This window comes from Spiroplasma endosymbiont of Phycita roborella, assembly GCF_964031195.1.
In the GTDB taxonomy this organism is placed as follows: domain Bacteria; phylum Bacillota_I; class Bacilli_A; order Mycoplasmatales; family VBWQ01; genus Spiroplasma_E; species Spiroplasma_E ixodetis_A.
The window spans coordinates 57672-115342 of the sequence record NZ_CAXIQJ010000004.1; the positions used below are offsets into that span (position 1 = coordinate 57672).

A 57671-nucleotide genomic window follows, 5' to 3' on the forward strand; every position below is an offset into this window, starting at 1 on the left:
AATAGTAGGGCCGTAAGCACTAATTAAAATATCAACATCATTAACAACCGCTTTAATACTACTTTTATTAGTAAGATCAGCTTTTTTAATGGTCAATCGATTATCATTATTAAGAATTGGCATTTTAATAGGATTTCTAGTAATGGCAACAACTTGATATCCCTGTTTTAAAGCTTCTTTAGTTAAGGCAAGTCCTGATTTTCCTGATGCTCCAATAATTCCAATTTTCATAGTTAGTACTCCTTTTCAAACTTAATTTTAACGAAGAGTCAACAATATACTATAGTATGTCATTATTTAGTGATAATTTCCTATTAGTTATCGAGTGAAAATTTCTCAAAAAGTGAAGTTAAATATACTTGGTAATAAAAATGGAAAGAAGCATGACTATGAAAGAAAAATATAAATACAAAATTATAAATGACATTGTTATTAATAAATTATCTAAACATCAAGCCAAAAATAAACTTAACCTAACTATTAGAAGAATTAACCAATTAATTCAAATTTTTAATAAAGAAGGTAAAGTTGGTTTTATTCATAAATCTCGCAATAAAATTTCTAATAAGGCAACAAAAATAGAAATTAAAAATAAAATTATAAACTTATATAAAACAAAATATTATAATTTTAATTTTCAACATTTTCAGGAAAAATTAATTAATGAAGAAAACACTAAAATTGCATATAGTACAGTTTATAATCTATTAATTCAAGAAAAAATCACTTCACCAAAAAGACATAAGAATAAAAAAAATAACTTGCATCCCACAAGAAATCGTAGAACAAATTTTGGTGAATTAATTCAAATGGATGCAAGTAATCATCATTGATTTGGTAACGATAAACCAAAAGCATTTTTACATGCTGCAATTGATGATGCTACAGGAAATATTGTTGGACTATGATTTGATCACCAAGAGACATTAGATGGTTATTATAATGTTTTTTATCAAATTTTAACTAAATATGGCATACCAAAGATATTTTATACTGATAATAGAACAGTTTTTGGATATAAGAAAAAAATTGATTCAGGTAAAATAAACACAGAAAATGATACTTATACTCAATTTCAAAAATGCTGTAATGATTTAGGTGTTGAAGTAATTAGAACCTCAATTCCACAAGCTAAAGGCAGAATTGAACGATTATTTGGAACACTTCAAAGTCGCTTAATTAGTGAATTACGACTTAATAAAATTAAAAATTTAGAAGATGGTAATAAATTTCTTAAAACATATATAAACATTTTTAATAATCAGTTTGCTTTTCCTATTGATGATAATAAATCTGCTATGGTTAAAGCTCCTACACAAAATGAAATAAATGTTTATCTTTCAAGATTTTGTAAAAGAAAAACAGATAGTGGTTCAACTATAACATATTATGGTAAAAAATATTTTCCTTATAAAAATAACAAAGTTCAATATATACAACCTAGAACTGATGTAATTGTACTTAAATCATTTATTAATGAATTCTATCTTAGTTATAATAATAAAATATATGAACTAAAAGAAATAGCATTAAAACCAATTATTAAAGAAGATTTGATAAAAACTAAAAAAGTTTATATACCAAATAAAGACCATCCTTGAAGATATGGATATCAATAATTTTTAATTAAAAGTAAAAAAACATATTTTAGAAGAGATTTATTTTATTAATACTAAACCATATAAAATTTTAAAACATTTGTATATGAGCAAATTTGGTGTCTTAAAATCAATTTTAAAGATATAAAGATATTGCAAATGCAATATCTTCCCCTTTTACATCTGTGGTGAGCTTGGTTTATATCCACTTGTTAAAGGTTGATTTTCACTGTTTGCACTGCGTTTTCATTGTTCAAAAATTGAATCAAAATCATAATCTAAACTTGATTTTAATTTTAAATATTTTCCTACATTATCAACCCTTTTTTGTCCTTTTGATTCGATTTTATCTTCTAAATCATATATATTTAATTTTTCAATATATGGAATTATTTTATATTTCTTTTTTAAATTTTCATTTAATGTTTTTAGATATATTTCTAGTTTTTCTATTTCTTCTTTAAGATTTTTTTCAGTATTTATTATATTATCTAATTCTTTATTATCTTTAATTTTACCCTCTAATTTTTTTATTTCAGAATAATAAAATTCATAAACTGGTGAATTAGGTTTAACTTTAAACATTTTTTCTTTTCTCCTTTGAATAAATAATAAAAAAACTCATTTATTTTAAGATAAAATAATGAGTTAAAAACTTATATAATTTTTTGTATAAATTAATTATACAAAAAATTTTAAAAAATTAAAAAACTTTATTTCTATTTTTATCTAGAAAAGAATTTATTTGGAATTTATGTTTATTTAACAGTATAACTTTTCAAAATAATTTATTTTTTAAAAAATATTTTTGGGAAATTTTCACTCGATATTGACACAATATACTATAGTAATTATAACATAAGTACACCTTATATTAGGTATTAGTTTGGGTGTTAGTAAATCATAAAATTATGATTTTAATTTATAATATTGCTACTTTTACTTATAATTTTACAATTATATATAATAATTTAATTACAAAAATATTTTTAAAAAAGATAAAAAAATGATATTATTAATAATAATTTAATTAAGTAACACAATTCAATTAAGTAACACAATTCACCGCAAGATAATATTAAGTAACACAATTCACCGCAAGATAATTTAATTAAGTAACACAATTCACCGCAAGATAATTTATTAATTATTTTGTTTTTTGTGTTATGATTAGTTTGTTATTAAAGTATATATTAAGTAACACAATTCAATTAAGTAACACAATTCACCGCAAGATAATTTAATTAAGTAACACAATTCACCGCAAGATAATTTATTAATTATTTTGTTTTTTGTGTTATGATTAGTTTGTTATTAAAGTATATATTAAGTAACACAATTCAATTAAATTAAGTAACACAATTCACCGCAAGATAATTTATTAAGTAACACAATTCAATTAAGTAACACAATTCACCGCAAGATAATTTATTAATTATTTTGTTTTTTGTGTTATGATTAGTTTGTTATTAAAGTATATAAAATAAATTGTTATTTATAACAATTGAACTGGAGTTTTTATATATGCAAGAAAATTTTTATATTAAGAAAGTTTATTATGGTGCTTATGTTAAAAATATAGTTTTACCTATGAGTGCTATTTTAAATAATAAGCGTAATGAAGTTGGTATTAAAAATTTAGGTATTAATGATAAAAAGTTACGTAATTCTACTATTCGTACTAAAACAAAATTAATACATAAAGCGTATCATAATTTTTATAATTCAAAAGTTTTAAGTTTTGTTACTTTAACTTATGCCGATAATATGCAAGATATTAATAAAGCAAAACATGATATTGCTATATTCTTTAAACGTTTAAAACGTTGATGAAATGACCCTAAACGTGCTAAATATTTAGGTGAATTAAAATATATGTATGTTTATGAATATCAAAAACGCGGTGCTATTCATTTTCATATATTATTTAATAGAAAAATACATAAAAGTATGTTGCCACAATGATGACCATTTGGTTTTAATGATGTAAGAGTTGTTCAAAAAGGTACTAATGAAAATATAGTTAAGTATTTAAGTAAATATGTTGTAAAAGTACAAAATGATATAAAATCTCAAAATCAATATGATTTAGGTGTTCGTGCATATGCTTTTTCTCGATTAAATGTTCATTACTAATATAGATATTTTTATCTATATTAGTTTTTTTAATTTTATTAAATTATTTTAAAAAAAATAAAGATAAATATTGAAATTTAAAATTTACTATATGTTTATTTTTAAAATAAAGTCTTTATTCAAAAAACAAAAAGATGAAGGAGAAAATATGTTATTTAAAGAAAATACAGAAAATTCAAATGTTACATTTTGTATTAAAAATCCTACTGTAAAATATGAATTTCAATTACATCAAGATAATAACCCATTAGAAATTGAAACACTAGAAAAAGTAACAGTAACTTGTCATCGCGGTGATTATATTATTACAGGAGTTATTGGTGAACATTGAGTTGTTAACCAAAAAAAATTTAAAACTACTTATATTCCAGTTATTAATAATATAAGTAAGGGGGAAGCTTGAGCAAATCCCGATTCTAAAATAAAAATAGTTAATCTTAATAAAGATAATAAAAGCGGAGAATTATCACTACCTTGGGGTCCAAATGGTACTAAAAAAGAAGTAAAATATACTAAAGAAGATGTTTTAATTTGAGATGAAGATGGATATTAATATCCTTGCAAAAAATTAGTGTTTGAAAATACTTATTTAATTAGTCAATCTAAAACAGAACTTGAAAAACAATTTCAAAATTTACTTAAATTAACAAATAATAATGATAATTTAGAAACTCAAGATGTAAGTTCAAATAGTGAAACAAGATTGAATGTTAATGAAATTAATAATTTAATGCCTTTATCAACAAATACAACAATATATAATTCACAAATACCAAAAAATTTGAACTAAAAAAATAAAATGTAATAAAAAATATTAATTATTTAAATTAATATTTTTTATTTTCTTAATATTTATCACAAAAAGTATAAAGTAATGATAAGATTGCAGCACCAATTAAAACATCATTTTGATTATGATTTGCTACTTGCGTAGTAAAACTAGGTAATAAACAAATATTATTAAAAAAAAATTGATCAATAATTCTTCCAATATTATTATTTGTTAATGAAAATTGTTCTTTTAATATTTTACAATAATCATTATTATTTTTAATTAGTATTGAAGTTTTTTTAGTAGCACCAACATCAAGATGTAAACCTTTTTTATATAAAGGTAAATTTAAAACTTGATCATTATTTCAAATATCATATAAATCAAAAATTTTATGTTTTTGAAAAAAATAACTAACTTTATTTTTGAATTTACTTTCATCATTATGATAACTCAAATAGTTTTTTAACATTAATATTTCAGTTCTGGCACCAAGTAAAATCAAAGATTTAATGTTATATTTTAATAACTTATTAGTTAAAAATTTAAAAAACTGTTGTTGATGTTTAACAAGTTTTAAATCTTCATTTAAAATATTTGGTTGTGGAATAACAGTTTTAACGAATAAATGTAACTTTTTATTTTGTAAATTACTAACACTTAAATCTTCTTTTTTATTAATAATTAATAATGCAATTGAAAAAATTTTTTCAAAATCATGAGCATACGAATTGTTCTTTTTTTTATGTAATAAATTACGAAAAGTCTCAAAATCAAAAATAAGAATTGGATATTCAATCTTATCTAAAAATTTACCAATAACATTAATATTTAATTCAATATCTAAGTTATTTATTTTTAATTTTTCCATTGCAATACCTTTTCTAATACATTTATTTGATAAGCGTACTGATTTCACTAACTTCATTTTTAATAATTTTAGTTTTTGATGGATAACCATAACCAGCAGACACTAAAATTGTAACATGATACTTATTAGGTTCAATAATCTTATTTGATTCTAAGTAAGTTAATAATTGTTGTTCATTAAAACCACCTAATACAACATTATCAATTTCATGAGCAGTTAATAATAATAAAAGGTTTTGTAATAAAATAAAAGTTTGACATTGTGCCCAATGATTTATTTGTGTTTTTTTGTCATGATCAAAGAAATTATTAAATGTTGATTTATAAATTTCGTATTGTGGTTTTGTTAAATTACGTCTTTTCATAACAGTATCAACAAATCATTGATTACTAGTATTGAAATTTTCACCACTATAACTTAATAAAATAAATAAATGTGAACAAGTACTAACTTGTTGTTGATTATTTATGATTGGTTGCAATTGTGCTTTAATTTTAGAATTACTAATAACTAAAATTTTTCATGGTTCTAAACCATATGAAGATGGGGTATGACGCACATAGTTAAGAATATCGTTAATTTTACTATCACTAATAACTTTACTAGGATCATAATTACGAATTGATTTACGATTTAAAATTAGACTTTCCAGTTCTTTAACATAAGGCATTGATTTGTCATCTCTTTTCTATAAATTAATTTTACTACTAAAATATTTTGGGAGCGTGTCGAAGATGTCGATAACTAAAAAGTTTTAAAAATAGCTCCTTTCTTTTTTAAACCCTTGAATTAAAAATAAATGACAAAAGACGAGAATAAAATTCTTGTCTTTTTTTTGTAATTGTAAAATTTTAAAATTTTTATTATTAACATCCTTTAAATATCTACTACACGCAGTGACCAAGTAGGAGAAAGTTAATAATTAATAATCTTCTTTAACGCTATTATCAACACGTGTTAGGGAACTAAAAAAGTGAACTACAACACAGTTGTTAAAAATAGTAGCTAGAACATGTGGACTTGCATGGATAAATAAAAAGTGGAGTGATACCTAATAAAATATACTAACCATTTAATGGTAATTCTTGGGGTGGGAGCGAATTGGAAACTAGTATATATAGACCTGTTGTAGGGACCTATTGTATTAATTCTATTCTTTATTTAACCAACCTTGCCACTCCCCAGTGAGCAAGTGTTGGTTTTATTTTTTATTTTTTTTGAAAAATTTTTTTGGGCGAGAAAATAAATTTCAAACTTGTAAAAAAAATTGAGCGGTGCCGGTTCAATTAAAATATTAATTTATTAAACATAAATTAAATAAATATTGAATCGAATGCCTCAATGTTTTTTAAAATTTCACAATTTATTTTTGAGCCCAGAATTTCTGGAATGAATAAAACTAATAATAGTATTATTAATAATTTAAAAATCAAAATATATGTCCTTTATGCTAGAAGCAACAGGACATATTAGGAAAGGATTATTATGCAAATAGAATTTAAAAAAGAACAAATTGTTAAAGATAAACCACAATCTATTCTTATTGATTATGTTGAATATAAATTATCACTTCCAAAATGAATGATTAAAAATAATTCTTTTATTGTTGATAATAATTACACATATTGGGTTTTTAATTCTGAAAATATTAAAAGAGAATTAAATGGTGATGAATTAACAAAATTATTAGAACCATATATTTCTGAACAGAAAATAACTGTTAATAAACCAGAAACACCCAAAGAATATTATCTTAATGATATAAAACTTGAACCATTAACATTTTATGAACAGCATAATAGTTGATTTATTGGTGAAATAACTGATAGTAAAACAAAGATTACTAATCCTTGTTTTAAATATAATGTTACATGAGAAGAAAACAGAAAAGGTTTTAAACTAAATAATCCATATAACCATAATGATTTGTCAATTAATTATATAGTCACTTCTTATAAACATATTTCAACTCATAATGAAAAGATATTTTATTTATAAAGAAAAAAACTATGAATAATAAAAATAAAAAATGTGAATTAAGAGTTTGTATGGATAAAGTTTGAAAAGAATGTATTAATAATTCTACTAAAACTATTAAATATAAAAATTGACCAATACCTTATTTAATATGTGACAGTTGTTATAACAAAATACCTAAATACCTTAAACAAACAGCAAAAATAATTGAAAAGGGATGATTTACATAATGGAAAAAAAGATTATTGAATATAAAGTAGGATTAATCAAACAAATTGATAGTTTACAAAAAAATAATTTAGTTTGTGGACATAAAGAGTTTATCGAAGAATGTAAATATTGCTGAAGTAATTGTGATTTAGAAATTATTAAAACAATTGTTAGAGGTTAATTTGATTAATGCAATATGACTTAATTATTGGAATTGACCCTGCTGGTATTGGTAGTAATGGAATTATTATATACTCAAATGAAACTAATAATATTGTTTTTAATGAAACATTTAAAACTAAAACAGTTTTAAAAAGCAAAAATCTATTTAAAGAATACTTTTTATTAATTAAAAAACATTTTGATAATAAAAAAATATTAGTTATTGTAGAAAATTTCTTTTTAAATTCAAAACAATTATTAACAAATCCATTAGCAACTCCTAAAATTATTGGTGCTTTAATAGTATTAGCAGAAGATGTTATGAATTGAGATTATTTAGAAAGTGAACCAAAAAATAAAAACAAAATAGAAAATTATAAAGGAAATATAAAATTAACAAAACATGAACAAGATGCATATAAGCATATTAAATATTATTTAAGGAATTATAAAAATGAAAGAGAAAGCCAATTATGTCAAATTAACAGTAAAACTGAGTAACACTATTGAAACAAAATATTACGAAAAAGGTAATAAAGAATTATATTATAGTGTTCGAGGTCAATGAAATGGATTAAACTATGTTACTTTAATTTTTAACAACCCAAAATTTTATAGACGCTGTATTTTATTAAACAAAAACGATGAAATTATTGTAACTGGTCAAATTTTTAACACTTTAAATATTCCTAAAAATCGTGCATTTTGTTCAATAAATGTTAAATGATTTAAAAAATGAAAAGAGTAAAAAATGATATTATGAAAAATTTTATTAATAATACCAATATTAATAACAAGCATAACACTAATAATATTTTTAATATTTATTAGTAAAGAATTAAAAAATGAATATAAAGTATTAAAAATATTAAGTGAAATTGCTAATCAAATTAAAAATAAGGAGAAATAATATGAAATATGAAGATAAATGTTCTATGTGCAATAAAGTAAAAGAAAACTTTTTATCCAATACCTGTAATAGTTGTTGATTAGAATCAGTTAATAAATGAAATAGAAGAAGTTGAAGAAATTTAGGAGACATTGATAATCAATAAAGAAAATATACCATGTTGTTTTAGTGAAGTTAATGAACTTGGTAAACATATAACAAATTGTAATAATTTACCAACAAAATTAGATAAAGATAATGTTCAAGTAAGATATTTTTGTGATAAACATATGATAAAAGTTGAAAATATAAGAAGAAAAATTGTCCAAAAATATATTAATGAATATAAAGAAAAATTAATTTTAGATATCGATGAAATGGATGGGTTACACTTTATTGGACACTAATTACATAGACAAGTGAACAAATTAGTTAAAAGAAAGGAATTATAATTATGGTCACTATTAACTCATATTCAGATGAATTTAAAAAACAAATAGTAGCTTTATATCAAAGTGGCAAATCAGTATCTTGCCTTGTTAAAGAATACAATGTTACAAGAGCAGCTACTTACAATTGAATTAAGCAATTTACTAATTCAGGTAGTTTTAAAACTAAAGATAATCTTTCAGATTTAGAAAAACAATTAATTCAAGCAAATAAAGAATTAAAACAGTTACGAATGAAAATTGATATTTTAAAGCAAGCAGCACTAATAATAGGCAGAAAGTAGAGATTATTGCAAATAATAAATCTAAATATAAAATTCGCACAATGTGTCATTTTTTAAAACTCTCTAAATCAACATATTATTTTAATTTAAAGAAAAAAAATAAAATTCAAAATAATATTTATGAACAAGCTGTTATTAGTGCTTTTAAAGAAAATAAAGAAGTTTATGGTACTAGAAGATTAAAAGTCATACTAGCAAACCAAGAAATTTATTTATCACGCAGAAAAATTAAAGAAATTATGAATAAGCATAATTTAATATCAAAATACACTAAATTATCATTCAAAAATTATCATAATAAAGTCAATGATAGTCAAATAACCAATCTTGTTAATAGAAACTTTAATAATAGAATTAAAAATGAAGTTATTGTTAGTGATTTAACTTATGTTCAAGTTAATGGTAAATGAAACTATATTTGCCTATTAATCGACCTATTTAACCGCGAAATTATTGGACATAGTGTTGGAGTTAAAAAAGATGCATCATTAGTATATCAAGCATTTATGCAATCAAATCACTGTTTAAAAGATATTGAAATATTTCATACTGATCGCGGTAATGAATTCAATAATAAAACTATTGATAAGCTTTTATTAGCTTTCAACATAACTCGATCTTTAAGCAAAAAAGGATGTCCTTATGACAATGCTGTTGCTGAAGCAACTTTTAAAACTTTCAAAATTGAATTTATTAATGATAAAAATTTTACATCATTAATCCAATTAAAATTAGAATTATTTGATTACATCAATTGATATAACAACATAAGAATTCACAGTACTCTAAACTACCTAACTCCAATTAGTTATCAAAAACAAATGTCTACCAAAAAATAGTCCTAAAAAGGGTTGCCATTCCAGAAATTATAAATGATAAAAATCCACATAGAACTTATACAGAATATGTCTTTTCTTTAAAAGAAAGAATTGAAAATGGAGAATTTGATAATGATTAAATTAAAAGATTTATTTGGTGAAGATAAAATAGAAATATTTTCACCAAATCCCAAAGATTTAACAGATAGTAATGATATAAAAGCATTGATTTTATGAAAATATCCCAATGTCATTGCTAAATATTTAATTGTTTCTCAACCACATGCTAATACTGCAATTTTAGTTGGAGATAACTTTAATTATCAAGGTTGAATAGAAGTTTTTATTAAACAGAAAGTAGAAGGAGTAGAAGAAAATGCCAAATGACATAACTGTACAATCAAGTAATTACACTTTATTAAAATTAATAAGAACTGGAGCAAGTCCATTATTTGGTATGATAGGAACTTCTGCATACTATGGTCAACTTATTGGTAATCCAATATTAGGTAGTATAAATGCTTTATTATTTTCTAAAAAATTAGGAATTGATATATGAAATTTAAATCAAATGCCAAATTTAAAAAGTAAACTATTAAATTCAAGTAAAAAAATAGCATTAGGATTAGGAACAATTGGTTTAGCAAATTATAGTAAATTTACTGAAACAATAAATCCTATCACCCCAACTACAACCACTACAGAAACTCCGCCATGACCAGCATTAACATTATCAGTAACTAACAATAATGTTAATGACCAATCTTTAATGGATTGAGATACTTATATATCTTTAAATTCATATGGTATTGCAAATTTGGTTGCTGGAATTACAGAATTAATACCAAGTAAATTTGAAACTATACGTAAAATAGCAAATATGGCAACTGGTGGTTGTTTGATTAGTAGTGGTGTTGCTATGGGTATTAATAATGATTTTATGAATGCTTATGCAGTTCCGACTATTATTGCTGGTGCATCTGAAATTATCCATAATTTACTACCAATGGAAACAACTAATCATGTTGAAGAAATGCAAGAAACAACATTTACTAGTGAAAATGCAAGATTAATTAATGATGTTGTAGATAGAATATCACCAGTATATAGACCAACTACATATTATGACAGTTTATAAAGGAGGTGAGTAATTTATGAATAAAGAAAAATTAATTGAATATTATAATCACGAAATAAAAATACATAAAGAAAGGATGGAACAATTAAATAAAGAAATTTCTTTATTAGTAACTATTATAAGTAATTATCAGTCAATGGTTGAAAGAATTAATGGTGGTCAATTTGACGAATAATTAAAAAATAAATAATTGAAAGGAAAATATTGAAATGAAAGAATTATTGCATGAATTAATCATTATTGGAACAAGTGTAGGAACATTAATTTGCAGAGAATTAATTGTTTGATTTAAACGATTTATTACAACTCCAAAACATGTTCGAGCAAATAATAAAGTAATAAAACATCAAAAAAAATTAGCAAAATTAAATGAAAAAATTAATAAAGAAAATAAATAAAGGTGTAATGTAAATGTTAGAAAATGAAACTAATGTTCAAGAAACAACTGAACCTTTAACTGAAAATAATGATTTGCAAAAAGAACAAGAAACTAAGATTGTTGAATTAGAAAATAAGTTAAATAAACTTAATGAAGAAATTAAAGAAAAAGAAATGCTTAATATATTTAAAAAATATCAAGTTAAAAAAGAATTTTATGATTTTTTAAAATTTAAAACAAGTAATATAGAAAATTCAAAAGTAGAAGACACTATTAAAAAAATGATTAAAGAACAACCAGTATTTAAAGAACCAATTAATACAGGTGGTAAACAAGAAACAATATTAACAAATCAATCGAATTCAATAAAAAGTAGTTTATTGGATTATAAAAAGAAAAATAATTTATAACAGAAAGGAAAATAAAAATGGCAATTAATATTCAAACAAACTTAAATAATACAGAAAAACTAGTTGAAGCACCAGAATTTATTGAATTTTTCAAACAATCAAATAGTCCATGAGCAAACTTTTTTCCTATTGAAATAGTTAATTCTACTAAAATAGAATTTATTATTAAAGTTCCAAAAGACCCATCAATTAAAGTTATTGCATGAAATGATAAAAGTCAAAGAATAGATGTAACTTATGCACAAACTGATACTATTCCAAAAATAATTGAAAAATTATATGTTGCTGGTGAAACTATTGCAGCAATTGACTTAAATGCTGAAAATGGACAAAATTTATTAGAAAGTATGCAATATGAAGTCGCTAATGATTTAGCAGATAAATTAGCAACTGATGATATACAAGTAATTAGCGATAACGGAACTAAAGTAATAATTAGTGACACATCACCAACAGGGCATATACAGGCAATGTTATCTGCTTGAAATACTTTATTTCAATTAAGAAATAGTGCAAATTGTCGTTTCTTTATTACAAATAATCTTTATGATACTATTGTTTATTTGGCTAATAATAAAGGTTTAATTACAGATAACCAAATTGCTCAACAACTAAGATTAAATGGTAATGATTTATATATAAAAGGTGTATTATGTCAAATTGTAATGGATGATTATATGACATTTACTGATAGTGAAAATAAAAAACAAATTATACCTTTTATTTTAGCAACATCAAGAGCAATGAAAAGATATATGTTACAACAAACAATTGTTTATGTTCAAGAAATTGCTGATGGCAAACTTGGTAGAGCATATAAAGTTGGTGGTGAAGTACTAGGTCAATTAATTCCTTATATGTCAAAAAAAGAAACAACATCACGTTGAATGCTATGTGGAATTATTACTAAAACAGATTTAAGTAGTAAACTTACAATTTTAACAACTGATATTACTGCTAATACGAATAGAAAAAATCAATTACTAGATACAGCAATAAAAAATGCAAGAGAAATTACTGGTTTGAATCCAGCATTAGATTTAGTACATGCAAATATTAAATATTTTAGTGATGCACAAGGCAAAACTGATGTAAGTAATCAAAATCAAAAAGCAGGAGATTTATATGTAATTATTACTGCAGATATTAATGATGCAAATTATCAAGGTTCAACAAATCCTATAAAAATAACTCTTAAATAATAAGGACATTAATTATGCCTATTGGTACAGCAAATACAGCCACACTCTTAAAAATAAATAAACCCAAACATACTAGAATTAGTCAACAACAAGAACATAAAAGTTTATGATGAGAAATTTTAGAAATGATTGGTGTACAAGTTATAGCAGTAGCACTTGCTCCTTTTACTGGTGGTTTAAGTGAAGATTTAGCACTTGGATTAGGTGCAAGTGATTTAATTGCTAGTATTAGTGCTATTGGTGTAGAATTTTTAACTGATTTTACTATTAATCAAGTTTATGATTATTTAAAAGGAAATGTAACACCATTAAATACTTTTTTTAATATATTACCAGCATTTGCTGGACTTAATAAAATTAGTCGTGGTTATCGTACAACTAAATTTATTAAGTTAGCACAAAAAACTAAAACATTAGAACAAGTTGGTATTAAAGAAGCAAAAAACTTACAAGAAATTATTAGTCAAGTAAGTGGAAAAGAAATTTTAACAGATAAAATTATTGGTAATAAACGTTATTTAATGAAGTATAGTTTTACTCCTAATCGTGAAACAGTATTACGAGATTTAGGATATGTTGCTGAAAGACAATATAAGAATAATTTTCAAAAACTAGAAACAGAAAAATTAATGGAACACTTATTATTACAAAATACATTAATAAAATTAAGTCCACAATTAACTCCTAAATTTAAAATTAAAGATATTGAAAAAGCAAATAACTTTTTAAAAAAATTTAATACTGATTTAAAAGAAGTATTAAAAATGAATCAACATGATTGATTAAATTTAGTTCATACAATACATACAGAAAATAGATATGGAAAAACTTTAATTTTAGATTTACAAAAAATTCGTGCTAATGCTATTAAATTTAATTTTAAAAATAATGTTATTCATCAACTTGTTTTAAAAGCAAATCAAACTTTTAAATATTTTGATATTAGATTTTATTTAAAAAAAGGTTTAAATAAATTTTGAAAAGATACACCATATTTTGAAAAAATACGAGAAAGTATATATAAATTACAAGAAAAATTTGAAAAGTTAGAAAAACAAGTATTTGAAAAAATTCAGAAATTAAAAGAAAAAGCAACTGATTTATTTACTAGTGCAGAAAAAAGAGCAATTAAACATGCACAATTAATTCCATTAAATTCACCAGTATTTATGGGTTGTAAAATTCAACCTTTGTCATTAGATAAATGTGCAATTACTATTTATCATCGCAATCCTAAATATAAACCAATTACAGTTGTTGATAGTATTCTTAAAGCAAAAACTTTTGTTACTCAAATACATCCATTCCATTGATATCGTTGATATAGTGGTTGATACATTGGTTATGGAGTTAATCAAAATAAATGATTAAAAGCAATAGCATTTGCTCCACCAGTGGTGCAACAAGTAATTAGAGATAGTTTTAAAGTATATAGAGAAATATTTAGAACTATTAGAACTTATCATAAAGTAGTAAATGTTATTAATAATCCTATTGAAAATATTAACAAATCATTTAAAAATGTTGGTTTAAAATTTAGTGTTAATACTTTATTTGGTACTGGATTATTACATCATTTAGAAAAGTTTGCATATAGTCAAGTTGTAACAAAAAGTAAGAAAAAAATAAAAAAAGGTAAAAATAAAATACAAAAAGAAATTGAACATATAACACATAAAAAAACAAAAAAACATACTCATCATTATAAACAAGCATTTTTTAAGGAATGATAAATTATGATTAATAAACTTTGAACTGATGTCAGTCTTGAAAATTATAATAACTGATATCCATTAACTGGAAAAATTACAGAAACTCCACAACAATATATACAAACATGACCAAATATTAATGATTGATTTATAACTTTTGCTATTCGCGCGCAAAATGATATTAATGCTTATCTTGATTTTATTTTATCTAAATTTCCTTTTGATAGTTTTAAAGATGAATTAATTAAAGAAACATTAAGAGATATGGTTTATGTTATGGTTGAACATTGAGTATTTAATCGTACACCAATTGAATTTAATGTTGATGCTACTATTCAATTTAATAATGGTAATCAATTTAGTGCAAATAGTACTCCTACAATTAATGTTTGAGATTTAGCACCTAGTAGAATGAAAATATGAGCAAGATTAACAGAATTAAAACAAATATTTTCAAGTTATAATAATGATGAAATAGATGTTGAAAAAATTGACTTAAAAGCATTTTATACTAGAAATCAAGTTGATGAATTAATTAAAGAACAAAAAGAATTTACATTATTAAAACAAATTAAATTATATGATGATTTAGTTGATGATAATGAAAATGAAATATATAGAGGTCCTGTTAGTAAATTTGTTAATAAAGGTTATGTTGCAACTGGTTATGATAAAGAAACTGAAACAATGATTTTAGATTGACCAGATGAAATTGGAACATTACCACCAGAAGCATTACAAAATAATCCGCAAATTGGTGATTTTACTCATTCACCAACTTGTGATTTTTCTGCTAAACAACAAAAACGAATTACTACTAATGAAAATGAAATTACCAAATTAAATAGTGAATTAACTAAAACAAATGAAAACATTGATGATATCAAAAATAATTGATTTAATATTGAAACTAGTCCTTTATGAAAAAAAGTTGAAAATAATAATATAGAAATGTTGAAATGATATTTTATTAAAATCAGTTATCACTATTCAACAGAAAATAACTTTATGAAATTTTATAAAATAATTAAAATTTATTTAAATAATATTTTTCATGAATTTGAATTGTTAAATGTTGATTCCATGACTTATAAAGAACAAATACAAAATAAAAATATTTTAAATATTGGAACTATTTACTATGACAATAGAAATAAAAAATTTAGTGGTGGAGGTAATTCCTATCCTGAACGTGGAAAAATTAATTTAATTGGTGATATACAAGAAATATATCAATATCAAGGAATAGATACACCAACTGAATTTATAACAGAAGAAAGTACTGAACATGATTATTACACAAAACTAGAAACTAATAATTTATTAGATAAAAAGCAAAATATCAATGATGATGCTTTACAAACAGTTTCTAAACAAATCGTTCCTGCAATTAATGAAATCAATAATAAAATTCCTAATTTATCTGATTATTATAAAAAAGAAGAAGTAGATAAAAAATTAGAAGATGTAAAATCACAATTTCCTATTGCATTTCAAATAAATGCTATTAGTGCAGAAATTCCTAATTTAGAAACTACTGATAAAACTATTGCCGGTGCTATTAATGAATTAAAAGAAAAAATAAAAGATAAAAAATTTTCAAATGATTATTTTAAATATAAAACTGAAACAAATGAAATTGCATTAAATAATGAAGAAAATTCATTACTTTGTAAAGATTTATTAGAAAATAATGAATATAAATTATTAAAAACTCAAAATAAAAAATTATTACAAGCAATTAATGAAATATTAGAAAAACAACCACAACCCAGTCCAAGTGGTTCAAATTGAAAAGAAGTAGGTAAAGTCGTAGTAGATAAAAATAATATTACACATATAGAATATATATTTAAAGATAAAACACATTATAGAATATATTATAGTTTTGGTGATTATACTAGTAAAGAAAATAATAAAAATTATAGTTGACAAATAATTAATTTTTATTATCAATTAGATACAAATGTTTTAAAAAGTAGTTTATGAATATCAAATAATAATGTTAATGCGGATACTGAAATTAATATTTATAATAATAGAATAATGTGGGGTATGGGTAGAGATTATATTTTTAAAAAATTAGAAGAATTACAGGAATAATATTATGTTTTTTAAAATTATAAAAATTATTTTAGGTTTAATAGGAGTAATTTTATCATCAGCAACAGCAGGTTTAATTATATTTATTATTATAAAAATTGTATTAAAAATTAATCAAATATTTTAAAAAAAGGTGGTGAATATTATGTTAAGTCTATTTAAAAGAAAAGAAAAAAGTAATATTAGTGATAATCAAAATGAAAAAGTAAAATTTTTAACTAATAAAAATAAAAGTACTCATGCTTCAATTTTAAATTATTTTGGTTTTAATGATTTTAACCATGAAACTTATTTCACTGATTTTGTAGCAGAAAATAATGCTAATTTATATAATGCTCCATTAGATATTAATAATGAAACTATTAAACAATATTTAATTCAACAAGAATTTTACAGAAAAAATTGAAATTCAATTTTTAAATTAAGTAAATTAGGAATTAGTGCTTATTTAATTTATATTGCTAATGATGACTTATATTTTCAAGTAGTAGATATACAACAAAGAGTTTATGATATTACTGGTAAATTAATTGAATGTACTATTTTTTATGATAGTTATGAACAAAATGCACAAATGGTAAGATTATTTGAAGTTTATACATTAAATAATGAACAAATAACTATTAATCGTGCAATTTATAGTATTAGTGATAATAAAAAACAATTTCCATTAGATTTTAAATCATTCATTAATAACCCTAATTTAGCACAAGAACAAACACTAAATATTAACTATATACCAATAGCAATTATGAGAAATAAAGCAAATGAGCTAGCAGATTGTAATAAAGTAATGGATAAAATTAAAGCATTAGATGTTATTTATGAACAAATTGTTTTAGATACTATTTTAAACTCACCTAAATTTATATTTAGTCAAACTTATGGCAATGTTCAATCTTTAATAGAAGACGCAGTAAGAACATTAGTTACTAAAAATTACATATTTAAAAGCGGTGGAGATAATAATGAACAAAACGAAAATATCAATATGACAAATAGTAATTTTAAAGGTAAAAATTTAACTGATATATATGATTGAAATGTTAATGAAATATTTAAACGTTGTGGTATTCATATACCAAGTCAAAAGAAATCAGCACAACAATCAGTTCCCGAAAGTACAGCAGTAAATATTTCAACTATTAATTATATTGAACAAAAATTATGACAATTTAATATTGATATTCTTAAATTTATTCAAATATTAGTAAGTGTAGATAAAGATTTATTAAATAGTAAAACATTTAATATTAATGATGATCAAGAAATTAATAATTTAACAGTTAAATTAAAATTATTTAATCCCGAAAATAACCAATTAATAGGAGAGAACAATGGAAAACAACAACAAACCACAAACGAAATTTCCACAGAAACAAACTAAACTTAATCAAGCAGAAGTAGAAAATGATTATTTAATTGATAACATTCCTTATGACTTTACTAATATGATGCGTGCTACTAGTGACCCAGATATTAATAGAGCATATGATGAATTTAAAAAAAGAACGATATATATTTATGAAATTGAACGTTTATTTAAAAATAATGAAAATAATAGTTTAAAATTTTCAGCAAATACTATTAAAATAGGTTTTATTGATATTGATAAAGTATTAAAAACTACTGCTGTTGAAACATCTGATTTTACTATGCAATTAAATCAAAGAGCAAGTACTAATATTAATGATAATACAATTGAATATAGTATGACTGATATTAAAAATTTAATATTTCAAGAAATAAATTTATTAAATCAATTTAAGTTATATGCTGTATCTATTAATGAACCTTTAACTGAAAATAATATTGATAATTTATATATCATTAATAATTATTCACAACCTTATCAAAATCCAAAAACAAGAAGTACTAAAAGTATAACTATTATTAAAATTAAAGATTTTAAAACAAGAGATGGTTATCCAATTATTATTAAATTACAAAAACCATTAGATAAAGATACCAAAGTAACTGGTTTAAAAATTAAAGCACCTAGAAGCATGATTTTTGGCAATATAAAGGTACTTGGTGAAGTTGACAATATGGAAGTATACCCAAAGTTATTTGTTAAAGATAAGATAGCATTTCCGCTATTATCAATGCCTATTGAAACTCAACCAAAAGTTAGAATATTACAACAATGATTTAGTGAACAAATATTACCTTGAAACTTAGCAAAACAATTTATTGGAGAAGAAAAATCAGTTTTAGATTTAATTGCTATTGGTGGAGGGACTGAAACAAGAAAAGAAATTATTAATAATGCAAGAGTAACAAATGCTAAATTAGGTTATGATGTTTCTAAAAATTTAAAAGTATGACCATTATCAGATGAAATAGAATTAAAAGATAAAAAATTAGAGTCATGATTTTTAGTAGGTAACTATAATTTATTTATTTCTACAACAAATAAATTTTATGATGTAGAAATTGAAATAAATGATAAACCACCAATTGATAGTTTACAACAGTTATTATTAGATATGCTAAGTTACACATATAACTATAATAGAAATTTTGATGGCGCAGATTATGATGATAAAAATGAAATAGCAAAATTACGTAATAAATTCTTAGGTCAAAAACCTGATGAAGTTATTACTAATTTATTTAGAAAATGAGAACTTGATTATCCAAATTACATAAATTTGCAACAAGTTAAAATATTTAAACAAGTATTTATTATGTTATCAAAGTATATTTATTCAACATTATCAATAAATAAAGGTCTAAATGATGATAATAAAATTTTATTACCTTATTATTTTGAATTAAAATCAAATCCTATACATTCTAATAAGGATAATAGTTGAAAATATAAAGATGTAAAAGTAATACTAAAATCTGAATATTTTGATTTTACAGATATGAATAATATTAAATTAAAAAATAATGATATTAGTCAAAATGAATTATTTAAACTTGATGATAATCAATTTAATTGATTATCTATTACAAATGAATTAGAAAGCAATAATATTCCGTCATTAATTCCAGCAGATTGAACATTAGGAAATGGCGAATATGGAAAATACTTTACAAGAGTAATTATTAGTAACAATAAAATTGAGAATGCTTTAAATTTATATGGTTCAAATAAATCTCAATTATTTTCTAAATTAGAATTTTATGAAGAGATATTACAAATTGATAATAAAAATGAATTTGAATTGCAAATTAAAAATCCAATTAATAATTTAAATCGGATTGAAATTAGTGGAATATTTGGTGCTGGTAATTATTATTTAATTTTAATAACTGACAAACAAGAAATAAACTTAACTAATATTAATTTATTTGACAAATATAATGAAAATATTTCTTATATTAATTTAGAAATTTAAATGTTATTTATTAAAATAACCATATGGATAATTGCCATCTCATGGTATATCTATTCTTTCAATAGTATCTCCACCATTATAAAATTTTGTTTTTTTAGGATTATCAGCAAAGTATATTTTAAATTCACTTTTTATAGAAACTGAAATACCATGAATGTCAGACATTCATATTTTCTGAACACCCATTATAGGTTTTTTATATGAATTTAAATAATATTTAAGTCCACTAAGATTATGGGTAAGCACCCCCCCATGATTAATCCTATTGTTCCAGTTGTAGCACCAGTTAGTGCTAATGCTAATGTTATTTTACTTAAATTTGCTTTTATTCATGTTTTCATATTAAATTACTCCTTTTTTCCTTGATTTTACTTATAAATTGTACTATTTTTGATTATTTTTACAAGTACGTTTTTAAACGCAAAATAACGCCTAAATAAAAGGCGTTTATTTTGTGATACCTATACTATTAATGATATTGTAGTTGTTTATTATATGGCAAATGTGAAGATGCTTTTTTTCACAGTAGCATTATTTTTACCCCTAATTACATTTTTATATGGATACAATGCATAAAATAATCCATCATACGGGTCTTGATACATATTTTTATCAGGAATGTTAGTTTTGTTTTGGTCATAACGTAATTCTTCTAAACATTGAGTAGTCTTTGGTAAATCATCTTTATTTGCATAAAAGTTTCCATAACTCATAATGTTTCTCATTCAAACTACTCTATTAGTTAATCCTGCTTCTTGATTTAAATTTGAAGCATGTTTAATAGCAGTTTGTGTGATTAAAATAGTATTATGTTCATCTATTAATTTTTGATTTAATCAATCAATGGCAGTTCGTGCTTTATCATCATAAAAATAAATTGCTTGTTCAAAATTTTCAAAATTATCAATTAATCCTAAAATTTCATTAACATAAGCATTAATTTTTTCATTTTCATTTATAAAATCATTTGGAGTAACTACTAATTCACAAATAATATAAGCATCATAATAACCAGTATTATTATATTCTTTAAAACCCACTACTATAAATACAGTATGGTCTTTATGACCAGTTGCTCAATCCACACCAACTGAATAAAAATCAAATTTATACATATCTTTTTTTGAATTATAAAATTCTTTTAAATCATATCGTTGTCAGCACTTTACAGTTTTTTGAAATGGGAAAATTGTTACATCACTATCTAAAAATTCAAAACCATAAAAAACAGTATTAAATTCATCAGGATTACTTTTTTTCATTTCTAATAATGTTCTTTTTTGAATATCTGGTAATTTATTTCAAAATGGTTGAATAGTAAATCTTAAAACAAATAAACCTAAACCACTAAACATATCTTGATTTTCATAATAAATTTTGCCATTTTTTTTAAGATTTTCCATCACTTTATCATTTAATGGTAAAAATGGCGTACAGTATTTTAAATAAAATGGATGATATTTATCATAAGGATTACATGTAAAAGTAATAAAGAAACTTTTATAAAAATAGCGAGTAATTTTTTTTCCAAAATTAGGACTATATATATTTTTATCAATAAACGTTCAACTTCATTCTTTAATAGGTTCTTTTGATACTTTAATACGATTACTTCTAAACATAGAGTTTTGTAAACGTTCATATCGATATGTTAATTGCTTTTCTGTTAGTGTTTCTTTTTCTTCTGCCATAATAATTTCATCTGTTCTTGAACCTAAAAAACTTGAACCACCGGCTTCTTTTCCAAAAATCTTATTACCATTAGCATAACCAATAAAGTCAATTTGTTGATTATTAGGAAAAATAATACATCCACCATCCTTAGTTATTTTTCATTTAATACCATGTGGATTATTAGGTAATAAATTAATATTATATGTATCTAATAAAACTTGACAAACATTCATTAAAGCACCAATTGTAGTTTCACTATGAGTATTTTCATATCTTCTTACTTCTTGAACACTACTATCACTAAAATTACAACATATAAATAAATCAAATGCTAAACAATTTCAAGTTTTTCTTGTTCCACGTGCTGTTGGTACAAAACGATAAAAACAATTGGTAGTAAAATATTCTGCTCATTCATCACCAACAAATTCTTTAAAAATATCCCAACTAAAACCATAATTATTATCACTAAAATTAAGATTATATTTTTTATTTAATTGTACATAACTAGTGATAAAAGCCATATTTACTCCTTATTTTTAAAAAAAATTAAACTTAAATTATTAACAAATAAAATTTTGAAAGGAACATTAAAAATGTTTATATTACCATTTGTAAATCATTTTGATTGAGACAAACACAATTTTAATCAAGATGAATTAAATTTACAACAAACAGAAGAATTATTTAAAAAAATAGATGATTATTTATGAAATGCATGTGATAAATCTGTATATAAGTCATATAGATTTAGAAAAAGAAAATTAAAAACAAAAAAAGGTTTATTAACTTATAAACGACGTATTTGTACATATTATAACCCAAAAACACAAAAAATGGAATTTCTTTCATTGTTAGATAATTATCTTGGTGTTAAAAAATATAGTAAACTTGCACCTAATGTTATTAAACAAATTTTGAAATATTTTGCAGATGGTAAAAAGTATCATGATGTTTGTGATACTTTTATTGAAGGTTTAATAAGTAATAGTACAGTTTGTAGAACATATAAAAAGTTTCAATTACCAAAAGCCAATATCCTCAAAATACCATTACAACCATATCAAAATTTATATGTAAATATTGATGATGGACATAGAAAATTTAAGTTTAATGAAAAACATAATACTAAAAATTGTAAAAAATGTTCAATGAGATTATTAGTATTTTGTACTGGTAAAAAGAAGAATGGAAAATTAATTAATAAAAGAGCTGTATGTAAAATTAGAGTATCAAAAACAGAAATTGGTGCTGAAAAAACTGCCAAATTAATTGAAAAATATGGTAATTTATTTTTTGAAAATTTTGACCAAGCAAATTTAATAGTTTGTGGAGATAGTGCAAAATGAATTAGAAAAACTGCTACAATTTTAAATGCTAAATTTATTTTAGATAAATTCCATGCTTTTCATGTTTTATTTCTTGGCATAATGGCTGGAAGAAGAAAAAATAAAATTGCTAAATTACACTATCAAAATGCAATAAATTTATTTTCCAAAGGTCAATATTATGAATTAATTGATTTTTTACAATCATTGACTTTACAATATAAAAAATTAAAAGTTGGTTATTTTGTTAATGCAAAAGATGGCGTATTAAATCAAGCATTAGTTGAAAATATTGGTTGCTTTACTGAAACTAATATTAAACAAATTTTAAAGCATATGATTGGTGATAGAACTTATAACATTGATATGTATACCAAAATGGTTAATTTTAAATGTTATCAAATAAATACAGCAATACAATTATTATAAATTAACCATTTCAATTTAAAGATAACTAAAAATAAAATAAAACTTATTAAAGTAAAATTTAATAAGAATTTTTGAGTTATAAAAGTAAGTATTATTGTGTCAATATCGAGTGAAAATTTCCCAAAAATATTTTTTAAAAAATAAATTATTTTGAAAAGTTATACTGTTAAATAAACATAAATTCCAAATAAATTCTTTTCTAGATAAAAATAGAAATAAAGTTTTTTAATTTTTTAAAATTTTTTGTATAATTAATTTATACAAAAAATTATATAAGTTTTTAACTCATTATTTTATCTTAAAATAAATGAGTTTTTTTATTATTTATTCAAAGGAGAAAAGAAAAAATGTTTAAAGTTAAACCTAATTCACCAGTTTATGAATTTTATTATTCTGAAATAAAAAAATTAGAGGGTAAAATTAAAGATAATAAAGAATTAGATAATATAATAAATACTGAAAAAAATCTTAAAGAAGAAATAGAAAAACTAGAAATATATCTAAAAACATTAAATGAAAATTTAAAAAAGAAATATAAAATAATTCCATATATTGAAAAATTAAATATATATGATTTAGAAGATAAAATCGAATCAAAAGGACAAAAAAGGGTTGATAATGTAGGAAAATATTTAAAATTAAAATCAAGTTTAGATTATGATTTTGATTCAATTTTTGAACAATGAAAACGCAGTGCAAACAGTGAAAATCAACCTTTAACAAGTGGATATAAACCAAGCTCACCACAGATGTAAAAGGGGAAGATATTGCATTTGCAATATCTTTATATCTTTAAAATTGATTTTAAGACACCAAATTTGCTCATATACAAATGTTTTAAAATTTTATATGGTTTAGTATTAATAAAATAAATCTCTTCTAAAATATGTTTTTTTACTTTTAATTAAAAATTATTGATATCCATATCTTCAAGGATGGTCTTTATTTGGTATATAAACTTTTTTAGTTTTTATCAAATCTTCTTTAATAATTGGTTTTAATGCTATTTCTTTTAGTTCATATATTTTATTATTATAACTAAGATAGAATTCATTAATAAATGATTTAAGTACAATTACATCAGTTCTAGGTTGTATATATTGAACTTTGTTATTTTTATAAGGAAAATATTTTTTACCATAATATGTTATAGTTGAACCACTATCTGTTTTTCTTTTACAAAATCTTGAAAGATAAACATTTATTTCATTTTGTGTAGGAGCTTTAACCATAGCAGATTTATTATCATCAATAGGAAAAGCAAACTGATTATTAAAAATGTTTATATATGTTTTAAGAAATTTATTACCATCTTCTAAATTTTTAATTTTATTAAGTCGTAATTCACTAATTAAGCGACTTTGAAGTGTTCCAAATAATCGTTCAATTCTGCCTTTAGCTTGTGGAATTGAGGTTCTAATTACTTCAACACCTAAATCATTACAGCATTTTTGAAATTGAGTATAAGTATCATTTTCTGTGTTTATTTTACCTGAATCAATTTTTTTCTTATATCCAAAAACTGTTCTATTATCAGTATAAAATATCTTTGGTATGCCATATTTAGTTAAAATTTGATAAAAAACATTATAATAACCATCTAATGTCTCTTGGTGATCAAATCATAGTCCAACAATATTTCCTGTAGCATCATCAATTGCAGCATGTAAAAATGCTTTTGGTTTATCGTTACCAAATCAATGATGATTACTTGCATCCATTTGAATTAATTCACCAAAATTTGTTCTACGATTTCTTGTGGGATGCAAGTTATTTTTTTTATTCTTATGTCTTTTTGGTGAAGTGATTTTTTCTTGAATTAATAGATTATAAACTGTACTATATGCAATTTTAGTGTTTTCTTCATTAATTAATTTTTCCTGAAAATGTTGAAAATTAAAATTATAATATTTTGTTTTATATAAGTTTATAATTTTATTTTTAATTTCTATTTTTGTTGCCTTATTAGAAATTTTATTGCGAGATTTATGAATAAAACCAACTTTACCTTCTTTATTAAAAATTTGAATTAATTGGTTAATTCTTCTAATAGTTAGGTTAAGTTTATTTTTGGCTTGATGTTTAGATAATTTATTAATAACAATGTCATTTATAATTTTGTATTTATATTTTTCTTTCATAGTCATGCTTCTTTCCATTTTTATTACCAAGTATATTTAACTTCACTTTTTGAGAAATTTTCACTCGATAACTAATAGGAAATTATCACTAAATAATGACAAAGTAAGTATTATTGTTGACTAATATTTTACAAGTGTTAAGATTAACATACAATTGCATATTGAAGTCTAAATTATTCTCGTCTAATCTTATAATTTAAAGACAAATTTGAATATTATTGACAACATCGGTACGCTCCCAATATTTTTAATCAAAAATCTTTATTCTCTTTTGAGAATAAAGATTTTTGATTTAATGTGATTATTCAATAACCTCAGTAACTTGTCCGGCTCCAACAGTTCTTCCGCCTTCACGGATTGAGAATTGAGTACCTTTCTCAAGAGCAACTGGGTGAATTAATTCAACAGTAATAGTAACGTTATCACCTGGCATAATTAATTCCGATTTTTCACCTTTATTAATAAAGTTTCCCATACTTCCTGTAACATCAGTTGTACGGAAATAAAATTGTGGTCGATATCCCGGATTAAATGAAGTATGACGTCCACCTTCTTCTTTAGTTAGAATATAAACTTCACCTTTAAATTTAGTATGTGGAGTAACTGATCCTGGTTTAGCAATAACTTGTCCACGTTGAATATCTTCACGTTTAACTCCACGTAATAATACTCCAACGTTATCACCAGCTTGTGCTTCATCTAATAATTTTCTGAACATTTCAATACCAGTAACAACAACTTTTTTAAGACCTTTGTTAATACCAATAATATCAATTTCATCATTAACTTTTAAAGTTCCACGTTCAATTCTTCCAGTAGCTACTGTTCCACGTCCAGTAATAGTGAAAACATCTTCAACAGCTAATAATACTGGTTTATCAACTTCTCTTTTTGGTGTTGGGATTCATTCATCCATTGCTGTTAATAATTCTTTAATTTTTGCTTCTCATTCTTTTTTACCATCTAATGCTCCTCTTGCAGAACCACGAATAATTGGTGTATCATCACCTTCAAATTCATACTTAGTTAGTAATTCACGAATTTCCATTTCAACAAGTTCTAATACGTCATCGTCTACACTTTCCATATCACACTTATTTAAGAATACAACAATTTTTTTAACTCCAACTTGACGTGCCAATAGAATGTGTTCACGTGTTTGTGGCATTGGACCATCAGTTGCAGAAACAACTAACACTGAACCATCCATTTGAGCTGCACCTGTAATCATATTTTTAATGTAGTCAGCGTGACCTGGACAGTCAACGTGTGCATAGTGACGAGTTGGTGTTTCATATTCAACGTGAGCTGTATTAATAGTAATACCACGTGCTTTTTCTTCTGGAGCAGCATCGATAGAAGCATAGTCCTTAAACATACCTTTATATCCATCTGCTTCATGTTTTGAACAATAACTAGTAATTGCAGCAGTTAATGTTGTTTTTCCGTGATCAACGTGACCAATTGTTCCAACATTAACGTGCGGTTTTGTACGTTCAAATTTTTGTTTTGGGCCTGTTGATACAGGCTTTGATTTTTTTACTTCTTTTTCTGCCATTTTTGTTTCCTCCTTGGAAATAATTAATACTTATTTTTATTTAATTAAATTAAACACTAAGATAATTTTAAAGTAAAGTTATTATACTTTCAATTAAATTATTTTATTTTTTAGTAATTCTTCCTTTTTGATATTTACCAGCAACTGCTTCAGCAACTGATTTTGGTGCTTCTTCATAGTGTGAAAAAGACATTGTATATGTTCCGCGTCCTTGCGTCATTGAACGTAATTCAGTAGCATAACCAAACATTTCAGATAAAGGCACTTTAGCTTTAACAACTTTACTATTACCACGCATTTCATCTGCTTCGATAGTACCTCTTTTACCAGAAATTTTACCAACAATAGAACCATAATATTCATCTGGAATAATAACTTCAACATTCATAATTGGTTCTAATAATACTGGTTTTAATAAATCTTTATTATCTTGTAAAGATTTAGAAGCTGCAATATTAAAGGCACGTTCTGAAGAGTCAACAGGGTGGAATGAACCATCATATAATGTTGCTTTAACGTCAATAACTGGATATCCTGCAATTAAACCATTAGCTAATGATTCAATTAATCCTTCTTGTACTGGTTTAATGTATTCACGTGGCACTTTACCACCAACAATTTTATCAACAAACTCGAATCCTTTATCTGGATTTGGTTCAAATTTAATAATAACATGTCCATATTGGCCGCGACCACCTGATTGATGAATATATTTACCCTCAGCGCGTTCACAAACTGCTTTAATTGTTTCACGATAAGCAACTTGTGGATTTCCAATGTTAGTTGCTACTTTAAATTCACGTTTTAAACGATCAGTTAAGATGTCTAAATGCAGTTCTCCCATTCCTGAAATAATTGTCTGTCCTGTTTCTTTGTCTGATGAAACACGGAATGTTGGATCTTCTTCTGCAAGTTTTTGTAAACCTAAACTCATTTTTTCTTGATCAGCTTTTGTTTTAGGTTCAAGCGCTAATGAAATAACTGGTTCTGGAAATACCATTTTTTCTAAAATAACTTCATGTTTTTCATCACATAATGTATCACCAGTAGTTGTATCTTTTAAACCAACAATAGCAGCAATGTCACCAGCATAAACCTTTTTAATTTCGGCACGACTATTGGCATGCATTTGTAAAATTCGACCAACACGCTCTTTTTTTTCTTTAGTTGAGTTTAATACATAACTACCAGATTCTAATGTTCCCGAATATACTCTAAAAAAAGTTAATCTTCCAACAAAAGGGTCAGTCATGATCTTAAATGCTAACGCTGAGAAAGGTTCTTCATCACTAGAATGACGTTCTACTTCTTTTGATGAAACAAGTAATATTCCTTTAATTGCAGGTACATCTAATGGTGAAGGCAAGTAATCAATAACTGCATCTAACATTAATTTAACACCTTTATTTTTAAAGGCACTACCACATAATACTGGGAAAAACTCAGCAGCAATTGTTGCTTTACGAATTACTGTCTTAATTTCAGCAACAGTTACTTCTCTTTCAGCATATTTCATAAAGAAATCATCATCAAAGTGAGAAAGTGCTTCTAATAATTCCTCACGTCTACTTGCAATAACATCTTTAAGTTCTTCAGGAATTGCAATTTCTTTATAATCCTCATTTGGTTTACCATCAAAATGGTATGCTTTCATCTCAATTATATCAATAATTCCATCAAAAGCATCTTCTGCACCAATTGGTCATTGAATTGCATGAGCATTAGCACCAAGACGATCTTTTAATGTTTGAATTGAATGAGCAAAGTCAGCCCCAATTTTATCCATTTTATTTGCAAAAACAATTCTTGGTACATTATACCTAGTTGCTTGATTTCAAACAGTTTCGGTTTGTGGTTCAACTCCAGTTTGCGCGTCTAATACAGCAACTGCTCCGTCTAAAACTCTTAATGAGCGTTCAACTTCAACAGTAAAATCAACGTGACCCGGAGTATCAATAATATTTATTCGATTATTTCTTCAAACAGCAGTTGTTGCAGCTGAAGTAATAGTAATACCACGTTCTTGTTCTTGTTCCATTCAGTCCATAGTTGCGGCACCTTCATGTACCTCACCAATTTTATGAATTTTACCAGTATGATATAAAACTCTTTCTGTTGTTGTAGTTTTACCAGCATCAATATGAGCCATAATTCCAATATTTCTAGTATTTGCTAGTGAATATTCTCGATCTGATTTTTCTGCCATTTTCTCTCTCCTTTATTATCATTTATAGTGAGCAAAGGCTTTATTAGCTTCAGCCATACGATGAATTTCATCACGTTTTTTAATTGATGAACCATTACCAGTAGCAGCATCCATAATCTCAGCTGCAAGTTTATCTTGCATACTATTACCATATCTTGCTTGTGAATAAGAAACTAATCAACGAATTGCTAAAGTTATCTTACGAGTAGCACTAACTTCAATAGGAACTTGATAGTTTGCACCACCAATTCTTCGAGTTTTAATTTCTAATTGTGGTGTAATATTAGCAATTGCCTTTTCAAATACTTCTAATGGTACTTGTTGGGTTTTTTTTCCAACAATTTTAAAAGAATTATAAACAATTTTTTGAGCTACACTTTTTTTACCATCAATCATAATGGCGTTAATTAATTGAGTAACAATTTTTGAATCATAAATTGGATCAGCAACTAATTCTCTTTTAATAGCTTGATTTTTACGCATTTAGTTTTACCTCCTTATTTCTTATCTTTTGGTTTTTTAGTTCCGTATTTAGAACGACCTTGATTACGATTTACTACTCCGGCAGTATCAGAATACCCACGAATAACATGGTATCTAACTCCAGGTAAGTCTTTAACTCTTCCACCACGGATTCCAACAATAGCATGTTCTTGCAAATTATGACCTTCTCCAGAAATATAAGCAGTAACTTCCATACCGTTAGTTAAACGAGCACGAACAATTTTTCTTAAAGCTGAGTTAGGTTTTTTTGGTGTTCTTGTAGTAACTACAAGCGCTACACCTTTTTTTTGCGGACTGCTAATTGAAGAAGTTGTTTTTGTTAATGAATTATATGAAACATTTAACGCTGGTGATTTAGATTTGTATTTTTTATCTGTACGTCCTTTACGTAATAGTTGGTTCATTGTTGGCATTAATCGTTAGCCTCCTTTATGATTTTAAAGAATTAATTATATACACAATTCCTAGTGTATCAAAATTTAGTCCAATAAGTATAATACCAGTTTTTAATAGTAATAGTCAAATAAATTTTGAAAAATAATTAGAAAAAAATGACACAATTTAAATTGTGTCATTTTAATTATAATAAAATATTATATTTCTTATTCGTGTGCTGTTACACCAGTTAATTTAACAGCAACTGCAACATCTTTTGATTGCCCAAGTGTAACTTTAATATTAACTGTATTATCTCCTACAGTTAAATCTGTATCTTCTTTATCAAAAGTAAATGTTGCTTCACTAGCTTTATCTTCATCAGTAACTTTTTTAATTGCTGCTGTAATAATATCTTTAGCATCACTTTGTTTTTGTGAATCATTTAATGATTTACCATCAACACCTTTTTCTAAAGCTGCTTTAATATCAGTTGTAACTTCAACATCTGTCTTTTTATGTGCTAATGTAAATGTAATAGTTATTGAATCACCATTATAAATTTTACCATCAGGAGTAACTACTGCACTAGTAATTGGATCTCCCTCTTTTTCAGGAGTATTAACTTTAACTGTAATACCATTTAAATCAATGTTTTTATTTTCTGGAACTGCTTTAATAGCTTCTTTAAGTTCTTTCTCAGTTGGTTTAGTAATATCAACAACTGAAATTGGACCTAATTCTTTCTTTTTTAATACTGTATCTAAATTAACTACAGTTTGATCACCACAAGCTACAACTGAAGTAGTAGCTACTGTTGTTAGGGCTAATGCACCCATAAGTCTTAATAAATTTTTCATTTGCATATCTTAGTACCTCCGAAATAGTTATTTACTTATTTTTTGAATTTTAACATACAAGAAAATGAATGTAAAGATTTTTTCCCTTGTACTTATTAATTAACATATAAATTTATATATTCAAATCTTATTTTTTTACTAGTCTTTAATTTTCATTAAATAAGGTTTTTTAAAAAAATGTTATATAATAATAAGTATCATTTAAGGCATGTTTTTATAGCATACTTATGGTAATTGGTGAAGAAAGGGTTGAAAATTTTATGCAAAAAAGTCAGATAGCACGAGCTGTACAAAAAAAATTAGAATTATCAGAAAAAGAATACAAAGAAGTGTTAGAATTTATCTTAGATAAAATTGCTACTGCTTTAATTAAAGGAGAAAAAGTAACACTACGTAACTTTGGAACTTTTACTATTAAATACCGCAAAGCTCGACCGGGAGTAAATCCACAAAATTCAGAACCGATGGCTATTCCTAGAAAGCGAGTAGTTAAATTTAATTCTTGTAAAGCATTAAAAAAGAGAGTTAATGAAGGTAAATAAATATTTTATTTTAGGAATGACTTCAATCAAATATAGATTGTATATTCATTCCTTTTAATTTGTAAAATTAACAACCTTTTTTAATCTTAAATAATTAAAAAAAATACTCTGTTTTAAATGAGTATTTTTTATTTTCTTCATATATTAATATTAAGATATATTTTTATTAAGTACTTTTTTTTCTGATAAATTAGATATTTGCGTTTTTTTATCTTTAGTTGTATGAATAAATGGTTTAGATTTTCAAAATGTATAAATTAATAATGGTAATAATATAAAAGCAGCAAATAAATCAATAAAGCCAAGAAATAAATAAAAATAAAAACCATTATGAGAAACATGTGCAACATAATATCCTAAACCTAAACAAATAATTGGTATTATAATTGTTCGTTGTAAACTAGCAAATAATGACAATTTACCACGATTAATTGATTGATAGAAAATAACAGCAACATAATGTAGTGTAGCTAATGGATAAAAAGCAAACTGCATAATAATATAAACTTTAAAGAATCTTGCCATTTCTAAATCTACGCCAAAGAAATGCATCATATATTGCCCCGCTATTACTACTAATAATACTGAAGCAATTAGCAACAATAAAAGTAATAAAGTTAAACGTCACATCAATTGTCAAACACGACTAAAGTCCTTTGAACCATAAACATAGCCAATTAATGCTCTTGCTCCCTGCGTAATTCCAATAATAGGTGCATTAATTAAAATTAACCAAGGCATAATACCACCATATAATTGAACAAAAACCGGAATACCAGTACTTCCTCCACCATGATAGTCTGGAGGTGGCAATGTATTTAAAATTTTAGTAGTAACCATTGCCAAAATACTTTGGGCAATATTTTGTAATAAAGAAGTTGCACCAATTAATAAAATGCCCGTTACTATTACTCATTTAAGTTTTAAGTGTGCTACTTTAAATCTTAAATTATCGGCACTATATCAAATAATACCTATTGAAAATAAATTAATGCTTGCTCAAGCAATAATAGTTGCATATGCAGTGCCTTCCATTCCTAATTTACCAGGAATAACAAAAATAAAATCTAAAGATATATTTACTAAACAAGCTGCAACATTAATTAAAATTGTTCATAACATCATTCCTTCACTACGTAACAATGAAACTAAAAAATAAGCAAAAAAAAGTAATGGTGTAGCAAGAATTAAAATTTGTGAAAATCTAACTGCTTCTTTAATTATTATTTCCCTAATTACTGGATTACTTCCAGCATCACTTCCAGCTTGAAATTCAATAATACCCTGACAACTAAAATACATAATGATCATAAAAACAATAGAAACTAAAAAAGATAATAGAAACCCATTTCCTAAATATTCTGACATTTGTTCTCGTTTATTTTGACCATATGCAATTGAAAACTTAATACCTGTTCCAGTAGCAACCATTAAAGCAAAGGAAACCATCATTGAAGAAGGAACAGCAGCATAAGTAGTAGCAATATTAATAATTTTTAATGCTTGTTCAGCAGTTATCATTATTCCTGAATTTTGATAATTATTATAACGATCAATAATACTTTGTCCACCTCATTGTGTAGCAATTCATTTATCAAAAATTTGATAAGTAGAAAAAATAATTACAGCAATTAAAGGTGGTGTGAGCATAATAAAGATTGCTTTTCATGGATTTGCCGTGCTAAAAATAGCTTGTCTTTTCAACTTGTTTATTGAATTTCTTTCTGTTCGTTTATTGAAAGTAACTTTAGCAAGATTTTCTTTTTCCATAATATTATCCTTTCTAACAAAATTAATCTAATTAATATTATATTTTATAAAAGCTCATAACTAAAATATCTATTGCTATCACAAATAAAAAACATGTTTAGTATTTTAAAAAATGTTAGAAGAAAAAAATTAAAATATAAATTTTTATAAAAAATATAATTACATTATAACCTAATAATAAATAAATATTTAAAAATAATCTCTTTAATTTATTTTTATTTAAAATGGAATGGCAACCCTTTTTAGGACTATTTTTTGGTAGACATTTGTTTTTGATAACTAATTGGAGTTAGGTAGTTTAGAGTACTGTGAATTCTTATGTTGTTATATCAATTGATGTAATCAAATAATTCTAATTTTAATTGGATTAATGATGTAAAATTTTTATCATTAATAAATTCAATTTTGAAAGTTTTAAAAGTTGCTTCAGCAACAGCATTGTCATAAGGACATCCTTTTTTGCTTAAAGATCGAGTTATGTTGAAAGCTAATAAAAGTTTATCAATAGTTTTATTATTGAATTCATTACCGCGATCAGTATGAAATATTTCAATATCTTTTAAACAGTGATTTGATTGCATAAATGCTTGATATACTAATGATGCATCTTTTTTAACTCCAACACTATGTCCAATAATTTCGCGGTTAAATAGGTCGATTAATAGGCAAATATAGTTTCATTTACCATTAACTTGAACATAAGTTAAATCACTAACAATAACTTCATTTTTAATTCTATTATTAAAGTTTCTATTAACAAGATTGGTTATTTGACTATCATTGACTTTATTATGATAATTTTTGAATGATAATTTAGTGTATTTTGATATTAAATTATGCTTATTCATAATTTCTTTAATTTTTCTGCGTGATAAATAAATTTCTTGGTTTGCTAGTATGACTTTTAATCTTCTAGTACCATAAACTTCTTTATTTTCTTTAAAAGCACTAATAACAGCTTGTTCATAAATATTATTTTGAATTTTATTTTTTTTCTTTAAATTAAAATAATATGTTGATTTAGAGAGTTTTAAAAAATGACACATTGTGCGAATTTTATATTTAGATTTATTATTTGCAATAATCTCTACTTTCTGCCTATTATTAGTGCTGCTTGCTTTAAAATATCAATTTCCATTCGTAACTGTTTTAATTCTTTATTTGCTTGAATTAATTGTTTTTCTAAATCTGAAAGATTATCTTTAGTTTTAAAACTACCTGAATTAGTAAATTGCTTAATTCAATTGTAAGTAGCTGCTCTTGTAACATTGTATTCTTTAACAAGGCAAGATACTGATTTGCCACTTTGATATAAAGCTACTATTTGTTTTTTAAATTCATCTGAATATGAGTTAATAGTGACCATAATTATAATTCCTTTCTTTTAACTAATTTGTTCACTTGTCTATGTAATTAGTGTCCAATAAAGTGTAACCCATCCATCATCTGAATATGAGTTAATAGTGACCATAATTATAATTCCTTTCTTTTAACTAATTTGTTCACTTGTCTATGTAATTAGTGTCCAATAAAGTGTAACCCATCCATTTTGTATTTGTTCTTTATAAGTCATGGAATCAACATTTAACAATTCAAATTCATGAAAAATATTATTTAAATAAATTTTAATTATTTTATAAAATTTCATAAAGTTATTTTCTGTTGAATATTGATAACTGATTTTAATAAAATATCATTTCAACATTTCTATATTATTATTTTCAACTTTTTTTCATAAAGGACTAGTTTCAATATTAAATCAATTATTTTTGATATCATCAATGTTTTCATTTGTTTTAGTTAATTCACTATTTAATTTGGTAATTTCATTTTCATTAGTAGTAATTCGTTTTTGTTGTTTAGCAGAAAAATCACAAGTTGGTGCATGAGTAAAATCACCAATTTGCGGATTATTTTGTAATGCTTCTGGTGGTAATGTTCCAATTTCATCTGGTCAATCTAAAATCATTGTTTCAGTTTCTTTATCATAACCAGTTGCAACATAACCTTTATTAACAAATTTACTAACAGGACCTCTATATATTTCATTTTCATTATCATCAACTAAATCATCATATAATTTAATTTGTTTTAATAATGTAAATTCTTTTTGTTCTTTAATTAATTCATCAACTTGATTTCTAGTATAAAATGCTTTTAAGCCAATTTTTTCAACATCTATTTCATCATTATTATAACTTGAAAATATTTGTTTTAATTCTGTTAATCTTGCTCATATTTTCATTCTACTAGGTGCTAAATCTCAAACATTAATTGTAGGAGTACTATTTGCACTAAATTGATTACCATTATTAAATTGAATAGTAGCATCAACATTAAATTCAATTGGTGTACGATTAAATACTCAATGTTCAACCATAACATAAACCATATCTCTTAATGTTTCTTTAATTAATTCATCTTTAAAACTATCAAAAGGAAATTTAGATAAAATAAAATCAAGATAAGCATTAATATCATTTTGCGCGCGAATAGCAAAAGTTATAAATCAATCATTAATATTTGGTCATGTTTGTATATATTGTTGTGGAGTTTCTGTAATTTTTCCAGTTAATGGATATCAGTTATTATAATTTTCAAGACTGACATCAGTTCAAAGTTTATTAATCATAATTTATCATTCCTTAAAAAATGCTTGTTTATAATGATGAGTATGTTTTTTTGTTTTTTTATGTGTTATATGTTCAATTTCTTTTTGTATTTTATTTTTACCTTTTTTTATTTTTTTCTTACTTTTTGTTACAACTTGACTATATGCAAACTTTTCTAAATGATGTAATAATCCAGTACTAAATAAAGTATTAACACTAAATTTTAAACCAACATTTTTAAATGATTTGTTAATATTTTCAATAGGATTATTAATAACATTTACTACTTTATGATAAGTTCTAATAGTTCTAAATATTTCTCTATATACTTTAAAACTATCTCTAATTACTTGTTGCACCACTGGTGGAGCAAATGCTATTGCTTTTAATCATTTATTTTGATTAACTCCATAACCAATGTATCAACCACTATATCAACGATATCAATGGAATGGATGTATTTGAGTAACAAAAGTTTTTGCTTTAAGAATACTATCAACAACTGTAATTGGTTTATATTTAGGATTGCGATGATAAATAGTAATTGCACATTTATCTAATGACAAAGGTTGAATTTTATAACCCATAAATACTGGTGAATTTAATGGAATTAATTGTGCGTGTTTAATTGCTCTTTTTTCTGCACTAGTAAATAAATCAGTTGCTTTTTCTTTTAATTTCTGAATTTTTTCAAATACTTGTTTTTCTAACTTTTCAAATTTTTCTTGTAATTTATATATACTTTCTCGTATTTTTTCAAAATATGGTGTATCTTTTCAAAATTTATTTAAACCTTTTTTTAAATAAAATCTAATATCAAAATATTTAAAAGTTTGATTTGCTTTTAAAACAAGTTGATGAATAACATTATTTTTAAAATTAAATTTAATAGCATTAGCACGAATTTTTTGTAAATCTAAAATTAAAGTTTTTCCATATCTATTTTCTGTATGTATTGTATGAACTAAATTTAATCAATCATGTTGATTCATTTTTAATACTTCTTTTAAATCAGTATTAAATTTTTTTAAAAAGTTATTTGCTTTTTCAATATCTTTAATTTTAAATTTAGGAGTTAATTGTGGACTTAATTTTATTAATGTATTTTGTAATAATAAGTGTTCCATTAATTTTTCTGTTTCTAGTTTTTGAAAATTATTCTTATATTGTCTTTTAGCAACATATCCTAAATCTCGTAATACTGTTTCACGATTAGGAGTAAAACTATACTTCATTAAATAACGTTTATTACCAATAATTTTATCTGTTAAAATTTCTTTTCCACTTACTTGACTAATAATTTCTTGTAAGTTTTTTGCTTCTTTAATACCAACTTGTTCTAATGTTTTAGTTTTTTGTGCTAACTTAATAAATTTAGTTGTACGATAACCACGACTAATTTTATTAATTCCAGCAAATGCTGGTAATATATTAAAAAAAGTATTTAATGGTGTTACATTTCCTTTTAAATAATCATAAACTTGATTAATAGTAAAATCAGTTAAAAATTCTACACCAACAGCACTAATACTAGCAATTAAATCACTTGCACCTAATCCAAGGGCTACACTTTCACTTAATCCACCAGTAAAAGGAGCAAGTGCTACTGCTATAACTTGTACACCAATCATTTCTAAAATTTCTCATCAAAAACTTTTGTTTTCTTGTTGGTTACTTGTTCTAGTATGTTTTGGTTTATTTATGTTTAAAAGTATTGCTGTACTAGTTGTACCGATTGGCATAATATTAATTTCCTTTATTTAAGAGTTATTTTAATTGGATTTGTTGTTCCTTTATAATTTAAGTCATTAACATTAGCAGTAATGGTTATATATAAGTCACCTACTTTTTGTTTTTGATTACTTACATTAGTTTTTCCTTGTGCATCACTAAAATATTTAATAGTTGGATTTGTTAAATTAGGATTTAATGATTTAAGTTCATTAGTACTTTTTATTTGTGTATTTAATTCACTATTATTGTTATTAACATTTGCAGTAATATCAGTTGTTAAACTTGCAATTTTAGTTTTTAAATCATTTTTATCATTATTAACAATTGCACATAACATTCAGCGTGAAGTTGTTTCTTCATCTGTTATATAGGGTATTGATTCACCAGTTACTTCTCCACCAACTAAATATCTTCTTCCAACTTTACCATCAGCAATATCTTGAACATATACAACTGTATTTTGTAACATATATCTTTTCATTGCTCTTGGTGTTGCTAAAACAAAAGACATAATTTTAGTTTCATTATTATCAGTAAATGTCATATAATCATCCATTACAATTTGACATAGTACACCTTTGATGTATAAATCATTTCCATTTAATCTTAATTGTTGAGCAATTTGATTATCAGTAATTAGACCTTTATTATTGGCTAAATAAACAATAGTATCATAAAGATTATTAGTAATAAAAAAACGACAATTATTACTATTTCTTAGTTGAAATAAAGTATTTCAAGCATCTAACATTGATTTTAAATATCCTAATGGTGTTTTATCAGTAATGTCTATTTTAGTTGCATATTTTGCAATTACATTTGTATCATTATTTGCTAAATAATCTGCTAAGTCATTAGCAACTTCATATTGCATTGTATTTAATAAATTTTGTCCATTTTCAGCATTTAAATCAACATTAGCAATTATTTCACCCGTAACCGCTTCTTCTTTAATTTCTTTTAAAATTTTAACAGTTTCAGCATAACTAACATCTAATCCTTTGCTTTTATCATTTCATTTTAATACTTTAATTTCTGAATTTTTTGGTTTTTTAACTATAAATTCAATTTTTGTTGAATTAACCATTTCGATAGGAAAAAAACTTGCTCATGGTGAATTTGATTGTTTATAAAATTCTATAAACTCTGGTGCTTCTACTAATTTTTCGGTATTATCTAAATTTTTATTGAATTGTATTGCCATTTTTTGATTTCCTTTCTGTTATAAATTATTATTTTTTTTATAATCCAATAATGTACTTTTTATTGAATTTTGTTGATTTGTTATTATTGTTTGTTGTTTACCACCTGTATTAATTATTTCTTTAAATACTGGTTGTTCTTTAATAATTTTTTTAATAGTTTCTTCAATTTTTGAATTTTCTAAATTATTAGTTTTAAATTTTAAAAAATCATAAAATTCAGTTTTAACTTGATATTTTTTAAATATATTAATTATTTCTTTTTCTTTAATTTCTTGATTAAGTTTATTTAACTTATTTTCTGCTTCATTAACTTTATTTTCTATTTCTTGTTGAGCATTATTTTCAGTTAAAGGTTCAGTTGTTTGTTGAACATTATCTTCATTTTCTAACATTTACATCACCCTTTATTATTTATTTTCTTTATTAATTTTTTCATTTAATTTTGCTAATTTTTTTTGATGTTTTATAATTTTGTTATTTGCTCTAACATGTTTTGGAGTTGTGATAAATCTTTTTAATAAAACAATAATTTCTCTGCAAATTAATGTTCCAACACTTGTTCCAATAATTATTAATTCATGTAAAAATTCTTTCATCTGAATATTTTCCTTTCAATTGTTTATTTTTAATTATTCATCAAATTGACCACCATTAATTCTTTCAATCATTGATTGTGAATTACTTATAATTTCTACTAATACAGATATTTCTTTATTGAATTCTTCTATTCTTTCTTTATATGTTTTTATTTCCTGATTATAATATTCAATTATTTTTTCTTTATTCATAAATTATTCACCTCCTTTATAAACTCATGTGATTATAATCTCAATTTAATGAAGCATTATCATTATTTAATGGTACTTCGCTCATATTATCACTACCATATTGACTAGTTGTTTCACTATTAATAGTAAATCTATTATCATTAATTAATCTTGTAGTTTCATCATTAAATGATGTTTCTTGCATTTCTTGATTATGATGTGTTGTTTCCATAGGTAGTAAATTATTGATTATTTCACTTGCACCAGCAATAATAGTAGGTACTGCATAAGCATTATTAAAATCATTATTAATTCCCATTGCAACACCACTTGATATTAAACATCCACCAGTAGCCATATTACAAATCTTTCTTATCGCTTCAAATTTATTAGGTATTAACTCAGTTAATCCACTAATAAGATTTGAAATACCATAAGCATTTAATGAAATATAAGTATCTCAATCCATTAATGACTGATGTTCTTGTTTATTTAATAATAATCATGGAGGACCCTCAGTTGTAGTTGTAGTAGTTATTGGCATTGGTGTTGTTGGAATAATAGGATTAATATTATTTTCTGTTCATTTACTATAATTTGCTAAACCAATTGTTCCTAAACCTAATAAGATTTTTTTAGAACTATTAATTAATTTAGTTTTAGTATTTGGTCTTTGATTTAAATTTCATATATCTAAACCTAATTTTTTACCAAATAATAAACTATTAATTGAACCTAATAATGGATTACTTATTACTTGACCATAATAAGCACTTGTACCAATCATTGCACAAATAGGACTTATTGAAGAGCGTATTATTTTTGTTAATGTATAATTATTTGTTTCCATTTCTATTCTCCTTTATTTGCTTTTAACATTTCTCTTACAATATCTAATAAAGTATTTACTTGATAATCATATAATTCAAATTCATGAATTCTAATTTTAATTTTTTTAATTTTCTAATTTTTTAATGGTTACTTTAATTCAACCTTGATAAACATCATTATCACCAACTATTAATGCAACATTACTTTCTGGGTCAGAAACAATTATGTGTTTTGATTTAACATTTGGGTATTGTCTTAAAATAATTGCTCTAATATCATTACTGGTATGAATTGATTTTGGAAATGGTGACAATATTTCAATTTCATCTTTATTTTCAAACAAAGTAGGTAATATTATCATTAATGTTCATCTCCTTGATTACAATATTTTTCACAACAGTTATCACAATATCCTTTATCACATTTTATTGCTTCATCTTCATAACAAAAACACATTAGTCAAATTCTCCTTGTTCAATTTTAATTAATAGATTTTTTAAACATATTTTTTCTCATATATAAAATTCTATTTGTTTAAAATATTTAACATTAGATATTTCATTTGTAAGTCATGTTATTCGTTCTTCTAAATCTTTAATTAATTTTTCTTTATTCATAATTTAACCTTTCTTTCCTAACTCTTTTATTTTGTTTTTGTTTACATAAGTTATTACATTTATGAGCAAAAACTCTACCATAACCACATTTATTATTCTTTTTAATTTTTATTATCATTATAAAATTCATTACTTTCTAAATATTCTAATATATTTGCATAAGTATCTGCTTTTGATTGAAATCATGGATGGGTTACACTTTATTGGACACTAATTGCATAGACAAGTGAACAAATTAGTTAAAAGAAAGGAATTATAATTATGGTCACTATTAACTCATATTCAGATGAATTTAAAAAACAAATAGTAGCTTTATATCAAAGTGGCAAATCAGTATCTTGCCTTGCTAAAGAATACAATGTTACAAGAGCAGCTACTTACAATTGAATTAAGCAATTTACTAATTCAGGTAGTTTTAAAACTAAAGATAATCTTTCAGATTTAGAAAAACAATTAATTCAAGCAAATAAAGAATTAAAACAGTTACGAATGGAAATTGATATTTTAAAGCAAGCAGCACTAATAATAGGCAGAAAGTAGAGATTATTGCAAATAATAAATCTAAATATAAAATTCGCACAATGTGTCATTTTTTAAAACTCTCTAAATCAACATATTATTTTAATTTAAAGAAAAAAAATAAAATTCAAAATAATATTTATGAACAAGCTGTTATTAGTGCTTTTAAAGAAAATAAAGAAGTTTATGGTACTAGAAGATTAAAAGTCATACTAGCAAACCAAGAAATTTATTTATCACGCAGAAAAATTAAAGAAATTATGAATAAGCATAATTTAATATCAAAATACACTAAATTATCATTCAAAAATTATCATAATAAAGTCAATGATAGTCAAATAACCAATCTTGTTAATAGAAACTTTAATAATAGAATTAAAAATGAAGTTATTGTTAGTGATTTAACTTATGTTCAAGTTAATGGTAAATGAAACTATATTTGCCTATTAATCGACCTATTTAACCGCGAAATTATTGGACATAGTGTTGGAGTTAAAAAAGATGCATCATTAGTATATCAAGCATTTATGCAATCAAATCACTGTTTAAAAGATATTGAAATATTTCATACTGATCGCGGTAATGAATTCAATAATAAAACTATTGATAAACTTTTATTAGCTTTCAACATAACTCGATCTTTAAGCAAAAAAGGATGTCCTTATGACAATGCTGTTGCTGAAGCAACTTTTAAAACTTTCAAAATTGAATTTATTAATGATAAAAATTTTACATCATTAATCCAATTAAAATTAAAATTATTTGATTACATCAATTGATATAACAACATAAGAATTCACAGTACTCTAAACTACCTAACTCCAATTAGTTATCAAAAACAAATGTCTACCAAAAAATAGTCCTAAAAAGGGTTGCCATTCCACTACCTAACTCCAATTAGTTATCAAAAACAAATGTCTACCAAAAAATAGTCCTAAAAAGGGTTGCCATTCCAGGACATATATTTTGATTTTTAAATTATTAATAATACTATTATTAGTTTTATTCATTCCAGAAATTCTGGGCTCAAAAATTTTTTCAAAAAAATAAAAAATAAAACCAACACTTGCTCACTGGGGAGTGGCAAGGTTGGTTAAATAAAGAATAGAATTAATACAATAGGTCCCTACAACAGGTCTATATATACTAGTTTCCAATTCGCTCCCACCCCAAGAATTACCATTAAATGGTTAGTATATTTTATTAGGTATCACTCCACTTTTTATTTATCCATGCAAGTCCACATGCTAGCTACTATTTTTAACAACTGTGTTGTAGTTCACTTTTTTAGTTCCCTAACACGTGTTGATAATAGCGTTAAAGAGGGTTATTAAAAATTTTAAAATTTTACAATTACAAAAAAAGACAAGATTATTTCTTGTCTTTTCCTTAATAACTTTGAGAATAATTTTTATTTTTTTTAAATGTATATTTTTTAAAATACATCGAATATAAATTTAAAAATTTAAGGGTTAAAGAGAGTAATTTTGTCTAATTTTCATTATTTTTCAAATAATTCATTTTTGGAAATAAGTTACTAATATGATAATTAATTATTTCGTAAATTTGACAACCGTCCAATAATGATTATTAAATTTTACTATAAATAAATTTATGAAGTAATTATATATTAAATTCTTGACTTTCATCATCCTCTAACTAATAAACTAACTCCAAGAACAAAACATATTGGTACAATAATGATTAAAAAAATAATTGCAAAATAAACTTGTTCAAAAGGATGAGAAACATAAGTATTTTTAGCCGCTTCTATATCTAGTTGATCTCAATTATAAAACAAATTAATAATACCATAGTGTTTTAAACTTCAAAAACCGTTACCAAGAAAATTATTATAGTGATCATTAAAAATAGCTGTTCCAAATAGTATTAAACTAATTATTAGAAAAAGCAAAGTTAAAATACATAAGAATAATCCTAGTTTTTGCTTTCAATCCCAAGATGTAACTTTTTTATATTCTACATTTTTATCCATATTTAACACTTACTAAACACTAAGAATATAATCAACGTTTAAAATAACCAAATATTAAAGATAAAACACTAACACCAAGAAAGATAGCAGTTAAAATTACTGTAAATACAATTCCGACAACTACTTGCGCAAGAGGATAAGTTAAAAGTTTATCACTAGTAGCATCTGTTCACATTTGATCATAGCCAGCTTTGCTTAGAAAACTATCAAGTCCTCATACAGAAATAGCATGAAAGCCATTTCCGGCATATTGTGAACTTCCTCCACTTGGGGCTTTAAAATTGGCTGTTGCAATTAAAATTAGTCCTAATGCTAAACAGAGCAAACTAATTACCAGTGAAGCAAAGCCAATTTTTATTCCTCAATTTTGTTTCTTAAAAAGATTTATAAGATTTTTCATTAAGGTTTCTCCTTTACTACCTAATTATTTTATTGTTTTACCAAAATAATGTATTAATTGGTATTATCACAATAAATAAATTATAGCGTAAAATTTTTTTAAATATTAAAAAAATTATGAATAAAAACATAAAAAAATCATTAGTACTTTTACTAATGATTTTTTCTATATTATTATATTATTCTTCAATTAATACTTTAATACCAGGGCCCATTGCTGTAGTAATACTTATATTTTTAATATAAGCACCCTTAACTGCTGCGGGTTTAACTTTTCTTAAAGTGTTAAGAATTGCTAAATAATTATCTTTTAACTCTTCTTGTGCAAATGATACTTTACCAAGAATAACATGAATATTACCTTGTTTATCAACACGATATTCAACTTTACCTTTACGAATATCAGCTATTGCTTTTTGAACATCCATTGTTACTGTTCCTAGTTTTGCTGTAGGCATTAACCCTTTTGGTCCTAATACTCTACCAATTTTTCCTAATTCACCCATCATTTCGGGTGTTGCAATAATAACATCAAAATCAAATCAACCTTTTTGAATTTTTTCAATCATTTCCTTACCACCAACAAAATCAGCTTGACTTTCCATTGCCTCTTTTTGTTTAGTAGTAGTTATTACTAAAACACGTTGTGTTTTTCCGGTCCCTGCTGGTAAAACAATAGAACCACGTAACATTTGATCAGCATGTCTTGGATCAACATTTAAACGAAATGCTGCTTCAACTGTTGCATCAAATTTTAATGATGAAGTTTGTTTAGCTAATTCTAAAGCACGATCAATTGGATAAACTTTAGTGTTATCAACTAATTTTGCAACTGCAAGATATCTTTTACTTCTATTCATATTAAACACCTTGCTTTCCATCTTCAACAGTAATACCCATATTCTTGGCTGTTCCTACAACAATTTTAATTGCATCTTCTAAAGAATAAGCATTTAAATCAGGTAATTTAATTTGAGCAATTTCTGTGATTTGAGCAATAGTAAGTGTTCCTACTTTTGTTAATTTAGCATTTGATGAACCTTTTGCAAGTTTCAATGCTCTTTTTAAAAGAAATGTTGTTGGTGCAGTTTTTATTTTAAAGTCAAAAGTTTTATCTTTATATGCTGTAATAAAAACTGGAATTGGAACTGGATTAACATCATCTTTTTGATCTTTGGTTTTATCGTTAAATTCTCTACAAAAACGTGGCATATCAATACCGAATGATGCTAAACTAGCACCTGGTTTGGCACTACCAGCTGGTAATTGAATAATACCTTCACGATTAATATTTTTTTTATCTGCCATGAGCAACTCCTCCTAAATGGATTCTCACTGTGGTCCAAACGAATAAATCTTCCACAAGTTTAAACATAATTAAAGTCTATTTATATATATATAAATAGTACTTTACAAATAATAACATCATTATAATTAGTAGTCAAATATATTTTAATTTTATTTTACATAAAAATTAAATAATTTAAACTAAACTTTAATTTTTTTACAACTATCATATTCTACTTTAATTTCGGTTTGACGACCAAACATATCAACAGAAACTGTTGCAACACCCTTATCTTCATCTAATTTAATAACTTGTCCTTCTCGGCCTTGTAAAGCACCAGAAGTAATATGAACAAAATCATTTAACTCAAAATCACGAATATTTTTTTTTGTCTCTTTAACTTTAGGTTGTGATGAATTTTTAGAATTACGATATAACATTTCATTAACTTCTTTAGTAGAAAGTGGAGTCGGTGGTACACCTTTACCACTAGAACCAATAAAACCATTAATCCCTGTTGTATTACGAATATCATATCAAGTATCTTCGGTTAAAATCATATGAACAAAAATATAACCAGGAAAAATATTTTTTTCAGTTATTTTTTTATCTTTATCTGGTATTGCTTCTTTAACAACCCTAACTTGAAAAATATTATCTTTTAAATTTAATTTTTTTTCAATTTTATTTTTCAAATCAGCAGCAACTTTATCTTCATGACCTTTGTTACAATTAACAATATATCATTGTGCTTGCTCAATTCGATGTTTATGTGTTTCTTCTAATGATGTAGTTTTCACTAAAGGGGTTTCTTTTTTTATTCTTTCGCTCATTTTTTGGCATCTCCATTTTTTACATTATTTTTAATAAAGGTAATACAAATAGTAATAACTGCTCAATTCCATAAAAGAATAGTGCTAAGACAGCAATAAATAATACTGTTGTAATAAATTTATTATTTAATTGTTTTCTTGGTGTTCAACGAGTTCTTCTAATTTCTCTTGATAAGTATAAGAAAAAATATTTATGATAAGTTCTCGCTTCTTTTTTATAATAAAAACGTTCTTCAGGCGTACGATTTTTACGTTCTTTTTCTCAAATTTCGCTAATATTAACCTTTTTATTTTTATCGGCTGTTCGTGGATCAAAACTTGGTTTTCCTTCAGAAGTTCTTTTTGTTCTTAAAGGTTTAATTTTACGTAAAATATTAAATTTACTTTTTAAAAGAGCCAATTTTTCAGGATTAATTTTTGGTTTTTCTTTTGATTTGTCTTCTGCACTCATGAAAATTTCTCCTAACGTGATTCCTTATGTAAAGTATGTTTTTGACAATGTTCACAATATTTTTTTAGTTCCATACGCTCTTTATATTTAATCTTATTTTTGTATGTATGATAATTACGATTTAAACACACAGTACAAATTAAAATTATTTTTTCGTTCATTAAATTCACCTAGAAAATTTAACCATTTTTAATTATATTATTATTTAAAATAAGTGTCAATTTTAAAATATTTTTATTTTAAAAACAAAGTTAAATTTTTAATCTTTCTTTAAAATTCATCATTTCTAAAATAATTGTACAAGAAAAAATAAAATAATAAATAAAAAATAATGTTTTTTTAAAAAACATTATAATATAAAAAATAATTTTAATTAACTATTAATACTTCCTAAAAGTGGTTGTCTTTCATTAGGTTCTATGATAACTTCTGACATATCATTATTTGCATTTGTAACAAATTCCGGCTCAAACTCATAATCAGGAATTTTTAACTTTATTCTTTCCTGTTGACTATTATCTTCAATCTCTGTTACTAATTCTACCTTTTTATTTTCGGGAGTATAATTATCTATTCATTCTTTAAACATTGTTAATGTTGGTCTTCAATCTTTTATTTTTCCGAGTTTAACAAAACTAGGAATTGTTTTATCTGAATGTCTCATTTCAAACTTATCTCAATTATTTTTTTCTAAATACTCATATATTTCCTTTAAATCTTTATTACTCAAAATACCTTTATATAAAGAAAAACTTTTTGTAATGTGTTCTTTTCTTTCATTAATAATTTTAATAATAATTTCCTCTTTACTATTTGAAGTATTAGATTTACTCATTGTAGAAAAATATGTATGACTAACATCCATCATTGCTGAAATTGACATTAAATTTCCTCCCACAATATTACCATTTGTAAAATTAATGCCTGCAGTTGCAAAAGTAGTAAGTGATTTTAAGTATTCAATAGTTTTTGTTACTTTTTGAATTTTATATAAATCAAAACCTGATATTCCACTAAGCACTTTAACTAATCCATTTGTACCAGTAAATAATTTATTTAATGCAATAGAAATCATTTCTGGAGTTAATTCATTACTTACAGCATCTTCTGTTAATTGTTCAGCAATTTCAGAATAAAGTCTTTCATTATTTGGTGGTAAAGTAGGAAAAGTGGGTAAATTTGGCTCGGTAGTTGTACTACCACCAGTTTCATTTAAATTATACGCTTGTCAAATAACTCAACCACCAAATGCAGCATATAATATATCAGCTACTCCACTTTTAATTAATTGGTAACGTTTTTCAATATTACTATCCCTAGTAACAGACTTAAGTCCTGCTATTGTTAGTAGAACTCCTGTTGTCGTATTACTTCAATTTTGTGCACTTAATGCTCCTGCTCTAACTGGACCATGAAGATTATTCAAGACTTTTTGTACTTCTTTTCATGTTTCTTCTTTATTTATTTTCATTTTATTTATTCCTTTCATAGTTAAAGTAGTTTTAAATTAAATTTTTAATTTTATTGATAAGATGATACATAATTATTCATTAATAATATTACTAATCGTTCACTTACTAATATTTATTGAGAAAGATGGCCCAATATCAAAAGCACGAGATATAGAACTACTTCTAAGTTGTTGATATATAGTGTTTTCATCATGTCACATAAATATATAAATAACTAATCCTTGTGATTTATGACCTGCAGGTGGCTGATTTACTACTCGTCAAACTGGTAATTGATTATCTTTGTCTTGAATTTTTTTGGTATTAAAGTTTAGTTCATTACTTTTAATTGTTGTTGTATTATCCATAACACTATAAGTTATACTGTTTGTCGAATTAGCAAAAATTGTTGGATATAAAAACATAAAATTATTTCATGAATCAGCATAATCACTTCATTTTAAAAGCGTAGTTATTTCTGAATTATAATCTATTAGTTTTCCTCCATCTTTTGGAAAACTATGACTTAATGTTAAATTATTATTAGTATCCAAATTTTTGCTATCATATTGTAAATATCCAACGCTAATAATGTTACCAGTACTATCAACTAAATATCTAATACTTATCTTTTTACTATTATTTTCAATTGAAAAATTATTAATAACAGATTCTAAATTTGGACTATCAATCATATTATTGAAAATATTTTCAGAAATTTTTTCTGCAGTGCTCTCATTATTTTTTAAACTACTTTTAGTAATAAATTGTTTAACAAAGTCAAGACAAATTCCCCTACTATTTTTTGAATGAGATTGAGCAATATAATATAATCCCAATGTTTCACTTAAATTATCATAGTTCTTAATTGCATCAATAATACCTTTTGTTCCAGTTAATGATATATGAGTATTAGCACCACCAAATTGAATAAAAGTAAAATTACTTTTAGAGTTTTTATTTGAAATATAAGCTGTTGTTGATATTTTGCTCAAGTTTTGTTTTTGAAAAATTTGCAAATCATTAGTACTTGTTAATTGTTCTTCTTTATAATTAATAGCAGCAATTTCTTTATCAAACTCATTAATAACATCTTTATTTATCTTTTCAGGGTTATAAGTTAATTTAAAATTCTCAATATAAATATCTTTTACATAAGGTTCTAAACTTGGATTATCAATAATGCTTTTAACATCAAAAAGATGATATATTCCATTTTCATTCTGACTATTTAAAATAGTACTATTACTTAAATTACCATACGTAGTATTAGTAACAACTTCATTAGTTTCAGTTTTATTTTTATTTTCTTGTTTTAATTTATTAATACTTGTTAAATTATTAGTAATACTAGTGTTAGCAACAATATTAGTGGTTGCTAATGTTAAACTAAGTCCCAACCATAAATGTTTATTTTTTAACATTTTATTTTGCACCTCAGAATTTTATTTTTTAGTAAATCTATTATAAATTTCATTTATTTTTTTTCATAAATGTTATGAAGTTTTGGTTGATAATATTTCGTATCTTTTAACTTTGTTGGCAAATACTGTTGTTATACATAATCGTTAGCATAATCATGTGGAAATTTATATAATTTACCTTTACCTACTGATTTTTTTAATGTTTTAGATCAATTATGCTTCAAATAATCAGGAATTGGATATATTTTTCCTTGTAAAACATCACTATATGCTTTTTGTACTGCCAAATTAGCACTATTTGATTTCTCACTAAGTGCCATTTCAATAACTACTAAACCAAGCGGAATTATACCTTCAGGCATACCAATTTGACGAAAAGTATCAATAGCAGTTTTTACCCTAATTGCTAAAGCGGGATTAGCAAGTCCAATATCTTCGTAAACAATAATCAACATTCTTCTTAATAAAACTTCATAATCACCAGTTGCTAATAACCTTGCTAAATAATGCAAAGCAGCATTAACATCACTGCCTCTAATTGATTTTTGTAATGCTGACTTTAAATCATGATGTTCATTTCCCTCTTTAGCATTTCAATTACTTGCTTTAGGCATAATAGCATTAATAATATCAATAGTTATGATTTCATTAGGATATAATTTTATTAATATTTCTAAAATATTAATTGCTATTCGTAAATCACCGGTTGCTAAATTACAGATTTTTTCTAAAATTTCATCACTAATATTAAAATTAAAAAATGAATTATTAGTAATTATTTTGTTAAGCCTAATAACATTTCTTCATTACTAATTGGCTTTAATTCTAATAATAGACATCTACTTCGTAAAGCTGGATTAATTACAAAATAAGGATTTTCAGTAGTGCAAGCCATTAAAATAAAATTGCCATGTTCTAAATATTGTAATAATAAATCTTGACGATCACGATTCATGCGTTGTATTTCTTCAATTATAATTATATAAGGTTTAGTATTTTGTGCTATTTTAATTAATTTTTCTAAATTTTCTTTTTTATCAATGGCAGCATTAAATACTCCAAATTCACATTTTAAATCATTAGCTAGTGCTTGAGCAATAGTGGTTTTGCCTGTTCCTGGATTACCATAAAATATTAATGATGTTAAAAACTTCTCATTTAATATTCGATTAATAATTCCATTTTTATCATTTATCAAATGACTTTGACCAATTATATCATTAACGGTAGTTGGTCTTAATATTGTTGCCAGCGGCTTATCCATACTCATCACCTTTGTTTTTAATTTAACGTCGTGAAGTTATTTTAACAATAGAACTAAAATTAATAAAGGTTAAATTATTATTTTTAATATTAACGTCCAAGGATTGAAGCATTTTATATTCTTTATCATCATCATATTTAATAATGATACCAATGTTTTTTAAATGCTGATATTTATCATTTTGTTCAGAAACACTAACAAGTTCAATATTATTTATCTTTTTTATGATATCAAAATTAATTGTCTTTTGAAAATGAATTTGATAGTTATCGCCATCAATATTAATTCCTATATTCATTTCTAAATTAATGTCATTAGTAGGAGAAAAATTATTCATATCATTAATAGCTTCTTGAAATAATAGTGAAATAAGTGAAATAGAATTATCTTTAAAAGTAATTGGATATATTACACCACTAGGAAGAACATTTGGATATAATTCAATAGAATTTAAATCTTTAACATTAAAATTGTTATTTTTAAAAATTTTTTCATTTGGTTCTTTATTTTGACATTGAATATTTATTGAAAACTCGATAGTATCTTGCAATTGATTTTTACCAACAATTGTTACTATTATAGATTTTGGTTTTTGATAATTTCCAGTAATCGCATTACTAGTAATAATATAATCTTGATCATTAAAATCTTGATGTCATTTTTGCTTACCAAACTCATTTATTTTTTTACTAACAAGGAAAGCAATATGATTATCAATATCCACTTTGCTAACATTAGTATCATCAATAACATCTATTTGTTCAGTATTTATGCTTTCATCATTTTCCAATGATGACTTAATAGCAAATAAAGATTTTACGGTATTATTGGCTGTTAGATTAATTATCAATTGGATAGTATCTTGCAATTGATTTTTAGCAACAATTGTTACTATTATAGATTTTGGTTTTTGATAATTTCCAGTAATCGCATTACTAGTAATAATATAATCTTGATCATTAAAATCTTGATGTCATTTTTGCTTACCAAACTCATTTATTTTTTTACTAACAAGGAAAGCAATATGATTATCAATATCCACTTTGCTAACATTAGTATTATCTTCAATAGTTATTAATTGATTAATTACACTTTCATCATTTTCCAATACTGTTTTAATAACAGATAATGATTTTTTTGTTCAACTACCTTGAACATTAAAATTAATATTTAATTGACCTTTAATAATTTCACTACTATTTTTAGCACAAATAACAACTGTTATTTTCTTTTTTATCATATAATTATCAAAATTTTTTATTGAATCATAATTAATAACAAAATCACTTTTTGTTACTTTATCTGATAATGATTTTTCTTTATTAATTTCTTCTAAAAATTTCTCTTCAATAATTTTATTAACTTGAGATTCTATTTCATTTTTAGTTCCTTTTGTAGCATCTGACATTACTACTGTTTGTGATGGAATTGTAATTCTATTGTCTAAATCAAAAATATTAAATTTTTCCGGAATAACATCATTTTCAACACTAAAATTGAAATTTAAGTCACAAGGAAACAAACCATAATTACTACCAAATTGATTAACACTCATTTCAATTTTAAACTGTTTTATTTTTTCTTTATAAGATGGTATTTTTATTGAAAAATTATTTTTAAGTGCATTTTCATCATTAATTTTAATATTAATAGCTGGATTTACTGGTAAATGTACAAAAAAATTATTAGGAATATCTATTTTATTTATTTGTAACACATTATCAATCTTTTTTAATAAATCACTAAGATAAAAATTTTTTAGTTTTTTATCAGTAGATATTAAACTAATATTGTTTAATTTATCCTTGTAATCTATCAAATTATATTTTTTATTTGTTGGACAATTATTCTTATAATAATCTTCTCAAGTTTTATCTTGATTAGGATTTCAGTTGTTGGAATTATTAGTATTTATGGCACTATTTCATTGATTATTTGCAATTATTAAAATCATAGTAGTAATAATTAAAACAACCACAACAAATAACAAAGAAAAAATTTTAAACCAATGTTTTTTTTCTTGCTTAACATTAGGTTTTTGCTTATAATTTGATTTTTCATTTTGATTAATGCCAATTTTATACATTATTTCCTCCACCAAAAATCGATAATAAAACACAAAAAAAATTTATAATGATTAAAAAATCACTACAAAGCAACAGCTAAATTATATAAATAATAAATATAACAATAAAACTTATAAATTAATTTTTAAAATTAAAAAAATAAAATTAAAATATAAATTTTATTGTTGTCTTAATTCTATCATAGTAATTTTTATTAAATATATTTTTTGTAACTATTTTTTAATTTTAACTTTACTCGTGTTCAAGCATTATCAACTTGCTTATAGCTTAAATTTAATTTTTTCATAATTTGATGAACATTATATCCTCTTCGCTTTAATTTTAAAACTTCATTTTCATTAGTAGTAAAATTTGTAATACTAATAACTTCTTCCAAAAATGAAGTATATTCATAATCATTTTTTTGATATAAATAATCATTATATTTTAAGGCACAATTAATAATTTTATGATTATTATTTAAAAAACTTTTAACATAAGTAAATACTCCTCATTTTACTTCATAATATAAAAAATTTTGAAATGACTTGTTTTTTCTTTCTTGAAATTTAAAAATTGCCTTTAAAAAAATAAAATAAAAAGTTGATTTTAAATCATTTGTTTCCAAAGGAATAGCAAAAAACTTTTTAATAATATTTCGTAAAAAAAAATCATTTTTCAATTCATATTTTTTATATAAAAAATTAAAAGCAAATTCATTGTTTTCAATACAATACAAATAAATCAATTCATTATCATTCATAATTAAATCCTCCTAAATATTTCAAATAACAAACTAATTATGAATTACTAATCAACTAATTATTTAAAGTTATGATGTATTAGTATTTAATTTTGAAATTCTTAATATTACATATTTGATCCATAATCACGTTTAATAGTTGTTTGACTCACTATTGATGATGAATCTAACAAATTTATCTTATCTTTAAAGATTTCTACTTCTGTTTGTGGTATGTAGTACTTAAATATTTCTCTTCTAGTTTCATTAGCCACTTTGTCAATTTCCTGTTCTTGATTTTGATTTCAATTTGATGATAAACTAAAAAAATCTTTTAAAAACATTTTATTTTCAATAGTTAACTGATCATAATTTTTAATTGTCAAAGCAATTTCTTTTTGTAATAGTAAACAAGCGTGATTTCATGCTGAATTTCCTGAGTTATCTTTATAATCAACATCAATTGGTCATTTATTAATTAAATAAGTTACTAATTTTTATCAATCATTTATTACCGCTATATGTAGTAATGAATAATTTAGTTCATCAAATACTAAACTATTAATAACTTCTTTTTGTCAAAAAATTTCAATATTTGAATTATTTTTTTCATTTAATTTTTTAATTTCATTTTGCAAATATTCTAATGACTCTATTACTGATTCTTCTTTTTCTAATCAATTATCATCATCTCCCTTTATAATATAGATTATTTTTTCATAACAATTTCCTTTAAAAATCATTATTTCATTTTTAAATTTTAGAAATTCTTTAAATGTTTTTATTATTAAATTTTTATTTTTAATAGAGCAAGTTAAAGCAGTAAAACCACCTTGATTTTTATGATAAACATGAGCTTTGTATAATAATAAAATATTAAAAATTTCAATTCTTCCATTTTCAGCAGCAAACATTAAAGGCGTATTACCATCACAATCTTTATAACTAATATCAGCACCGTTATCTATTAAATGCTTAACTATCTCAAAATTACCCCTTCTAGTAGCTAACATTAAAGGTCTATTGCCATTTTTTTGACTTTCATAATTAACAGCAGCAGCACTTGCCAATAAAACCTTAACTACCTCCAAATGACCATATTCAGCAGCAAACATTAAAGAGGCACTACCATATCTATTTTCATAATTAACAGCAGCACCATTTTCCAGTAAAACTTTAACTACCTCCAAAAAACCACTTTCAGCAGCTAACATTAAAGGTCTATTGCCATTTTTTTGACTTTCATAATTAACAGCAGCAGCACTTGCCAATAAAACTTTAAGTGCTTCCAAATCACCAACTTCAACTGTTTCAATTAACAGTTCATTTACTAGTTGCATACTATTCACATTTTCCTTTCAAAAAATAAAAATCACTTATTTTTTAAAAAACTATCATAAAAATAATTATTTTTGTAATTTTTTGACATTACATATTTGATTAATTTAAAGAATAATAAACTACTTATGTTATTATCAACTTTATGTTAATAGTTACTTTAACAAATAAATTTTATAATAATATATAATATTTATAAAACTTAATAATAAGTTTTTTAACTCATTACTTTCATAAAAAGTAAATGAGTTTTTTTATTTTGAAAGGAAAATGTGAAACAAATGTATTTAAATATTTTAAAAAACTTATTTAAACGTAGAAAAAATCATTATCCAAGTAATAACAGTACAGATATTGAAAATAACGAGTTTTTTTTCTTCTACAATGAACAAAAAATATTATCAAAATTAAAAAAATTAAGTGAAGAAAAAGATAAAGAATTAGAAAAATTAACTAATGAAAATAATAACACTCCCAAAATAATATTACTTTCTTCAAATATTTTAGAACTAAGATCAAAAATTTGAGCTTTGGAAGAAATGTTAGAAAAGAAAATAACAACAAAAATAGAACAATTAGAAAAAAGTAAAATAAATAAATATAAAAATTTTTTTATTAAATTTTTTACTTTTTGAATTAAAGATAAAAACAAATGTGTTAATAATAAAATAAATAAGATAAATTCTGACTATACAAATATTAAAAACAATTGTAAAGAATTAGAAAACCATTTAATTGATCAAATAAATATATGCAAAAATTTAAAAGAAAAAAAATGAAAATTTTCAGAACCAAATCTAATAAATAAAGAAAAAACATTTACACCTAAAATATAAAAGTATCTTTTTAAAAAAATATAAGTTCTTAAAATTTACGATAATTTTAACGTTTCAACGTAAATATAGTTTGCAATAATACCACAAGCAACGCTAGCATTAAATGATTCTATTTTTGGACTTATTGGTATTTGAACAATATAATCGGTATGTTTTAATAACTTTGGACTTATCCCTTCACCTTCATTACCAATAATTAATGCTAAGTTGCTACTACAATCAATAGTAAAATAATCAATTGCTTTTGCTGTTTTAGCAGCAGCCAAAATTCAAAATTTATATTTTTCTTGTAAATTATTAATTGCGGAAATTAAATTATTAACTTGACAAACTGGAATAATACTTAGAGCACCAGCTGCAGCCTTTGCAACTGCACCATTTATTTCAGATTGATTACGATTTAAAACAATTACACCATCAAAGTCATTACCCGCTGCAATTCTTAACATTGAACCAAAATTATGTGGATCAGAAATACGATCTAAAATTAAAATTCTTAAAAATTTAGATGTTGAATCAATATTAATTAATTCATCAAAAGAAAAATATTGATAGTCTTTAACATTAGCAGCAATATTTTGATGTTTAGTAGTACCTAATAAATTATTCATTGCTTGTAAACTAATAATTTCATAAGGAATATTTACACTTTTTAAATCTTTTTTCAATTCTTGGTACTTATCTTGAACTAAAAAAACTTTTTTAATTTTTATTAATGACGATGTTGATAATGCAGCAATAATAGGGTGATAACCATAAATATATTGTAATGCCATAATTTTGCTCCTTTAAATAATATTCAAATCTTTTAATTCTTGACGAATTTTATCAGCTTCTTGGTATTGTTTTTCCTTTTTTAGTTGTTCTCATATTTTAATTTTATTTTTAATTTTTTCAGAATAATTACCAACTTTAAAATCAAATCCTAATATTTTTAAAGCAAAGGTAAAAGTATAAAAAATTTCTTGAAATTCTTCATTAAAATTTTTTTTAATAAGTGCTTCATTTAATTTTTTAATCATATTTTCAATTAAAGTAATAGTATTGGTTGTATCAATATTATTTGATAAATTTTTAATAATTTGTTGATAATAAATTGAATGATGATTATTATTACATATTATATTGTTAATAAATATTTGATATGTTCATTGTTTTAAAACATTTTCATATTTTTTTGTTGACACTAATCCATTTTCAATTGTTTCCTTATTAAAATCAATTGGTTGTTGATGATCACGATTTAATATTAAATATCGCAATACATTTGGATGATATTGCTGACAAAATTCTTTAACCAAAATAAAATTATTTAAAGATTTTGACATTTTTTCATTAGCAATATTAACATGACCATTATGTCATCAAATATTTGATATTTTTTTATTATTAACTGAAACAAATTGAGCTCGTTCATTTTCATGATGAGGAAATTTTAAATCAACACCACC

69 protein-coding genes (2 of these 69 cut by a window edge) are annotated in these 57671 nt (G+C 23.9%); 28 read left to right on the forward strand and 41 right to left on the reverse strand.

Annotated features, from left to right (window positions below; translation table 4 throughout):
- Positions 1–231: the 5' end (the start) of an NAD(P)-dependent oxidoreductase gene (locus tag AAHM95_RS02395; RefSeq protein ID WP_338978335.1), read on the reverse strand. It extends 420 nt beyond the left edge of the window; 231 of the gene's 651 nt are visible here — the first part of the coding sequence; the start codon lies at positions 229–231; the stop codon falls past the left edge of the window.
- Positions 232–371: 140 nt separating this feature from the next.
- Between AAHM95_RS02395 and AAHM95_RS02400 the strand changes: the two genes are divergently transcribed.
- On the forward strand, positions 372–1619 hold the full coding sequence (locus AAHM95_RS02400; RefSeq protein ID WP_342273976.1) for an ISNCY family transposase: 1248 nt from the start codon (positions 372–374) through the stop codon (positions 1617–1619).
- A 156-nt stretch (positions 1620–1775) separates the two neighbouring features.
- Here the strand turns inward: AAHM95_RS02400 and AAHM95_RS02405 are convergent, their stop codons facing one another.
- Positions 1776–2183: a hypothetical protein gene (locus tag AAHM95_RS02405; protein ID WP_342273977.1), complete on the reverse strand. Its 408-nt coding sequence runs from the start codon at positions 2181–2183 to the stop codon at positions 1776–1778.
- A 939-nt stretch (positions 2184–3122) separates the two neighbouring features.
- Here AAHM95_RS02405 and AAHM95_RS02410 point away from each other — a divergent pair.
- The 3 genes from AAHM95_RS02410 to AAHM95_RS02420 all read left to right on the forward strand — a co-directional run bounded on the left by AAHM95_RS02410 (position 3123) and on the right by AAHM95_RS02420 (position 4524).
- Positions 3123–3734, forward strand: coding sequence for a rolling circle replication-associated protein (locus AAHM95_RS02410; protein ID WP_342274010.1), 612 nt, complete (start codon positions 3123–3125; stop codon positions 3732–3734).
- A 148-nt stretch (positions 3735–3882) separates the two neighbouring features.
- Positions 3883–4287, forward strand: a complete 405-nt coding sequence (locus tag AAHM95_RS02415) for a PGDYG domain-containing protein (protein WP_342274011.1) — start codon at positions 3883–3885, stop codon at positions 4285–4287.
- An 18-nt stretch (positions 4288–4305) separates the two neighbouring features.
- Entirely contained in the window at positions 4306–4524 is a 219-nt protein-coding gene (locus tag AAHM95_RS02420; RefSeq protein WP_338961663.1) for a hypothetical protein, read from the forward strand.
- Between the two features lie 55 nt (positions 4525–4579).
- Here the strand turns inward: AAHM95_RS02420 and AAHM95_RS02425 are convergent, their stop codons facing one another.
- Entirely contained in the window at positions 4580–5425 is an 846-nt protein-coding gene (locus AAHM95_RS02425; protein WP_342274012.1) for a hypothetical protein, read from the reverse strand.
- Positions 5400–6047 (reverse strand): nitroreductase family protein, encoded by a 648-nt coding sequence (locus AAHM95_RS02430; RefSeq protein ID WP_338961659.1) that lies wholly within the window; start codon positions 6045–6047, stop codon positions 5400–5402. Before AAHM95_RS02430 ends, AAHM95_RS02425 begins: the two co-directional genes overlap by 26 nt.
- Before the next feature lie 815 nt (positions 6048–6862).
- Here AAHM95_RS02430 and AAHM95_RS02435 point away from each other — a divergent pair.
- The 19 genes from AAHM95_RS02435 to AAHM95_RS02525 all read left to right on the forward strand — a co-directional run bounded on the left by AAHM95_RS02435 (position 6863) and on the right by AAHM95_RS02525 (position 20460).
- Positions 6863–7375, forward strand: coding sequence for a hypothetical protein (locus AAHM95_RS02435; protein ID WP_338979028.1), 513 nt, complete (start codon positions 6863–6865; stop codon positions 7373–7375).
- A 208-nt stretch (positions 7376–7583) separates the two neighbouring features.
- The gene (locus AAHM95_RS02440) at positions 7584–7745 is read left to right on the forward strand and encodes a hypothetical protein (RefSeq protein ID WP_338975224.1); all 162 of its coding nucleotides are present in this window, start codon (positions 7584–7586) and stop codon (positions 7743–7745) included.
- 8 nt (positions 7746–7753) lie between these two features.
- Positions 7754–8227, forward strand: a complete 474-nt coding sequence (locus AAHM95_RS02445; RefSeq protein WP_338975223.1) for a hypothetical protein — start codon at positions 7754–7756, stop codon at positions 8225–8227.
- Entirely contained in the window at positions 8181–8474 is a 294-nt protein-coding gene (locus AAHM95_RS02450) for a hypothetical protein (RefSeq protein WP_338975222.1), read from the forward strand. Before AAHM95_RS02445 ends, AAHM95_RS02450 begins: the two co-directional genes overlap by 47 nt.
- Positions 8475–8477: 3 nt before the next feature.
- Positions 8478–8636 carry a hypothetical protein gene (locus tag AAHM95_RS02455; protein ID WP_342273952.1) on the forward strand — a complete coding sequence of 53 codons (159 nt, stop codon included), beginning with the start codon at positions 8478–8480 and terminating at the stop codon, positions 8634–8636.
- A 1-nt stretch (position 8637) separates the two neighbouring features.
- Positions 8638–8781: a hypothetical protein gene (locus AAHM95_RS02460; RefSeq protein ID WP_342273888.1), complete on the forward strand. Its 144-nt coding sequence runs from the start codon at positions 8638–8640 to the stop codon at positions 8779–8781.
- Complete coding sequence (locus AAHM95_RS02465; RefSeq protein WP_342273951.1) at positions 8768–9022, forward strand: hypothetical protein; 255 nt, start codon at positions 8768–8770, stop codon at positions 9020–9022. The genes AAHM95_RS02460 and AAHM95_RS02465 overlap by 14 nt, the downstream gene beginning before the upstream one ends.
- A 47-nt stretch (positions 9023–9069) precedes the next feature.
- Positions 9070–10187, forward strand: a protein-coding gene (locus AAHM95_RS02470; protein WP_342273950.1) for an IS3 family transposase whose coding sequence is annotated in 2 segments (ribosomal slippage) — positions 9070–9340 and positions 9340–10187 — 1119 coding nt in all. Because the reading frame shifts where the segments join, the coding sequence is not laid out codon by codon here.
- Between the two features lie 111 nt (positions 10188–10298).
- Complete coding sequence (locus AAHM95_RS02475; RefSeq protein ID WP_342273890.1) at positions 10299–10574, forward strand: hypothetical protein; 276 nt, start codon at positions 10299–10301, stop codon at positions 10572–10574.
- Positions 10543–11304 (forward strand): hypothetical protein, encoded by a 762-nt coding sequence (locus tag AAHM95_RS02480; RefSeq protein WP_342273891.1) that lies wholly within the window; start codon positions 10543–10545, stop codon positions 11302–11304. The genes AAHM95_RS02475 and AAHM95_RS02480 overlap by 32 nt, the downstream gene beginning before the upstream one ends.
- A 16-nt stretch (positions 11305–11320) precedes the next feature.
- Complete coding sequence (locus AAHM95_RS02485) at positions 11321–11479, forward strand: hypothetical protein (protein ID WP_174480523.1); 159 nt, start codon at positions 11321–11323, stop codon at positions 11477–11479.
- Between the two features lie 34 nt (positions 11480–11513).
- The gene (locus AAHM95_RS02490) at positions 11514–11702 is read left to right on the forward strand and encodes a hypothetical protein (protein ID WP_338975562.1); all 189 of its coding nucleotides are present in this window, start codon (positions 11514–11516) and stop codon (positions 11700–11702) included.
- Between the two features lie 13 nt (positions 11703–11715).
- Complete coding sequence (locus AAHM95_RS02495) at positions 11716–12093, forward strand: hypothetical protein (RefSeq protein WP_338975557.1); 378 nt, start codon at positions 11716–11718, stop codon at positions 12091–12093.
- 17 nt (positions 12094–12110) lie between these two features.
- A complete protein-coding gene (locus AAHM95_RS02500) occupies positions 12111–13295 on the forward strand; it encodes a hypothetical protein (protein ID WP_342273892.1) in 1185 nt (394 codons plus the stop codon).
- A 14-nt stretch (positions 13296–13309) separates the two neighbouring features.
- A complete protein-coding gene (locus AAHM95_RS02505; RefSeq protein WP_342273949.1) occupies positions 13310–15028 on the forward strand; it encodes a hypothetical protein in 1719 nt (572 codons plus the stop codon).
- Between the two features lie 3 nt (positions 15029–15031).
- The gene (locus tag AAHM95_RS02510; protein WP_342273948.1) at positions 15032–17110 is read left to right on the forward strand and encodes a hypothetical protein; all 2079 of its coding nucleotides are present in this window, start codon (positions 15032–15034) and stop codon (positions 17108–17110) included.
- A gap of 4 nt (positions 17111–17114) precedes the next feature.
- Entirely contained in the window at positions 17115–17237 is a 123-nt protein-coding gene (locus AAHM95_RS02515; RefSeq protein ID WP_338977759.1) for a hypothetical protein, read from the forward strand.
- Between the two features lie 18 nt (positions 17238–17255).
- Positions 17256–18497: a hypothetical protein gene (locus AAHM95_RS02520; protein ID WP_338975553.1), complete on the forward strand. Its 1242-nt coding sequence runs from the start codon at positions 17256–17258 to the stop codon at positions 18495–18497.
- Entirely contained in the window at positions 18448–20460 is a 2013-nt protein-coding gene (locus tag AAHM95_RS02525) for a hypothetical protein (RefSeq protein ID WP_342273791.1), read from the forward strand. The genes AAHM95_RS02520 and AAHM95_RS02525 overlap by 50 nt, the downstream gene beginning before the upstream one ends.
- 3 nt (positions 20461–20463) lie before the next feature.
- Here the strand turns inward: AAHM95_RS02525 and AAHM95_RS02530 are convergent, their stop codons facing one another.
- The 3 genes from AAHM95_RS02530 to AAHM95_RS02540 form a co-directional block, all read right to left on the reverse strand.
- A complete protein-coding gene (locus AAHM95_RS02530; protein ID WP_281749131.1) occupies positions 20464–20706 on the reverse strand; it encodes a hypothetical protein in 243 nt (80 codons plus the stop codon).
- Entirely contained in the window at positions 20667–20801 is a 135-nt protein-coding gene (locus AAHM95_RS02535; protein WP_342273790.1) for a hypothetical protein, read from the reverse strand. The genes AAHM95_RS02530 and AAHM95_RS02535 overlap by 40 nt, the downstream gene beginning before the upstream one ends.
- Before the next feature lie 150 nt (positions 20802–20951).
- A complete protein-coding gene (locus AAHM95_RS02540; protein ID WP_342273789.1) occupies positions 20952–22658 on the reverse strand; it encodes a hypothetical protein in 1707 nt (568 codons plus the stop codon).
- A 72-nt stretch (positions 22659–22730) separates the two neighbouring features.
- Between AAHM95_RS02540 and AAHM95_RS02545 the strand changes: the two genes are divergently transcribed.
- Together AAHM95_RS02545 and AAHM95_RS02550 are read left to right on the forward strand one after the other, a co-directional pair.
- Entirely contained in the window at positions 22731–23891 is a 1161-nt protein-coding gene (locus AAHM95_RS02545) for an Mbov_0401 family ICE element transposase-like protein (protein ID WP_338975594.1), read from the forward strand.
- A gap of 347 nt (positions 23892–24238) precedes the next feature.
- Entirely contained in the window at positions 24239–24646 is a 408-nt protein-coding gene (locus AAHM95_RS02550) for a hypothetical protein (protein ID WP_342273977.1), read from the forward strand.
- A gap of 156 nt (positions 24647–24802) precedes the next feature.
- Here the strand turns inward: AAHM95_RS02550 and AAHM95_RS02555 are convergent, their stop codons facing one another.
- The 6 genes from AAHM95_RS02555 to AAHM95_RS02580 all read right to left on the reverse strand — a co-directional run bounded on the left by AAHM95_RS02555 (position 24803) and on the right by AAHM95_RS02580 (position 31541).
- Positions 24803–26050: an ISNCY family transposase gene (locus tag AAHM95_RS02555; protein ID WP_342273976.1), complete on the reverse strand. Its 1248-nt coding sequence runs from the start codon at positions 26048–26050 to the stop codon at positions 24803–24805.
- 283 nt (positions 26051–26333) lie between these two features.
- On the reverse strand, positions 26334–27590 hold the full coding sequence (tuf, locus tag AAHM95_RS02560; protein WP_338961656.1) for an elongation factor Tu: 1257 nt from the start codon (positions 27588–27590) through the stop codon (positions 26334–26336).
- 103 nt (positions 27591–27693) lie between these two features.
- Positions 27694–29796, reverse strand: coding sequence for an elongation factor G (gene fusA / locus AAHM95_RS02565; protein WP_342274013.1), 2103 nt, complete (start codon positions 29794–29796; stop codon positions 27694–27696).
- 15 nt (positions 29797–29811) lie between these two features.
- Positions 29812–30279, reverse strand: coding sequence for a 30S ribosomal protein S7 (gene rpsG / locus AAHM95_RS02570; protein WP_342274014.1), 468 nt, complete (start codon positions 30277–30279; stop codon positions 29812–29814).
- Between the two features lie 14 nt (positions 30280–30293).
- Positions 30294–30713, reverse strand: a complete 420-nt coding sequence (gene rpsL, locus AAHM95_RS02575) for a 30S ribosomal protein S12 (protein WP_252320120.1) — start codon at positions 30711–30713, stop codon at positions 30294–30296.
- A gap of 189 nt (positions 30714–30902) precedes the next feature.
- The gene (locus AAHM95_RS02580; RefSeq protein ID WP_338978351.1) at positions 30903–31541 is read right to left on the reverse strand and encodes a hypothetical protein; all 639 of its coding nucleotides are present in this window, start codon (positions 31539–31541) and stop codon (positions 30903–30905) included.
- A 254-nt stretch (positions 31542–31795) separates the two neighbouring features.
- On the opposite strand from AAHM95_RS02580, the gene AAHM95_RS02585 reads away from it, so the two are divergent.
- A complete protein-coding gene (locus tag AAHM95_RS02585) occupies positions 31796–32077 on the forward strand; it encodes an HU family DNA-binding protein (RefSeq protein WP_174481356.1) in 282 nt (93 codons plus the stop codon).
- 150 nt (positions 32078–32227) lie between these two features.
- On the opposite strand, the gene AAHM95_RS02590 is transcribed toward AAHM95_RS02585, so the two are convergent.
- The 11 genes from AAHM95_RS02590 to AAHM95_RS02640 all read right to left on the reverse strand — a co-directional run bounded on the left by AAHM95_RS02590 (position 32228) and on the right by AAHM95_RS02640 (position 41613).
- Entirely contained in the window at positions 32228–33847 is a 1620-nt protein-coding gene (locus AAHM95_RS02590) for an MATE family efflux transporter (protein WP_342274015.1), read from the reverse strand.
- Between the two features lie 248 nt (positions 33848–34095).
- Positions 34096–35213, reverse strand: a protein-coding gene (locus tag AAHM95_RS02595; protein ID WP_338975281.1) for an IS3 family transposase whose coding sequence is annotated in 2 segments (ribosomal slippage) — positions 34096–34943 and positions 34943–35213 — 1119 coding nt in all. Because the reading frame shifts where the segments join, the coding sequence is not laid out codon by codon here.
- Positions 35214–35357: 144 nt separating this feature from the next.
- Positions 35358–36479 (reverse strand): hypothetical protein, encoded by a 1122-nt coding sequence (locus AAHM95_RS02600; RefSeq protein WP_342274016.1) that lies wholly within the window; start codon positions 36477–36479, stop codon positions 35358–35360.
- 3 nt (positions 36480–36482) lie between these two features.
- On the reverse strand, positions 36483–38201 hold the full coding sequence (locus AAHM95_RS02605) for a hypothetical protein (RefSeq protein WP_342274017.1): 1719 nt from the start codon (positions 38199–38201) through the stop codon (positions 36483–36485).
- 14 nt (positions 38202–38215) lie between these two features.
- Positions 38216–39397 carry a hypothetical protein gene (locus tag AAHM95_RS02610; RefSeq protein WP_342274018.1) on the reverse strand — a complete coding sequence of 394 codons (1182 nt, stop codon included), beginning with the start codon at positions 39395–39397 and terminating at the stop codon, positions 38216–38218.
- An 18-nt stretch (positions 39398–39415) separates the two neighbouring features.
- Entirely contained in the window at positions 39416–39790 is a 375-nt protein-coding gene (locus AAHM95_RS02615; RefSeq protein WP_338961095.1) for a hypothetical protein, read from the reverse strand.
- Positions 39791–39805: 15 nt separating this feature from the next.
- Entirely contained in the window at positions 39806–39994 is a 189-nt protein-coding gene (locus AAHM95_RS02620) for a hypothetical protein (RefSeq protein ID WP_174480113.1), read from the reverse strand.
- A 33-nt stretch (positions 39995–40027) separates the two neighbouring features.
- Positions 40028–40186 carry a hypothetical protein gene (locus AAHM95_RS02625; protein ID WP_281749444.1) on the reverse strand — a complete coding sequence of 53 codons (159 nt, stop codon included), beginning with the start codon at positions 40184–40186 and terminating at the stop codon, positions 40028–40030.
- 16 nt (positions 40187–40202) lie between these two features.
- Positions 40203–41015, reverse strand: a complete 813-nt coding sequence (locus AAHM95_RS02630) for a hypothetical protein (protein WP_342274019.1) — start codon at positions 41013–41015, stop codon at positions 40203–40205.
- Between the two features lie 105 nt (positions 41016–41120).
- Entirely contained in the window at positions 41121–41357 is a 237-nt protein-coding gene (locus AAHM95_RS02635) for a hypothetical protein (RefSeq protein ID WP_338976087.1), read from the reverse strand.
- 94 nt (positions 41358–41451) lie between these two features.
- Positions 41452–41613: a hypothetical protein gene (locus AAHM95_RS02640; protein ID WP_338976085.1), complete on the reverse strand. Its 162-nt coding sequence runs from the start codon at positions 41611–41613 to the stop codon at positions 41452–41454.
- A gap of 261 nt (positions 41614–41874) precedes the next feature.
- Between AAHM95_RS02640 and AAHM95_RS02645 the strand changes: the two genes are divergently transcribed.
- Positions 41875–42992 (forward strand): IS3 family transposase gene (locus AAHM95_RS02645; protein ID WP_342274020.1). Its coding sequence is split into 2 segments (ribosomal slippage): positions 41875–42145 and positions 42145–42992, totalling 1119 coding nucleotides; the frame shifts between segments, so codons are not numbered across the junction.
- Positions 42993–43762: 770 nt separating this feature from the next.
- On the opposite strand, the gene AAHM95_RS02650 is transcribed toward AAHM95_RS02645, so the two are convergent.
- The 15 genes from AAHM95_RS02650 to AAHM95_RS02720 form a co-directional block, all read right to left on the reverse strand.
- Entirely contained in the window at positions 43763–44128 is a 366-nt protein-coding gene (locus AAHM95_RS02650) for a hypothetical protein (protein ID WP_281748740.1), read from the reverse strand.
- Between the two features lie 19 nt (positions 44129–44147).
- A complete protein-coding gene (locus AAHM95_RS02655; RefSeq protein WP_338974398.1) occupies positions 44148–44528 on the reverse strand; it encodes a hypothetical protein in 381 nt (126 codons plus the stop codon).
- A 178-nt stretch (positions 44529–44706) separates the two neighbouring features.
- Positions 44707–45387, reverse strand: a complete 681-nt coding sequence (rplA, locus tag AAHM95_RS02660) for a 50S ribosomal protein L1 (RefSeq protein ID WP_342274021.1) — start codon at positions 45385–45387, stop codon at positions 44707–44709.
- Between the two features lies 1 nt (position 45388).
- Positions 45389–45835 carry a 50S ribosomal protein L11 gene (gene rplK, locus AAHM95_RS02665; protein ID WP_342274022.1) on the reverse strand — a complete coding sequence of 149 codons (447 nt, stop codon included), beginning with the start codon at positions 45833–45835 and terminating at the stop codon, positions 45389–45391.
- Between the two features lie 180 nt (positions 45836–46015).
- On the reverse strand, positions 46016–46648 hold the full coding sequence (gene nusG / locus AAHM95_RS02670) for a transcription termination/antitermination protein NusG (protein ID WP_339042008.1): 633 nt from the start codon (positions 46646–46648) through the stop codon (positions 46016–46018).
- Positions 46649–46667: 19 nt separating this feature from the next.
- The gene (gene secE, locus AAHM95_RS02675; RefSeq protein WP_174481440.1) at positions 46668–47099 is read right to left on the reverse strand and encodes a preprotein translocase subunit SecE; all 432 of its coding nucleotides are present in this window, start codon (positions 47097–47099) and stop codon (positions 46668–46670) included.
- Between the two features lie 11 nt (positions 47100–47110).
- Complete coding sequence (rpmG, locus tag AAHM95_RS02680) at positions 47111–47260, reverse strand: 50S ribosomal protein L33 (RefSeq protein ID WP_174481441.1); 150 nt, start codon at positions 47258–47260, stop codon at positions 47111–47113.
- Between the two features lie 212 nt (positions 47261–47472).
- Positions 47473–48570, reverse strand: coding sequence for a hypothetical protein (locus AAHM95_RS02685; protein WP_339042004.1), 1098 nt, complete (start codon positions 48568–48570; stop codon positions 47473–47475).
- A 72-nt stretch (positions 48571–48642) separates the two neighbouring features.
- Complete coding sequence (locus tag AAHM95_RS02690) at positions 48643–49974, reverse strand: hypothetical protein (RefSeq protein WP_342274023.1); 1332 nt, start codon at positions 49972–49974, stop codon at positions 48643–48645.
- Between the two features lie 131 nt (positions 49975–50105).
- A complete protein-coding gene (locus tag AAHM95_RS02695) occupies positions 50106–50768 on the reverse strand; it encodes an AAA family ATPase (RefSeq protein WP_342274367.1) in 663 nt (220 codons plus the stop codon).
- Positions 50750–51238: an AAA family ATPase gene (locus AAHM95_RS02700; RefSeq protein ID WP_342274024.1), complete on the reverse strand. Its 489-nt coding sequence runs from the start codon at positions 51236–51238 to the stop codon at positions 50750–50752. Before AAHM95_RS02700 ends, AAHM95_RS02695 begins: the two co-directional genes overlap by 19 nt.
- Positions 51239–51260: 22 nt before the next feature.
- Positions 51261–53324: a hypothetical protein gene (locus AAHM95_RS02705; protein ID WP_342274025.1), complete on the reverse strand. Its 2064-nt coding sequence runs from the start codon at positions 53322–53324 to the stop codon at positions 51261–51263.
- Between the two features lie 194 nt (positions 53325–53518).
- Complete coding sequence (locus AAHM95_RS02710) at positions 53519–54067, reverse strand: hypothetical protein (protein ID WP_338974386.1); 549 nt, start codon at positions 54065–54067, stop codon at positions 53519–53521.
- A gap of 107 nt (positions 54068–54174) precedes the next feature.
- Complete coding sequence (locus tag AAHM95_RS02715; RefSeq protein WP_338975645.1) at positions 54175–54432, reverse strand: hypothetical protein; 258 nt, start codon at positions 54430–54432, stop codon at positions 54175–54177.
- A gap of 111 nt (positions 54433–54543) precedes the next feature.
- Positions 54544–55386, reverse strand: coding sequence for an ankyrin repeat domain-containing protein (locus AAHM95_RS02720; RefSeq protein WP_342274026.1), 843 nt, complete (start codon positions 55384–55386; stop codon positions 54544–54546).
- Between the two features lie 279 nt (positions 55387–55665).
- On the opposite strand from AAHM95_RS02720, the gene AAHM95_RS02725 reads away from it, so the two are divergent.
- Positions 55666–56220 carry a hypothetical protein gene (locus AAHM95_RS02725; RefSeq protein ID WP_338961609.1) on the forward strand — a complete coding sequence of 185 codons (555 nt, stop codon included), beginning with the start codon at positions 55666–55668 and terminating at the stop codon, positions 56218–56220.
- A gap of 35 nt (positions 56221–56255) precedes the next feature.
- Here AAHM95_RS02725 and rlmB read toward each other — a convergent pair whose 3' ends face one another.
- Positions 56256–56996: a 23S rRNA (guanosine(2251)-2'-O)-methyltransferase RlmB gene (rlmB, locus tag AAHM95_RS02730; protein WP_342274027.1), complete on the reverse strand. Its 741-nt coding sequence runs from the start codon at positions 56994–56996 to the stop codon at positions 56256–56258.
- 12 nt (positions 56997–57008) lie between these two features.
- Positions 57009–57671 carry the 3' portion of a cysteine--tRNA ligase gene (gene cysS / locus AAHM95_RS02735; RefSeq protein WP_342274028.1) on the reverse strand. The gene runs 669 nt beyond the window's last position, so the window shows 663 of its 1332 coding nt (coding positions 670–1332); its start codon lies beyond the right edge, outside the window — the gene reads right to left on this strand; it ends in the stop codon at positions 57009–57011.